At 68.6% G+C, this 54,636-nt stretch carries 57 protein-coding genes and 1 riboswitch (2 of these 58 cut by a window edge); of the genes, 24 read left to right on the forward strand and 33 right to left on the reverse strand.

Annotation, left to right across the window (positions count from 1 at the left end):
* The 4 genes from OZ671_RS06210 to OZ671_RS06225 form a co-directional block, all read left to right on the forward strand.
* On the forward strand, positions 1-118 hold the 3' portion of the coding sequence (locus OZ671_RS06210) for an ABC transporter ATP-binding protein (RefSeq protein ID WP_038314173.1). 806 nt of this gene lie to the left of the window's left edge; only the last 118 of its 924 coding nucleotides appear in the window; its start codon lies beyond the left edge, outside the window; the stop codon is at positions 116-118.
* On the forward strand, positions 115-876 hold the full coding sequence (locus tag OZ671_RS06215) for an ABC transporter permease (RefSeq protein WP_038314174.1): 762 nt from the start codon (positions 115-117) through the stop codon (positions 874-876). Before OZ671_RS06210 ends, OZ671_RS06215 begins: the two co-directional genes overlap by 4 nt.
* A 230-nt stretch (positions 877-1,106) precedes the next feature.
* On the forward strand, positions 1,107-1,451 hold the full coding sequence (locus OZ671_RS06220) for a phasin family protein (RefSeq protein ID WP_268859930.1): 345 nt from the start codon (positions 1,107-1,109) through the stop codon (positions 1,449-1,451).
* A gap of 228 nt (positions 1,452-1,679) precedes the next feature.
* Positions 1,680-2,519, forward strand: a complete 840-nt coding sequence (locus tag OZ671_RS06225; RefSeq protein WP_268859931.1) for a universal stress protein — start codon at positions 1,680-1,682, stop codon at positions 2,517-2,519.
* A gap of 6 nt (positions 2,520-2,525) precedes the next feature.
* On the opposite strand, the gene OZ671_RS06230 is transcribed toward OZ671_RS06225, so the two are convergent.
* On the reverse strand, positions 2,526-3,425 hold the full coding sequence (locus tag OZ671_RS06230) for a hypothetical protein (RefSeq protein ID WP_268859932.1): 900 nt from the start codon (positions 3,423-3,425) through the stop codon (positions 2,526-2,528).
* Between the two features lie 247 nt (positions 3,426-3,672).
* Here OZ671_RS06230 and OZ671_RS06235 point away from each other — a divergent pair, with 247 nt between their 5' ends.
* Together OZ671_RS06235 and OZ671_RS06240 are read left to right on the forward strand one after the other, a co-directional pair.
* Complete coding sequence (locus OZ671_RS06235; RefSeq protein ID WP_268859933.1) at positions 3,673-5,289, forward strand: inorganic phosphate transporter; 1,617 nt, start codon at positions 3,673-3,675, stop codon at positions 5,287-5,289.
* A gap of 31 nt (positions 5,290-5,320) precedes the next feature.
* Positions 5,321-6,358, forward strand: a complete 1,038-nt coding sequence (locus tag OZ671_RS06240; protein WP_268859934.1) for a CorA family divalent cation transporter — start codon at positions 5,321-5,323, stop codon at positions 6,356-6,358.
* A gap of 133 nt (positions 6,359-6,491) precedes the next feature.
* Here OZ671_RS06240 and OZ671_RS06245 read toward each other — a convergent pair whose 3' ends face one another.
* Complete coding sequence (locus tag OZ671_RS06245) at positions 6,492-7,712, reverse strand: patatin-like phospholipase family protein (protein ID WP_268859935.1); 1,221 nt, start codon at positions 7,710-7,712, stop codon at positions 6,492-6,494.
* A 180-nt stretch (positions 7,713-7,892) separates the two neighbouring features.
* Here OZ671_RS06245 and OZ671_RS06250 point away from each other — a divergent pair, with 180 nt between their 5' ends.
* Positions 7,893-8,675: a 3-hydroxybutyrate dehydrogenase gene (locus OZ671_RS06250; RefSeq protein WP_268859936.1), complete on the forward strand. Its 783-nt coding sequence runs from the start codon at positions 7,893-7,895 to the stop codon at positions 8,673-8,675.
* Between the two features lie 21 nt (positions 8,676-8,696).
* Here the strand turns inward: OZ671_RS06250 and OZ671_RS06255 are convergent, their stop codons facing one another.
* The 4 genes from OZ671_RS06255 to OZ671_RS06270 are packed head-to-tail and all read right to left on the reverse strand — an operon-like array spanning position 8,697 to position 13,085.
* Positions 8,697-10,451, reverse strand: coding sequence for an FAD-dependent oxidoreductase (locus tag OZ671_RS06255; protein WP_268859937.1), 1,755 nt, complete (start codon positions 10,449-10,451; stop codon positions 8,697-8,699).
* Positions 10,452-10,455: 4 nt separating this feature from the next.
* The gene (locus OZ671_RS06260) at positions 10,456-11,646 is read right to left on the reverse strand and encodes an NADH:flavin oxidoreductase/NADH oxidase (protein WP_268859938.1); all 1,191 of its coding nucleotides are present in this window, start codon (positions 11,644-11,646) and stop codon (positions 10,456-10,458) included.
* Positions 11,636-12,325 carry an EthD family reductase gene (locus OZ671_RS06265; protein WP_268859939.1) on the reverse strand — a complete coding sequence of 230 codons (690 nt, stop codon included), beginning with the start codon at positions 12,323-12,325 and terminating at the stop codon, positions 11,636-11,638. The genes OZ671_RS06260 and OZ671_RS06265 overlap by 11 nt, the downstream gene beginning before the upstream one ends.
* Before the next feature lie 10 nt (positions 12,326-12,335).
* Positions 12,336-13,085: an SDR family NAD(P)-dependent oxidoreductase gene (locus OZ671_RS06270; RefSeq protein WP_268859940.1), complete on the reverse strand. Its 750-nt coding sequence runs from the start codon at positions 13,083-13,085 to the stop codon at positions 12,336-12,338.
* Positions 13,086-13,431: 346 nt separating this feature from the next.
* On the opposite strand from OZ671_RS06270, the gene OZ671_RS06275 reads away from it, so the two are divergent.
* The 4 genes from OZ671_RS06275 (at position 13,432) to OZ671_RS06290 (ending at position 18,226) form a co-directional block, all read left to right on the forward strand.
* Entirely contained in the window at positions 13,432-14,676 is a 1,245-nt protein-coding gene (locus OZ671_RS06275; protein ID WP_268859941.1) for an ABC transporter substrate-binding protein, read from the forward strand.
* 96 nt (positions 14,677-14,772) lie between these two features.
* Complete coding sequence (locus OZ671_RS06280; protein ID WP_268859942.1) at positions 14,773-15,696, forward strand: branched-chain amino acid ABC transporter permease; 924 nt, start codon at positions 14,773-14,775, stop codon at positions 15,694-15,696.
* Between the two features lie 5 nt (positions 15,697-15,701).
* The gene (locus OZ671_RS06285; protein WP_268859943.1) at positions 15,702-17,507 is read left to right on the forward strand and encodes a branched-chain amino acid ABC transporter ATP-binding protein/permease; all 1,806 of its coding nucleotides are present in this window, start codon (positions 15,702-15,704) and stop codon (positions 17,505-17,507) included.
* 5 nt (positions 17,508-17,512) lie between these two features.
* On the forward strand, positions 17,513-18,226 hold the full coding sequence (locus OZ671_RS06290) for an ABC transporter ATP-binding protein (RefSeq protein WP_038314185.1): 714 nt from the start codon (positions 17,513-17,515) through the stop codon (positions 18,224-18,226).
* Between the two features lie 66 nt (positions 18,227-18,292).
* Here OZ671_RS06290 and OZ671_RS06295 read toward each other — a convergent pair whose 3' ends face one another.
* The 5 genes from OZ671_RS06295 to OZ671_RS06315 all read right to left on the reverse strand — a co-directional run bounded on the left by OZ671_RS06295 (position 18,293) and on the right by OZ671_RS06315 (position 21,926).
* The gene (locus OZ671_RS06295; RefSeq protein WP_268859944.1) at positions 18,293-19,186 is read right to left on the reverse strand and encodes an IclR family transcriptional regulator; all 894 of its coding nucleotides are present in this window, start codon (positions 19,184-19,186) and stop codon (positions 18,293-18,295) included.
* Between the two features lie 96 nt (positions 19,187-19,282).
* Entirely contained in the window at positions 19,283-19,891 is a 609-nt protein-coding gene (locus OZ671_RS06300) for a thiamine phosphate synthase (protein WP_268859945.1), read from the reverse strand.
* On the reverse strand, positions 19,878-20,660 hold the full coding sequence (locus tag OZ671_RS06305; protein WP_268859946.1) for a thiazole synthase: 783 nt from the start codon (positions 20,658-20,660) through the stop codon (positions 19,878-19,880). The genes OZ671_RS06300 and OZ671_RS06305 overlap by 14 nt, the downstream gene beginning before the upstream one ends.
* Before the next feature lie 4 nt (positions 20,661-20,664).
* Positions 20,665-20,862, reverse strand: coding sequence for a sulfur carrier protein ThiS (thiS, locus tag OZ671_RS06310; RefSeq protein WP_268859947.1), 198 nt, complete (start codon positions 20,860-20,862; stop codon positions 20,665-20,667).
* Positions 20,859-21,926, reverse strand: a complete 1,068-nt coding sequence (locus OZ671_RS06315) for an FAD-dependent oxidoreductase (protein ID WP_268859948.1) — start codon at positions 21,924-21,926, stop codon at positions 20,859-20,861. Before OZ671_RS06315 ends, thiS begins: the two co-directional genes overlap by 4 nt.
* Positions 21,915-22,024: riboswitch (TPP riboswitch) on the reverse strand. Its footprint overlaps the gene before it by 12 nt.
* A 97-nt stretch (positions 22,025-22,121) precedes the next feature.
* Here OZ671_RS06315 and OZ671_RS06320 point away from each other — a divergent pair.
* Positions 22,122-23,459, forward strand: a complete 1,338-nt coding sequence (locus tag OZ671_RS06320; protein WP_268859949.1) for a tetratricopeptide repeat protein — start codon at positions 22,122-22,124, stop codon at positions 23,457-23,459.
* Between the two features lie 7 nt (positions 23,460-23,466).
* Here the strand turns inward: OZ671_RS06320 and OZ671_RS06325 are convergent, their stop codons facing one another.
* Positions 23,467-24,117 (reverse strand): Vgb family protein, encoded by a 651-nt coding sequence (locus OZ671_RS06325; RefSeq protein ID WP_268859950.1) that lies wholly within the window; start codon positions 24,115-24,117, stop codon positions 23,467-23,469.
* A 50-nt stretch (positions 24,118-24,167) separates the two neighbouring features.
* A complete protein-coding gene (locus tag OZ671_RS06330) occupies positions 24,168-25,382 on the reverse strand; it encodes a helix-turn-helix domain-containing protein (protein ID WP_268859951.1) in 1,215 nt (404 codons plus the stop codon).
* 128 nt (positions 25,383-25,510) lie between these two features.
* Between OZ671_RS06330 and OZ671_RS06335 the strand changes: the two genes are divergently transcribed.
* The gene (locus OZ671_RS06335; protein WP_268859952.1) at positions 25,511-26,365 is read left to right on the forward strand and encodes a DUF2182 domain-containing protein; all 855 of its coding nucleotides are present in this window, start codon (positions 25,511-25,513) and stop codon (positions 26,363-26,365) included.
* 64 nt (positions 26,366-26,429) lie between these two features.
* Here the strand turns inward: OZ671_RS06335 and OZ671_RS06340 are convergent, their stop codons facing one another.
* Positions 26,430-27,722 (reverse strand): NAD(P)/FAD-dependent oxidoreductase, encoded by a 1,293-nt coding sequence (locus OZ671_RS06340; RefSeq protein WP_268859953.1) that lies wholly within the window; start codon positions 27,720-27,722, stop codon positions 26,430-26,432.
* A gap of 280 nt (positions 27,723-28,002) precedes the next feature.
* Here OZ671_RS06340 and OZ671_RS06345 point away from each other — a divergent pair, with 280 nt between their 5' ends.
* Entirely contained in the window at positions 28,003-28,575 is a 573-nt protein-coding gene (locus OZ671_RS06345) for a histidine phosphatase family protein (protein WP_268859954.1), read from the forward strand.
* A 14-nt stretch (positions 28,576-28,589) separates the two neighbouring features.
* Here the strand turns inward: OZ671_RS06345 and OZ671_RS06350 are convergent, their stop codons facing one another.
* The 10 genes from OZ671_RS06350 to OZ671_RS06395 all read right to left on the reverse strand — a co-directional run bounded on the left by OZ671_RS06350 (position 28,590) and on the right by OZ671_RS06395 (position 38,791).
* Positions 28,590-29,834, reverse strand: coding sequence for a serine hydrolase domain-containing protein (locus OZ671_RS06350; RefSeq protein WP_268859955.1), 1,245 nt, complete (start codon positions 29,832-29,834; stop codon positions 28,590-28,592).
* A 175-nt stretch (positions 29,835-30,009) separates the two neighbouring features.
* Positions 30,010-31,770 carry an ABC transporter substrate-binding protein gene (locus OZ671_RS06355; RefSeq protein ID WP_268859956.1) on the reverse strand — a complete coding sequence of 587 codons (1,761 nt, stop codon included), beginning with the start codon at positions 31,768-31,770 and terminating at the stop codon, positions 30,010-30,012.
* 59 nt (positions 31,771-31,829) lie between these two features.
* The gene (locus OZ671_RS06360) at positions 31,830-32,129 is read right to left on the reverse strand and encodes a DUF2160 domain-containing protein (RefSeq protein WP_268859957.1); all 300 of its coding nucleotides are present in this window, start codon (positions 32,127-32,129) and stop codon (positions 31,830-31,832) included.
* Entirely contained in the window at positions 32,129-32,920 is a 792-nt protein-coding gene (locus tag OZ671_RS06365) for a carbohydrate ABC transporter permease (protein ID WP_038314212.1), read from the reverse strand. Before OZ671_RS06365 ends, OZ671_RS06360 begins: the two co-directional genes overlap by 1 nt.
* Positions 32,917-33,810, reverse strand: coding sequence for a carbohydrate ABC transporter permease (locus OZ671_RS06370; RefSeq protein WP_268859958.1), 894 nt, complete (start codon positions 33,808-33,810; stop codon positions 32,917-32,919). The genes OZ671_RS06365 and OZ671_RS06370 overlap by 4 nt, the downstream gene beginning before the upstream one ends.
* A 3-nt stretch (positions 33,811-33,813) precedes the next feature.
* Positions 33,814-34,899: an ABC transporter ATP-binding protein gene (locus OZ671_RS06375; protein WP_268859959.1), complete on the reverse strand. Its 1,086-nt coding sequence runs from the start codon at positions 34,897-34,899 to the stop codon at positions 33,814-33,816.
* Positions 34,896-35,987, reverse strand: a complete 1,092-nt coding sequence (locus OZ671_RS06380) for an ABC transporter ATP-binding protein (RefSeq protein ID WP_268859960.1) — start codon at positions 35,985-35,987, stop codon at positions 34,896-34,898. The genes OZ671_RS06375 and OZ671_RS06380 overlap by 4 nt, the downstream gene beginning before the upstream one ends.
* Before the next feature lies 1 nt (position 35,988).
* Positions 35,989-37,521, reverse strand: coding sequence for a glycerol-3-phosphate dehydrogenase (gene glpD / locus OZ671_RS06385; protein ID WP_268859961.1), 1,533 nt, complete (start codon positions 37,519-37,521; stop codon positions 35,989-35,991).
* A 102-nt stretch (positions 37,522-37,623) separates the two neighbouring features.
* Positions 37,624-38,421: a DeoR/GlpR family DNA-binding transcription regulator gene (locus OZ671_RS06390; RefSeq protein WP_268860044.1), complete on the reverse strand. Its 798-nt coding sequence runs from the start codon at positions 38,419-38,421 to the stop codon at positions 37,624-37,626.
* Between the two features lie 175 nt (positions 38,422-38,596).
* Positions 38,597-38,791, reverse strand: coding sequence for a hypothetical protein (locus tag OZ671_RS06395; RefSeq protein ID WP_268859962.1), 195 nt, complete (start codon positions 38,789-38,791; stop codon positions 38,597-38,599).
* Between the two features lie 257 nt (positions 38,792-39,048).
* Between OZ671_RS06395 and ampC the strand changes: the two genes are divergently transcribed.
* Positions 39,049-40,233 carry a class C beta-lactamase gene (ampC, locus tag OZ671_RS06400; protein WP_268859963.1) on the forward strand — a complete coding sequence of 395 codons (1,185 nt, stop codon included), beginning with the start codon at positions 39,049-39,051 and terminating at the stop codon, positions 40,231-40,233.
* 46 nt (positions 40,234-40,279) lie between these two features.
* Here the strand turns inward: ampC and OZ671_RS06405 are convergent, their stop codons facing one another.
* Complete coding sequence (locus tag OZ671_RS06405) at positions 40,280-40,699, reverse strand: hypothetical protein (RefSeq protein ID WP_038314219.1); 420 nt, start codon at positions 40,697-40,699, stop codon at positions 40,280-40,282.
* A 298-nt stretch (positions 40,700-40,997) separates the two neighbouring features.
* Here OZ671_RS06405 and OZ671_RS06410 point away from each other — a divergent pair, with 298 nt between their 5' ends.
* Together OZ671_RS06410 and OZ671_RS06415 are read left to right on the forward strand one after the other, a co-directional pair.
* Positions 40,998-41,312, forward strand: coding sequence for a hypothetical protein (locus OZ671_RS06410; RefSeq protein WP_268859964.1), 315 nt, complete (start codon positions 40,998-41,000; stop codon positions 41,310-41,312).
* Between the two features lies 1 nt (position 41,313).
* A complete protein-coding gene (locus tag OZ671_RS06415) occupies positions 41,314-41,712 on the forward strand; it encodes a hypothetical protein (protein ID WP_268859965.1) in 399 nt (132 codons plus the stop codon).
* Positions 41,713-41,786: 74 nt separating this feature from the next.
* Here the strand turns inward: OZ671_RS06415 and OZ671_RS06420 are convergent, their stop codons facing one another.
* On the reverse strand, positions 41,787-42,224 hold the full coding sequence (locus tag OZ671_RS06420; protein ID WP_268859966.1) for a response regulator: 438 nt from the start codon (positions 42,222-42,224) through the stop codon (positions 41,787-41,789).
* Between the two features lie 347 nt (positions 42,225-42,571).
* Between OZ671_RS06420 and OZ671_RS06425 the strand changes: the two genes are divergently transcribed.
* On the forward strand, positions 42,572-42,736 hold the full coding sequence (locus OZ671_RS06425) for a DUF1328 domain-containing protein (RefSeq protein WP_268859967.1): 165 nt from the start codon (positions 42,572-42,574) through the stop codon (positions 42,734-42,736).
* Positions 42,737-42,779: 43 nt separating this feature from the next.
* On the opposite strand, the gene OZ671_RS06430 is transcribed toward OZ671_RS06425, so the two are convergent.
* Positions 42,780-43,562: a response regulator gene (locus OZ671_RS06430; protein ID WP_268859968.1), complete on the reverse strand. Its 783-nt coding sequence runs from the start codon at positions 43,560-43,562 to the stop codon at positions 42,780-42,782.
* Between the two features lie 105 nt (positions 43,563-43,667).
* Between OZ671_RS06430 and OZ671_RS06435 the strand changes: the two genes are divergently transcribed.
* Genes OZ671_RS06435 through OZ671_RS06445 form a run of 3 tightly spaced genes read left to right on the forward strand, consistent with a single transcriptional unit; the run spans position 43,668 to position 46,213 of the window.
* Positions 43,668-43,979 (forward strand): NepR family anti-sigma factor, encoded by a 312-nt coding sequence (locus tag OZ671_RS06435; protein WP_268859969.1) that lies wholly within the window; start codon positions 43,668-43,670, stop codon positions 43,977-43,979.
* Positions 43,969-44,529 carry a sigma-70 family RNA polymerase sigma factor gene (locus OZ671_RS06440; protein ID WP_038314227.1) on the forward strand — a complete coding sequence of 187 codons (561 nt, stop codon included), beginning with the start codon at positions 43,969-43,971 and terminating at the stop codon, positions 44,527-44,529. Before OZ671_RS06435 ends, OZ671_RS06440 begins: the two co-directional genes overlap by 11 nt.
* A gap of 16 nt (positions 44,530-44,545) precedes the next feature.
* A complete protein-coding gene (locus tag OZ671_RS06445) occupies positions 44,546-46,213 on the forward strand; it encodes a sensor histidine kinase (RefSeq protein ID WP_268859970.1) in 1,668 nt (555 codons plus the stop codon).
* A gap of 9 nt (positions 46,214-46,222) precedes the next feature.
* Here OZ671_RS06445 and OZ671_RS06450 read toward each other — a convergent pair whose 3' ends face one another.
* On the reverse strand, positions 46,223-47,965 hold the full coding sequence (locus OZ671_RS06450; protein WP_268859971.1) for an ABC transporter ATP-binding protein/permease: 1,743 nt from the start codon (positions 47,963-47,965) through the stop codon (positions 46,223-46,225).
* A gap of 283 nt (positions 47,966-48,248) precedes the next feature.
* Between OZ671_RS06450 and OZ671_RS06455 the strand changes: the two genes are divergently transcribed.
* Positions 48,249-49,154 carry a transglutaminase-like domain-containing protein gene (locus OZ671_RS06455; RefSeq protein WP_268859972.1) on the forward strand — a complete coding sequence of 302 codons (906 nt, stop codon included), beginning with the start codon at positions 48,249-48,251 and terminating at the stop codon, positions 49,152-49,154.
* Positions 49,155-49,383: 229 nt separating this feature from the next.
* Positions 49,384-50,193, forward strand: coding sequence for a trehalose-phosphatase (gene otsB / locus OZ671_RS06460; RefSeq protein WP_268859973.1), 810 nt, complete (start codon positions 49,384-49,386; stop codon positions 50,191-50,193).
* Here otsB and OZ671_RS06465 read toward each other — a convergent pair.
* The 4 genes from OZ671_RS06465 to OZ671_RS06480 all read right to left on the reverse strand — a co-directional run bounded on the left by OZ671_RS06465 (position 50,167) and on the right by OZ671_RS06480 (position 53,020).
* Positions 50,167-50,472 carry a hypothetical protein gene (locus OZ671_RS06465; protein ID WP_268859974.1) on the reverse strand — a complete coding sequence of 102 codons (306 nt, stop codon included), beginning with the start codon at positions 50,470-50,472 and terminating at the stop codon, positions 50,167-50,169. The genes otsB and OZ671_RS06465 overlap by 27 nt on opposite strands.
* 501 nt (positions 50,473-50,973) lie before the next feature.
* Positions 50,974-51,945 carry a Bug family tripartite tricarboxylate transporter substrate binding protein gene (locus OZ671_RS06470; protein WP_268859975.1) on the reverse strand — a complete coding sequence of 324 codons (972 nt, stop codon included), beginning with the start codon at positions 51,943-51,945 and terminating at the stop codon, positions 50,974-50,976.
* 86 nt (positions 51,946-52,031) lie between these two features.
* Complete coding sequence (locus OZ671_RS06475; RefSeq protein WP_268859976.1) at positions 52,032-52,691, reverse strand: hypothetical protein; 660 nt, start codon at positions 52,689-52,691, stop codon at positions 52,032-52,034.
* Positions 52,688-53,020, reverse strand: coding sequence for an NIPSNAP family protein (locus OZ671_RS06480; RefSeq protein WP_268859977.1), 333 nt, complete (start codon positions 53,018-53,020; stop codon positions 52,688-52,690). Before OZ671_RS06480 ends, OZ671_RS06475 begins: the two co-directional genes overlap by 4 nt.
* Positions 53,021-53,216: 196 nt before the next feature.
* Here OZ671_RS06480 and OZ671_RS06485 point away from each other — a divergent pair, with 196 nt between their 5' ends.
* Positions 53,217-54,047: a helix-turn-helix domain-containing protein gene (locus OZ671_RS06485; RefSeq protein ID WP_268859978.1), complete on the forward strand. Its 831-nt coding sequence runs from the start codon at positions 53,217-53,219 to the stop codon at positions 54,045-54,047.
* A 230-nt stretch (positions 54,048-54,277) separates the two neighbouring features.
* Here the strand turns inward: OZ671_RS06485 and OZ671_RS06490 are convergent, their stop codons facing one another.
* Positions 54,278-54,636, reverse strand: the 3' end of a protein-coding gene (locus tag OZ671_RS06490; RefSeq protein ID WP_268859979.1) for an acetoacetate decarboxylase. Its footprint extends 394 nt past the window's final position; 359 of the gene's 753 nt are visible here — the last part of the coding sequence; its start codon lies off the right edge, out of view — the gene reads right to left on this strand; the stop codon is at positions 54,278-54,280.

Consider the following 54,636-nt stretch of genomic DNA (forward strand, 5'->3'; position numbering starts at 1 on the left):
CTCGCGCGTCGCCGCGCTGCTGGCCGACCTCAACCGGGCCGGCATCGCCTTCCGCGACCTGCACACCACGCAGAGCTCGCTGGAGGATATTTTCGTCGATCTCGTGAGCAAGACATGAACCTGCCGGCGATCCGCGCCATATACCTGTTCGAAATGGCGCGCACGGGCCGCACGCTGCTGCAGAGCATCGTCTCGCCCGTCATCTCGACATCCCTCTATTTCGTCGTGTTCGGCGCCGCCATCGGCTCGCGCATCACCGAAATCGAGGGGGTCAGCTACGGCGCCTTCCTGGTGCCGGGCCTGATCATGCTGATGCTGCTGACCCAGAGCGTCTCGAACGCGTCCTTCGGCATCTACTTCCCGCGCTTCACCGGCACGATCTACGAGATCCTGTCGGCGCCGATCTCCTATATCGAGATCGTCATCGGCTATGTCGGCGCGGCCGCGACCAAGTCGATCATTCTCGGCGTGATCATCCTCGCGACCGCCGGCCTGTTCGTGCCGCTGACCATCGCGCACCCGCTCTGGATGCTGGCCTTCCTGGTGCTGACCGCGATCAATTTCAGCCTGTTCGGCTTCATCATCGGCATCTGGGCCGACGGCTTCGAGAAGCTGCAGGTGATCCCGCTCCTGATCATCACGCCGCTGACCTTTCTCGGCGGCAGCTTCTATCCGGTCAGCGTGCTGCCGCCGTTCTGGCAGACGGTCGCGATGTTCAACCCCGTCGTCTATCTGATCAGCGGCTTCCGCTGGAGCTTCTTCGGGGTCGGCGACGTGCCGATCCTGATCAGCCTCGGCGCCACCGCGCTCATGCTCGCCGTCTGCCTCGGCATCATCGGCTGGATGTTCCGCACCGGCTATCGCCTGAAGGCGTGAGCCGCGGCTGGTCGCGGCATCATCTGATATTTTTCGGCCGGCCGTGGCCGCCGCGGACCCGCGCCTCACAAAGGCCGGAAAGCCGGTGCCATCGTCGCGCCGTCCGTGACAGCGTTCCAGCGCCCGCCCCGCGTGGCGGTGTCATCCGCAGCTCTCGAAGGCTGCGGAGCCTGTGGCGTTCGTCCGGACGGCAGCGACCCGCATCATTGCTCACCCGAAAGGCTCAGGACATGGCCAATCAGGATGTTCGCTCCGAGGCCGGCAACGGTCAGGCCTCCACCGCAGCCCCCATGCCGCCCGTGCTCCTGACCAGCCTGATGGACGGTCAGCGCGAGGTCTGGGCGACAGGCCAGCATCTCGTGGAGGAAGGCTTCAGTTTCGTGCTCAGGCGGCTCGACGCCCAGCGGGACTTCTTCAGCGGCCTCGCCGACGCGAAAGATCCGGAGGCGCTGGCGCGGCTCAACCGGGCGTTCTGGGACCGGGCGAGCGCCGACTACACCGGCGAGTTCGAAGAAGTCGCGCGCTCGGTCCAGGGCCTGGTCGAGCGGATGCAACCGCACGACCGCGCGGCCTGACCGCCGAGTCCGAACGGCGAAACCGGCTGCGACCACGCCGCAACCGGCTCGCCGCGACGGGCGGCCATGCGCTCACGTCTGGCATCGGCCACCCCGAGATGGTCTAGTCTCGGGGAGCCGGTGCCTGCCGGCGACCATGCGCGCGCCGCCATGCCGACGTCGCTCTGCGCCAGTTGCGGCGCGGGCGGAGATCGCGGGCACGGCGGCGCACGAAAGCGGAGCTGTGCAATGATCAAGGACATCGTGGTGCATCTGGACGGCAGTGCCGAGGACGAGTTCCGCCTGTCCCATGCCGAAGCCTTCGCCACCCCCGACGGCGCGCATATCACCGGCCTCTACACCAACGTTCTGCCCGACATCGCCGCCATGGCGACGCCCGATGCGGCGGCGGCCGCCGCCGCCGCCTTCACCGAGCTCGAAGACGCCGCGAGGGCCCAGGGCGAAACCACGTCGGCCAGGCTGCTCGAACGGATGAAGCGGTCCGGCCTGCCGGTCGAGCTCGCGCGCCACGATCTCCGGCTGGGCGAGTTCGGCCGCGCCGCGGCCTCCGCCGCCCGCGCCGCGGACCTCTTCATCGCGACCGCGCCCTATCGCGGCGGCGAGGGCATCAACTGGGACGGCTTCGCCGAGGAGGTCCTGTCGGATTCGGGCCGAGGCACCCTGTTCGTGCCGCCGGGCCTGACCGCCCGGGGACCGATCCAGCGCATCCTGGTGGCCTGGCGCGACACCCACGATGCCGCGCGAGCCGTTGCCGAAGCCCTGCCCTTCATCGCCCGGGCGACACGCGTCGATCTCGTCATGGTCGATGCCGATCCCGACGGCTCGGGCGCCCCGGCGGCCGCCATGGCCCGCCACCTCGCCCGCCATGGCGGCAAGATCGAGGCCAAGACGCTCGCTTCGGAGGGCATGAGCGTGCCCCAGGCCCTGCTCGAAGAGGCCGCCCGCGGCGCGATCGACCTCATCGTCATGGGCGGCTATGGCCATTCGCGCCTGCGCGAATGGGTGCTCGGCGGCACAACGCGCGACATTCTCGGCGCGAGCCCCGTGCCCGTGCTGATGGCGCATTGAGCGCCGTCAGAACTGATAGCCGAGATGCAGGCGGACCTGATGGCGTTCGAACCCGTTCAGGTCGAGCGCGACCGGGTTGCCGACTTCGTTGCCGGTGATCTGCGCCTGCCAGCTCAACGACATCCACCAGTTGTTGCCGAGATCGGCGTAGAGGGTCGGACCGAGATAGAGGGCCCGCCCCTGCAGCTTGCCCATGCCGAAACCCTCCAGGCGCATGAGATAGCGCAACTCCATGCCGACATGGATGGACTTCGTCAGCGGCGAGGCGAGCGCGATGCCGAGGCCGGCCCGCGAGCCGCGGCTCATGCCGGGAACGCCGTTGATCCGCTGGACGGCATATTCGTAGGACAGGTTGAGCGCGCCGAACAGCCGCCCGGGAATGAGCTCCCGGTCGATGGCCAGCGTGGCGACAGCGCCATATCCCGTGCCGCGCCGCACCGCCTCGTCGGCGAAACGCCATTGCGGCGCGATCTCGAGGGCGACACCCACAGGATTGGTCGCGCGATCGAGGAGGCCGAGGCGCAGCGAGCCGCCGAAGCCGCCGAGCAGCGCACGGGCTCCATCGGGGAGGCCGGAGACCGAATGAACGGAAGCCCAGGTGAATTGCGGGCCGAAGGAGATCTGCAGCCGGTCGGTCGGCGCATAGGACAATGTCAGCTGGTTGTCCGCGGAAATGAAATAGCGCCCGCTCCGGCCGAACAGACCCGAACTGTCCCATTCGATCGTTGCCGTTCCGGCCGACGGCATGGCGGAATTGGTGATGTAGCCGTATTCGACCGTCAGCGGCTCGCTGGCGGGCGGCTCCAGCAACTGGCCGAAAGCGTCGGGTGATGGGATGGCGAGCGCCATGACCAGCGCTGCGGCCATGTCTCGGGACGAGCGGACGACATCGGACAGCCCTGGCATGACGCAACCCGTGGCGAACTGGTGCCCCGCCATGGCTCGGCATCGGCCGAATAGCGGTCGTTTCGTTCCGATCTAGACCGGCCTTGATGCCAGGCATGTGACGGAGAGGCCGGCCAATGCCGGCAAATGCTCGGCCGCGCGTTTTCCGCGATCCCGCCAGCCATTCCAACAAAAGCTCAATGAATCGGTCATCCAGGCGTCACAGGCCGGAGGGAGTGTCGCAGCGAATTGTCGAGGAGTGGCAACGATGACTGACGCAACACTCAACGGATCGCTGGATCCCGGTATCGCGAAGAGACCGAAACTGGACCACGATTCCAATCCGCTCACCGCCATCCTGTTCTTCGGCCTGCTGGCGGCCGGCCTCCTCTACGTCGCCTATAGCCTCTATGCCGACGTCGATGCCTCGGGCGCCAGGATCACGACCTTCCTGCCCTACCTTCTGCTCTTCATCGCGCTGCTGATCGCGCTCGGCTTCGAGTTCGTGAACGGCTTCCACGACACCGCCAACGCGGTGGCGACCGTCATCTACACCCACTCGCTGCCGGCCAATGTCGCCGTGATCTGGTCCGGCTTCTTCAACTTCCTGGGCGTGATGGTGTCGAGCGGCGCCGTCGCCTTCGGCATCATCTCGCTGCTGCCCGTGGAGCTGATCCTGCAGGTCGGCTCGGGCGCGGGCTTCGCCATGGTCTTCGCGCTGCTCATCGCCGCGATCATCTGGAACCTCGGAACCTGGTATCTCGGCCTGCCGGCTTCGAGCTCGCACACGCTGATCGGCTCGATCATCGGCGTCGGCATCGCCAATGCGCTGATGTCGGGCGGCGACGGCACGGCCGGCGTCGACTGGACCAAGGCCACCGAAATCGGCTGGTCGCTGCTGCTCTCGCCGCTGTTCGGCTTCTGCGCCGCAGCGCTCGTCCTGCTGTCGCTGAAGGTCCTCGTGCGCAATCCCGAGCTCTACGCCGAGCCGAAGGGCAATCAGCCGCCGCCGTGGTGGATCCGCGGCATCCTGATCGCCACCTGCACCGGCGTCAGCTTCGCCCACGGTTCCAATGACGGGCAGAAGGGCATGGGCCTGATCATGCTGATCCTGATCGGCACCGTGCCGATGGCCTATGCGCTGAACCGCGCCATGCCGGACTCCGAGATCGCCACCTTCCAGCAGAACTCGGCCGCGGCCAAGGCGGTGGTCGAGGCGAAGTCGGAAGCCTCGATGATCGTCGCCGATCCGCGCCAGGCCGTGACCATCTACGTCTCGCAGCGCAAGATCACCAATGCCACCTATCCCGCCCTCTCCGCGCTGATCTCCGACATCTCCTCGCAGGTCACCCGCTATGGTTCGTTGTCGAAAGTGCCGGCAGAAGCCGTCGGCAATACCCGCAACGACATGTACCTGGCTTCCGAAGCCCTGCGCTTCCTCATGAAGGACAAGGCCAACGACCTCTCGGCGGCGGAAGTCGCCACGATCGGCGCCTACAAGAAATCGCTCGACAGCGCCACCAAGTTCATCCCGCTCTGGGTCAAGGTCGCGGTCGCCATCGCGCTCGGCCTCGGCACCATGGTCGGCTGGAAGCGCATCGTCGTGACGGTCGGCGAGAAGATCGGCAAGACCCACCTGACCTATGCTCAGGGCGCCTCGGCGGAGCTCGTGGCGGCCGGCACGATCGCGGCGGCCGACGTCTACGGCCTGCCGGTGTCGACCACCCACGTCCTGTCCTCGGGCGTCGCCGGCACCATGGCCGCCAACGGCTCCGGGCTGCAGATGTCGACCGTGCGCAACCTGCTGATGGCCTGGGTGCTGACCCTGCCCATCGCCATCATGCTCTCGGCCGGCCTCTACGTCTTCTTCCGCCAGATCTTCTGATCCCGCGCAACGCCATCGAGAGAGAGCGGCCGTGACCAGCGTCATCGAGACGACCGAAACGCCGGCCCGGCCGCCCGTCGGCGCGACATCGGCCGGGGATCTCGTCCCCGGCCTCGTCTGGGCCTTCCGCATCCACCCCGACGGATCGGCGGAGGAACTCGCGCCGGACGCACCGATCGGGGATCGCCACGACGGCTGGCTCTGGCTGCATTTCAATCTCGCCGACCAGCGCAGCGGCCTCTGGCTCGAACAGGCTTCCGGCCTGCCGCCCCAGGCCCTCGCCCTGCTGCGCGGCATCGACCGGCACCAGCAGGTGCATGTCGCCGAGGGCTGCATCTACGGCGTGGTCGCCGATCTCGTGCGCGATCTCAACCGCGTCACCCATCAGTTCGGTCACCTGCGCTTCGCCATGACCGAGCGGCGCATGATCACCGCCCGCCACGAGGCGCTGCATGCAACCGAACTCGCCCGCCAGAGGCTGCGCGAAGGTTACCGGCTGAAAAGCGTCGCCGCGCTCCTGGACACGGTCATCGACCATGTCGCCGATGCCATCGACGGCCTCGTCGACGATATCGGCAGCGAGCTCGACGGCATCGAGGATCGCCTGCTCAGCCGCCGGCTGGGCGACGAGCGCGCCGAGCTCGGCCGGCTGCGCCGGCTCAGCGTGCGGCTGCACCGCCAGCTCCTCGGCCTGCGCAATCTGCTGCTGCGGGTCGAACGCGACGGCGGCAGCGCCATTCCCGCCCTGCTGCAGCTGCAGCATGTCCGGCTGATCCAGCGGCTCGACGGGCTCGACCACGAGGTGGTCGCCATGCGCGAGCGCGCCCGGCTGCTGCAGGACGAGGTCGGCGCGAGACTCGCCGCCGAGACCAACCGGCACCTCGATACGCTCACCGTGCTCGGCTCGCTGTTCCTGCCGCCGACCCTGATCTCCGGCATTTTCGGCATGAACACCAAGGATTTGCCGCTTGCCGAGGTCGACCACGGCTCGCTCTGGGCCCTCGCCCTGATGGCGCTGTCGTCACTCGCCGTCTACGGCCTGTTCCGCTGGATCTCGCGCCGGCGCTGATCCGGCGGCCCGGTTTCGCCGATCGAGACGAAGCGCGCCCGCCCGGCGGTGCCGGGCGCGCGCCCGCTGTGCGCGAGTCGGCCTTGGCCGCCCGCCGCAGGAGCGGGCGCCAGGGCCTCGAAGGCGGCCCGGCTCAGCCCTCCTGCTCGCGGTGCACGTCGTGCACGACGATGCCGGCGCCATCGGGCGGCAGCTCCAGCCATTCCTGGCGCTTCAGCGTGCGCCGCGTGTCCTCGTAGCCGCTCTGCCAGTGCTCGCGCATCGAGGTGCCGGAGAACTCGTAGTCCTTGGCATGCCCCTCATAGGCCTTCTGCTGGTAGATGAGCTGCAGGATGGTGATCTCGGGCAGGTCGCTGAGCTCCGCCTTGAGCGCGCGCTCCTCGGCGGTGAGCGACTCGGCCGGTACCTTTTCGAGCGCGGTGAACAGCTTGCGCTTCAGGCCGTGCATGCGGCGGAACAGGTCGGTCGTATAGCGCGTGCGCGAGGAATACATGATGTCCTTGTGCCGGGCCATCACGTCCTGGATGTCGCGCGGCAGCGCCCCGCGCGAGGAGAACAGGTCGACCTGGAAGACCAGGGAATTGAGGCCGTCTTCCTGGTCGAGCAGGTGCTGCAGCGGCGTGTTGGAGACGATGCCGCCGTCCCAGAAATGATCCGTGCCGATCTTGATCATCGGCAGGGCCGGCGGCAGCGCGCCGCTCGCCATGACGTGCTCCGGCTCGATCGGCTCATGGGCATTGTCGAAATAGATGAAGTTGCCGCTCAGCACGTTCACCGCCCCGACCGAGAAGCGCATGGCCTGCTCGTTGATCAGCGAGAAGTCGACGAGCTCGTTCAGCGTCTCCTTCAAGGGCGCGCTGTCGTAATAGCTGGTGGCGCCCTGCGCGCCGGCAAAGTTCAGCCAGGGGCCCGGCCGGCGCGGCACGAAAAAGCCCGGCTGGCCGAGGCTCATCGTGACCAGCGAGGAGATGCCGTTGCGGGCTTGCCGGAAAACGTCGCCGTCGGGCGTATAGGCCCAGATCTTGCGGTCGGTGATGGTTTCCCAGAACTGGCGCAGCCGGTCGAGCCGACGCGCCGGAGAATTGCCGGCGATGATCGCGGCATTGATGGCGCCGATCGACACGCCGGACACCCAGTCCGGCTCGATGCCGGCTTCGTGCAGGGCCTGGTAGACGCCGGCCTGATAGGCTCCGAGCGCGCCACCGCCCTGCAGTACCAGCGCGACGCGGTCGCAGCGCTCCGGCCGCACGACGCGCGCGCCGGGCCGGGGCTGCGCGGCCCGTCCGCGGGCCGGTCGCCTCTGCCCCACAGCGGCCTCCGATACGGTTTCGATCCCGGTCGTCTTGGCATCCATGGCAGGCTCCTCCGCGCATCGCCCGCACGATGCCGCCGGCGTCTGACAGGCGCATGACGCAGTGCGAAAGGCCGGGCTCGGCACGTCACACTGATGTAGCGCAGGCCGGCCACAAACGACCGCGCCGCGCCCTTCCAAGATGCGTTTTCCGGGCCGGCCTTGCCCTCAAGGAGTGCTGCGATGCTTTCGGGAAAGACCGCCATCGTCACCGGTTCGACCAGCGGAATCGGGCTCGGCATCGCCACCGCGCTCGCGGCGGCGGGCGCGCGTCTCGTCATCAACGGACTCGGCGATGCCGCGGCGGTCGAGGCCGAGCGCGCGCGGCTCGCCGCCGACCATGGCGTCGAGGTCGCCTATAGCGGCGCCGACATGTCGAAGCCGGAAGAGATCGCCGGCATGATCGCGCTCGCCGAGGAGCGGTTCGGCGGCGTCGACATCCTCGTCAACAATGCCGGCATCCAGCATGTCGCGCCGATCGAGGAGTTCCCGGTGGTGAAATGGGACGCGATCATCGCCATCAACCTGACGAGCGCCTTCCACACCACGCGCCTCGCCGTGCCGGCCATGAAACGCAAGGGCTGGGGCCGAGTGATCAACATCGCCTCGGCCCATGCCCTGGTCGCCTCGCCGTTCAAGTCGGCCTATGTCGCCGCCAAGCACGGCATTGCCGGCCTGACCAAGACGGTCGCGCTCGAAGTCGCCGAGCACGGCATCACCGTCAACGCCATCTGCCCCGGCTATGTGATGACGCCGCTCGTCGAAAAGCAGATCCCGGAACAGGCGGCGGCCCGCGGCATTTCGGAAGATGCCGTGGTGCGCGACGTGCTGCTCGCAGCGCAGTCGACCAAGCGCTTCGTCGAGGTCAGCGAACTCGCAGCGCTCGCCGCCTTCCTGTGCTCGCCGGCCTCCGGTTCGATCACCGGCGCCATCCTGCCGGTCGACGGCGGCTGGACGGCCCATTGAGCCCCCAGCATCGCGCGGCCGCTACTCCGCTGCCGCGCGGTCATCCTCTTCCGCCACGCGGCCGGCGAGATGGCGGGCCGCGATATAGCCGAAGGTGAGCGCCGGCCCGAGCGTGATGCCGCCGCCCGGGTAGTTGCCGCCCATGATGCTCGCCATGTCGTTGCCGCTGGCATAGAGGCCGGGGATCGGCCGCCCGTCGCTGTCGAGCACGCGGGCGTCGCCGTCCGTGCGCAGGCCGGCGAAGGTACCGAGGTCGCCGACCACCACCTCCACCGCATAGAACGGCGCCTCGGCGATCGGCGCGAGGCACGGATTGGGCTTGACCTCGATATCGCCGTTGAACCGGTTATAGGCCGTCGAGCCCTTGCCGAAGGCATGATCCTCGCCCGTCGCCATGTCGCGATTCCAGGCGGCGACCGTCGTCTCCAGGCCGTGCGCGTCGATGCCGGCGGCTGCGGCGAGTTCGGCAAGCGTCCGTCCGGTCTTCAGGTAGCCCGAGCGGATCTGGCCGCCAAAGGGCACCGGAAAGGGTTTGACGAAGCCGAGCCCGTAGCGCTTCAGGAAGGGCCGGTCGACCACCAGGAAGGCGCGCGCCGGCTTGTCCTTTTCGCTCGCGGCGAACAGGGCCTGGCAGAAGTCGTGGTAGGAATTGGCCTCGTTGACGAAGCGCCGGCCGTTCGGCAGCACCGCGATCAGCCCCGGCTTCGCACGGTCGATGAAATGCGGGAAGACGCCCCAGCCTCCGCCCCGGCGCGGCACGCGCGACACCGGCACCCAGGCGGCGGCATTCGGATAGCCGTCCTCGACCCGCGCGCCGACGCTTTCGCCGAGCTTGAGGCCGTCGCCGGTATTGCCCGCGGGTGCCGGCGAGAAATGGCCGTCATTGGCGCGGTCGTGCGGAAACATGCGGCGGCGGCGCTCCATGTCCTGCGGGAAGCCGCCGGCCGCCAGCACCACGCCGCAGCGGGTCGCGACGGCCAGCCGCGTGCCTGCGCGCTCGACGACGGCGCCGGTCACCGCGCCGTTCGTCCTGACCAGGTCGACGACGGGCGCGTCGGTCCAGACGTCGACGCCGGCTTCCAGGGCGCTGAGGAACAGCCGGCCGGCCAGCGCATTGCCGTTGGTCAGCAGCATGCCCCGGCCGTTGAGGGCGAGATCGCGCGCATGCGCGGAGAGCCGGCCGGCGACATAGGCTGCCGACCGCAGCGAGCGCGTGACGTTGAAGAAGTGCTTCAGCTCCGGCCCTGACCCGATCATCAGGCCGACGAAGGTCAGTTCGGGCAGCGGCGGGCGCAGGCGCTTCAGCTCTGCCCCGAGCTCCTGGCCGTGGAAGTCACGCGCCTTGATCGACCGCCCGCCCGAGCGGCCGCCCGGCGCGGTCGGATGATAGTCGGAAAAGGCCGAGGCGGCCTCGAACTGCACCTTGGTCCTGGTCTCGAAGAAGTCGATCGCCTCGGGGCCGGTCTCGAGAAAGGCGTCGACGCACTCGGCATTGAAATGGTTGCCGGCCTCGTGGCGCAGATAGGCGCGGGCCGCCTCCGCCGTGTCCTCGATACCGTCCCGCCGCGACACCGGATTGTTGGGCACCCACATGAAGCCGCCCGACAGGGCCGTGGTGCCACCGACATGGCTCGCCTTCTCGGCGACGATCACCTTGAGCCCGCGGGCCGCGGCGGCCACCGCCGCAGCCAGGCCGCCGGCGCCCGATCCCACCACCAGCACGTCGCATTGCACCTGTCCGCCCGCCGGCGTCTTCGTCGTCACTGTCTCGGCCATCGCTTCACGTCTCGCTGCCGGCGCGCCGGAGCTGCGCGCGTCGTTCGTCCATCGCCACGCCCATATGGTGGCGGCGCTTGTCGAGCCAGGCGCCGTGGCGCACCGGCCAGGTGGAAAAATCCGGCTCGAGCCCGAGGGCCTCGCGGGCGCGGCGCGGCCAGTAGGGGTCGTTCAGCGCCTCGCGGCCGATCGCGACGAGATCGGCCGCGCCCGAGGCGAGCACCTCCTCGGCCTGTGGCGCATCGACGATCATGCCGACCGCCTGGGTGATGATGCCGGCGCCGCTGCGGACGGCTCGGGCGAAGTCGACCTGGAAGCCGAGTCCGCGCGGCACGGCGATGGTCCGCGTCTCCTCAGTGAGGCCGCCCGAGGACACGTCGACGACGTCAACGCCGCGGCGCTTCAGCTCGCGGGCGAAGGCGATCGAATCCGCAAGGCCCCAGCCGCCCTCGGCGCCGTCCACCGCTGAGATGCGGCAGAACAACGGCCGCTCGCCGGGCCAGGCGGTCCGCACGGCGGCCGCGACCTCGAGGCCGAAGCGCATGCGGCCGTCGAGATCACCACCGTAGCCGTCGGCGCGCCGGTTGGAGACCGGCGACAGGAAGCTTGCAACAAGGTAGCCGTGGCCGAAATGCAGTTCGACCGCATCGAAGCCGGCGCGCTCCGCCCGATGCGTCGCGGCGACGAAGGCGTCGATCGCCTGGGCAATGTCGTCCGGCGTCATCTCCTCCGGCGTGGTCCAGTCCGGCCCGGCGGCGAGCGCGCTCGGGCCGAACCGCCTCAGGCCCCCGCCGGCGAGCTCGTCGGGCGAGAAGGCCCTGCCGCCGTCCCACAGGGCGTGGCTGCCGGCCTTGCGCCCGGCATGGGCAAGCTGCACGCCGATGAGGCTGCCCTGGCCATGGACGAAATCGACCACCCGCCGCATCGGTGCGACATGGGTATCCGACCAGAGGCCGAGATCGCGCACGCCGATGCGCGCCTGCCGTGCCACGGCCGTGCTTTCGGTGAGGATCAGGCCGGCGCCGCCAAGCGCGAACTTGCCGAGATGGACGAGATGCCAGTCGGTCGCATGTCCATCGTCCGCCGCATGCTGGCACATGGGCGAAATGACGATGCGGCTGGCCAGCGTCCGGCCGCGCAGGGCGAGCGGCGTGAGCAGCCGCGGCAGGGCCGGCGGCGTCCCGTCAGACGACACGGTGCACCTCGACGAGGAAGGTGGTGATCTCCGCGATGAAGTCGAGCGCGTGGCGCTGCGACCGCTCGGCCGCCGGCGAGCGGAAGGCCGCGGTCAGGTCGGACTCGGAGCGGAACCACATCTCGACGATGCCGTCGATCGGCAGCGCCGCATAGGGCGCCGCGACGCCGGGGGCGCTTTCGCGTGCCGTGACGAGCGTCTGGGTATAGCCGGCAAGGTTCGGAAAGGCGGCGACCAGCGGCGCATGCACCCGGCCCCACTCGTCTGCAAAGCGCGCGGCGTCGATGTCGTCGCGGCGGCGCAGGATGGACATGCGCTTGATCAGCGGCCCGGCATCCGGCGGGCGCGGCACGACCACCGTCTGGGTGCCGACGACGACCTTGGTGTCGGCGACGAAATGCGGCGAATCCTCCGCGACCGGGCGATAGGCGGGCGAACCGATCGCGGCCTGCATGGCCGCGGCGTCCGCGAACCAGAGCTCGGACAGGCCGTCGAGCGCCCAGGCGCCGCGCGCATGGTCGATGGCGAGCTGGCGCCGGTCGACGACATGGTTCTGGCAATAGCCGGCAAGGCCCGGCAGGCGGGCGGCGAGCGGCCCGTGGACCTCGCGCCAGTGGCGCCGGAACGCCGCGTTCGGGAGATCGCTCCTGGCGGTGAGCAGTCCCATGCGTACGATCATCGGCCTCTCCTCAAAGCGCGAGATAGCCGCCATCGACCACGAGCGTCGTGCCGGTGACGTAGCTCGCCATGGCCGAGGCGAGGAAGACCACCGGCCCGACCAGCTCCTCCGGCTCGCCGTACCGGCCCATGGGAATGCGGGCGAGGAAGCGTTCGGAACGGGCGGGGTCGAGCCGGGTCGCCTCGGTCATGGCGGTGGCGAAGGTGCCGGGGGCGATGGCGTTGACCCGGACGCCGTCGCGCGCGAGCTCGTGCGCCATGCTCTGGGTCAGCGCCTTCACGCCCGCCTTCGAGACGGGGTAGCTGACCGACGTCGCCGTCGAGACGAACGAGGCGATCGAGGCGATGTTGATGATGCTGCCGCGCGTCGCCCTGACCTGATCGAGGAAGGCGCGGGAGACATTGAGCGTGCCGGTGAGATTGATCGCCATCGCATCGTTCCACAGCCGCTCGAGATCCGGGCTGTCGATGCCGTGGCGCGGGCAGATGCCGGCATTGTTGACGAGGATCGATACCTGGCCGAGAGCACCGGCGACGACACCGGCCAGCGCCCTGCCCTCGGCGGCGTCGGCCACGTCGAGCCTATAGGCTTCGGCCCGGCCGCCTGCCTCGCGGATCGCGGCCGCCGTGCGCCCCGCGCTCTCAAGCGAGATGTCGGTGACCGCAACCGCCGCGCCCTCGCGGGCAAGCCCCTTCGCGATGGCCTCGCCATTGCCCTGGCCAGCCCCGGTTACGACAGCAATCCGCCCTTCGAGCAGCATGGCTTCAGGTTTCCTCTCGCATGAGCTCCGGCCGTCCGCCCTCTCGATATCCGGGGCCATTTGCCGCATCGGCCGGTTACGCCCAACAAATATTCATAGAGCGAGCGCATTCGCAAGAGACGAATCCAAGCAGGTCGAATTTGTCGGTTGCGTAGCGTTTCGCCCATTGCTAACAACTGGTCATCCGACCCATCGCCAGAACAAGAACCGGCGGTCGGACCAGGGAGAAACCAGCCGGATCACCGCTCTGCGCGGGTGCCGGCGCCAATGTTCCGGTCCGAATCCGAACCGTCCCAGCGATGCGCCCGGACGACGACGAGCCGGACACGCGGCAGGAGGAGGAAACATGACCCATCCCACCCATTCGAACGGGACACCGAGCCGCCGCGACGTCGCCCGCGGGGCGCTGGCGGCGGCGCTCGCCGCGCCGGCCCTCACGCTCGCCAGCCGCGCGGCCGCGCAAGGCGGCGGCGACATCAAGATCGGCTTCAACGGCGATCTCTCGGCCTCGCCCTCGGCCCAGTCGGGGCGCGCCGCCGTGGTCGGCATCCAGGCAGCCATGGAAGACCTGCAGCGCCAGGGCGGCGTCCTCGGCCGCAACTTCTCGCTGACGATCCGGGACGACCTGTCGCAGCCGCCCAAATCGATCCAGAACATGAGCGACCTGATCGACAACGAGAAGGTCGTGGCGGTGTTCGGACCGACCAATTCCGGCAATGCGCTGGCCTGGCGCCATATCCCCAACCAGAAGCGCATCCCCGTCATGGGTTGCATCGGCTCGGCCACCGACATCACCAAGGCGATGAGCGCGGGCACCGACAACTACATGTTCCGCGTCGGCAGCGTCGACCGCACGCAGGTCGTCGCCCTGATGGGCTATGCCAAGAAGAGCCCGAACGCCAAGCGCATCGGCTTCCTGACCGAAACCACCGGCTACGGCCAGGGCGGCCTGAAGGACCTGCAGGAGGTGGCGCAGGCGCAGGGCATGAACGTCGTCGCCAACGAGAAGTTCAACGTCGCCGATACCGACATGACCTCGCAGCTCGCCAAGCTGAAGACGGCCGGCGTCGACACCGCCCTCGTCTGGGCGCAGGGCACGCCGATCGGCCAGCTCATGCGCAGCATGGACAAGATCGGCTATTTCCCGGTCACGCTGACGAGCTGGGCCGCCGACAATCTGAGCTTCATCAACGCCTCCGGCCCGGCTCTTGCCGAAAAGCCGATCTTCCTGCGCACCGTCTCCGAAGACCGCACGCCGCGGCAGCAGGCGCTGTTCGACCGGATCAGGCCGAAGCTCGATGCCGATTCCGCCTTCTCCTTCGCCGTCCACGGCTATGACTGCACGCTGCTGCTCGCCCGCGCGATCCAGCAGGCGGGCTCGACGGAAGGGCCGAAGGTGCGTGCGGCGCTCGAAAATCTCGACGGCAGCCACGAAGGCTACGCCAAGACCTATTCCAAGCCCTTCACGACGACCAATCACGACGCGCTCGGCGCCGCCGACCAGCGCTGGACCTGCTGGCGTGGGGCTAAGCTCGCCGCCTATCGCGACGAGATCATCGACGGCCTGAAGGCGGAAGACTTCAAGGGCTGATCGGCTCGCCGTGTCCAAGACGCCCTGCCGCCCTTGGCGGCAGGGCTTGCCGCCCCACCCCGGCGCCGCCGGCGTCCCTGCCAGGAAGGCTTACTGGTGCTTTCGACTCTCCTCCAGGCCCTGGTCAGCGGCCTCGCCATCGGCGGCATCTATGCGCTGATCGCGCTCGGCTTCAGCATCACCTTCACCACCACCAAGACGCTGAACTTCGCCCAGGGCGAATTCATCGGCGTCGGCGCCTTCCTGGGGGTGACGGTGCTCTATCTCATCAGCACCGGCAGCTTTTCCGGCCATGGCCTCGGTCCGGCGGCCTCGGCCGGACTGAACTTCCCCGCCGCGGCGATCGCGGTCGGCGCCGTCATGGGCCTCCTCGGCATCCTGCTGTTCATCACCGCCGTGCAGCCCTTCGCCGGCAAGCCCGGCATGTCCTGGATCATGAGCACGATCGGCTTCGGCACGATCCTGCAGAGCCTCGGCCTCGCCGTCTGGGGGCCGGCACCGGTCAACGTGCCCTCGCCCTTCGGCGACGACGTGATGCGCTTCGCCGGCATCGGCGTCAGGCCGCAGGAGATCCTCGTCCTCGTCGTGGCGATCGTGCTGATGGTCGGGCTCGACGTCGTGATGCGCCGCACCCGGCTCGGCAAGGCGATGCGCGCCGTCGCCCACAGTCCGTCGGTCGCGGCCCTGATGGGCATCAACGTGACCGCCGTCATGCTCGGCGCCTTCGCCCTGTCCAGCCTGCTCGCCGGCATCGGCGGCCTGATGGTCGCGCCGATCTCCTCAGCCTCGCTGTTCCTCGGCATGGGCATCGCGCTCAAGGGCTTTTCCGGCGCGATCCTCGGCGGCCTCGACAATCCACGCGGCTGCATTCTCGGCGGGTTCATGCTCGGCCTGATGGAAGCCGGCATCGCGCTGTGGCAGGCGCAATGGCGCGAAATCGTCATCTTCCTCCTGATCATCCTGGTGCTGGCGATCTTCCCGAACGGGCTGTTCGGCTCGCGCGCCCTGGACAAGGTCTGACGGCGATGCGCCATCTCCTCGTCGCGACCGCCATCGCCCTCGCCGCCGGCCTCATGGTGCTGGCCACGGCCAACGACTTCTACCTGCGCATCCTGTTCTCGGCCGCAGTCTATTTCCTGTGCGCCACCGGCATGAACGTGCTGCTCGGCTTTGCCGGCCAGAAATCGCTCGGCCAGGCCGGCCTGTTCGCCGCGGGCGCCTATACGGTGGCGCTCGGCACCACCACATTCGACCTCGGCCCATGGACGGCGCTCGCCGCCGCCGCCATCGTCTCGGCGGTCTTCGGCGTGCTGATCGCCGCGCCGTCGCTGCGCGTGCGCGGCCCGAGCCTCGCCATGGTGACGCTCGCCTTCGGCGTCGTCGTCGAAAAGCTGGTCACGGAAGCCTCCGACCTGTTCGGCGGCGCCATGGGCATCTATGCGATCAAGCCGCTGACGCTCGCCGGCGAGCCGTTCACCATGGCCCAATGGGTCTGGTTCGCCATCATCCTCGGCCTCGTCGTGCACCTTCTCCTGCGCAACGCGCTGACCGGGCGCTTCGGCCGGGCGCTGCTGTCGATCCAGGCCGACGAGGTCGCCGCCAGCGCCATGGGCGTGCCGGTGCTGCGCTACAAGGTGCTGGCCTTCGTCATCGCCGCGGTGACCTGCGGCCTCGCCGGCGCGCTGGTGGCCCAGCAGAACCAGTACATCAATTCCGATTTCATCACCTTCAACCTGTCGGTCTTCATCCTGCTCACCGTGCTGTTCGGCGGCGCCGGGACGCTGATCGGCCCGCTGCTCGGCGCCGTGACGCTGACGGCGCTTTCGGCCTTCCTCGCGCGCTGGTCCTGGATCGAGCATTTCGTCAACGGCGCACTGCTGCTGTTTGCGCTCTATGTCATGCCGCAGGGCCTTGCCGGCGTGCTTTCCGGCCTGTCGCGGCGCATCTTCGGCGCGCCCGCCGCCGCCGGCGCCCCGCCCCTCGCCCCCTACCTGCCGGTCCGGCCGGCGACCGAGGCCAACGAAACACCCCTGCTCACCGCCTCGGGCGTGTCGAAATCCTATGGCGGCGTGAAGCCGGCGCGCGACATCGACGCGGTGCTCACCAAGGGCCACATCCATGCGCTGATCGGCCCGAACGGGGCGGGAAAGAGCACCTTCATCAACATGGTCACCGGCATCGTCCGGCCGGACGAGGGCCGCATCCTGTTCCGCGGTGCCGACCTCGGACGACAGGCGACCCATGCCATCTGCCGCGCCGGCATTGCCCGCACCTTCCAGAATCTCAGGTTGTTCCGCGACCTCTCGGTGACCGACAACGTGCTCGTCGGCCAGCATGGCCGCATGCCCAACGGCTTTCTTGCCTCGCTGATCGGCCTGCCCGCGGCGCAGCGCGCCGAGCGGGCGGCGCGCGAGCGGGTCGCCCGCATCCTCGCCTTTCTCGATCTGACCGACGTCGCCGCCGCACCCGCCGGCAGCCTCGCCTACGGCCTGCAGCGGCGCGTCGAGCTGGCCCGCGCGCTCGCGACCGAACCGGACATCCTGCTGCTCGACGAACCGGCCGCGGGCCTCAACCCGCAGGAGACCGAAGCGCTCGGCCGGCTGCTCCTGCGCATCCGCGACCAGGGCATCACCATCCTGCTGGTCGAGCACCACATGGATCTCGTCATGGCGATTTCCGACCACGTCATCGTGCTCGACTACGGCACCAAGATCGCCGAGGGGCCGCCGCAGACGGTGCAGCGCGACCCACGCGTGGTGGCCGCCTATCTCGGCGTCGATGAAAACGATGAAGCCGGTGCCGCCGTGCTCGACCACGCGGACGGGAGGTGAGCATCATGCTGACGCTCGAAGCCGTCTCGGTCTTCTACGGCCCGATCCAGGCGGTGTCGGCGGCGGATATCGCCGTCGGCGAAGGCCAGGTCGTGGCGATCGTCGGGGCCAACGGCGCCGGCAAGAGCACGCTCCTGAAGGCGATCGCGGGTCTCGCCATGCCGAGATCCGGCCGGATCCGCTTCCGCGGCGAGGACATCACGACGCTCGCCCCGCACAAGCGGGTGAAGGCGGGCATCGCGCTCTCCCCCGAGGGGCGTCAGGTGTTCCCCGACCAGAGCGTACGCGACAATCTCGAGCTCGGCGCCTATTCGCGCCGGCTAGGCGCGGCCGAGCTCGCGCGGGCGATCGATGCCCAGTTCGAGATGTTCCCCCGCCTCGCCGAGCGGCGCGACCAGCCGGCCGTGACCCTGTCGGGCGGCGAGCAGCAGATGCTGGCCATCGCGCGGGCGCTGATGGGCGAGCCGAAGCTGCTGCTGATGGACGAGCCCTCGCTCGGCCTCGCGCCGCTGATCATCAAGGAGATCTTCGCGACCATCCGGCGGCTGCGCGAGGCCGGCATGACCATCCTGCTGGTCGAACAGATGGCCAATCTCGCCCTCGGCGTCGCCGACCAGGCCTATGTGCTCGAAACCGGCCGCATCGTGCTCGCAGGCAGTGGCCGCGACATGCTGGAAAATGAACGGGTCAGGGCCGCCTATCTCGGCGGAGCGCATTGAGGCGAATAGCAAGTAGTCGAGCACCCTCTTCGACCACTCCCACTCGCAATTCGCCACTCGCGCGCTCTAGCGTGACCGCCGCGTCGGGCGGGCGAATGGCAGGGCGCGCTCGACCAGGTCGGCACGCATCCGCCCGAAGCCGAAGGGCAGGATCGGCGCGGCCGCGTCGTCTCCGGGGCGTTCCGGCCGGAAGCCAAGATTGGCCGAGAGGTTCTCGGCGAAGCGGCGCACGAACAGTGCCTGCTCGCTGTCGCCCTTGACGATCAGGTCTGCCGCCGGTCCGATCAGCGTGATGGCGAACTGGACCTGGCCGCTGTGGTCGAGCACCGGTGCGCTGACCGCATTGATGCCGGGCACCGGTATGCCCTCCGTGGTGGCGAAGCCGCGCCGGCGGATCTCGTCGAAATCGGCGGCCATGCGCTCGCGCTGCTGCCGCGCCGGGCCCGAGCGGCCGGCATCGAGCTCCTTTTCGATCAGCGGCCCGACGATCTCCTCGGGCAGGAAGGCGGCGAACAGGCGGCCGGTCGCCGTGCCCGTCACCGTATAGCCGGCGCCGACCCTCAGATTGACGTGGACCGGGCGGACCGATTCCTCGACATCGATGATGGTCGGGCCATGGCTGCCCCAGACGGTGACCGTAACCATCAGCCCGGTCTCCGCGGCGAGTTCCACCGCAGCCTGGCTCGCCATGCGCAACGGCACATGCTCGCGCATGCGCGTCAGCCCGAGCTGCAGCGCGAAGGGACCGAGCAGGTAGCGCCCGCTCGCCGCGTCCTGGTCGACGAGGCCGATCTTGCGGAAGCTGACGAGATAGGCATGAGCCTGCGCCGAGGTCACCTTGGCCATGGCCGCGAGGTCGCGCAGCATGGCCGGCTTGCCAAGCTCGACCATGGCGGCGAGCAGGCGGCCGCCCACCTCGATCGATTGAACGCCCCTGCCCTCTGGAAGCCTTTTGATCATGCCTCGTATCCTTACGAGGAACCGAGGCCAAAAGCCAGTGCCGCCAACGGCTTGCATGGGCCGCCCTGCCGAAACGGGCGGCCGGGCGGCGGCGGCCTAGCCCTGCCTGGCGGCGAGCGCCAGCCAGTCGCGCACCCGCTGGTCGGGATCGGCATGGCGCGTGACGTCGCTGACGACGGCGATCGAATCGGCACCGCTCGCGTAGACATCGGGCGCCCGTTCCAGGGTGATGCCGCCGATCGCCACCAGCGGGATCGCGCCGACGCGCTTCTTCCAGGTGCGGATGCGCTCCAGGCCCTGCGGCCCGAACCGCATGACCTTGATGGTGGTCTCGTAGATCGGGCCGAGCGCCACATAGTCGGGGGCATGGTCGAGCGCGACGTCGAGCTCGTCGTCGTCATGGGTCGACAGGCCGAGGGTCAGGCCGGCGCGGCGGATCGCCGGGACGTCGGCGCCGGCGAGATCCTCCTGCCCGAGATGAACATGTTCGGCACCGGCATCGATCGCCGCCTGCCACCAGTCGTTGACCACCAGCTTGGTCGATGTGCCGCGGGTCACGGCGAGCGCCGAACGGACAAGGGCGGTCGCCGCAGCGAGATCAAGGTCCTTGGCGCGCAGTTGCACCGTGCCCACGCCGAGGGCGACGAGCCGTTTCAGCCAATCGATGCTGTCGATGACGGGGTAGAAGCGATCAGGATAGGTCATGCCAAAACGGTGTCCCGACGACCGGGGTGGAGGGAGAGGCAAAATCGCGCGGGGCCATCAGCCCCGCCGCGTGTGCGGTATAGCCGGCCTCGACCGCCAGACGGAAGGCCTTGGCCATGGCGACGGGATCGGCCGCCTTGGCGATGGCGGTGTTGAGCAGCACCGCATCGAAGCCGATCTCCAGCGCTTCCGCTGCATGGGAGGGCGCGCCGAGCCCGGCATCGACCACCAGCGTCACGTCGGGCAGGCGCTGACGCATCAGCTCCAGCGCCTTGCGGTTGGTGATGCCGCGCGCGCTGCCGATGGGCGAAGCCCAGGGCATGATCACGCGGCAGCCGACATCGGCGAGCCGCATGGCGACGCCGAGATCCTCGGTCGTATAGGGAAACACCTCGAAGCCGTCGCGCACGAGCTCGTCGGCCGCCGCCACCAGGCCGATCACGTCGGGCTGCAGCGTTTCGTCGTCGGCGATGACCTCCAGCTTGATCCAGGGCGTGTCGAACAGTTCGCGGGCGAGCCGCGCGGTGGTGACGGCGTCGCGCACGGTCCGGCAGCCCGCCGTATTCGGCAGCACTGCGACGCCGAGCTCCTCGATCAGCGACCAGAACTGCCGGCCGGTGCCACCACCGGCGCTTTCCCGGCGCACCGAGACGGTGACGATCTCGGCGCCCGACGCGCGGATGGCCTGCTGCATGATGGCGGGCGAAGGATAGAGCGCCGTGCCGACCATCATGCGCGACGTGCAGTCGCGCCCATAGAAGCTCACCATGGCCTCATCCTCCCTGGCGCGGCGTGATGATCTCGATCTCGTCGCCGTCCTTGAGCGCGGCCTCGGCCCAGATCCGGCGCGGCACGACCTCGTGATTGACGGCGATCGCCAGATGCCGGTGCTCGAATTCGAGCTCGTCGAGCAGGACGGCGAGCGTCGCCGCCGATGTCTCGGTGCGTTCGCCGTTGACGATCAGGATCATGCCAGGATCTCCTCGAGGATCGGATGCGCATTCAGGATGTCAGGGGCAGCCGCTGGCCGCGCGACGAGCCCCAGCGTCAGCTCGGCCAAGGCCGGGGCGATGAGAAAACCATGCCGATAGAGGCCGTTGACGGAAATGATGCGGCCATGGCGCGCAATGCGCGGGCGATTGTCGGGAAAGGCCGGCCGCAGCGCGGCGCCGAGCTCGACGATGCGCGCCTCGGCGAAGGCGGGATGCAGCGCATAGGCCGCCGACATCAGTTCCAGGGCCGATCGCAAGGAAACGCCGGTGCCTTCAGTCTCGATCGTGGTGGCGCCGATCAGGAAGCGGTTCTCGGCCCGCGGCACCACATAGAGCGGCCAGCGCGGATGCAGCAGGCGGACCGGCCGCGACAGCGTGATCTCGCCGGTTTCGACCAGGACCGTCTCGCCCTTGACGCCGCGCAGGCCCGAAGCCGGCGCGCGTGCCGCCTCGTCCCGCGCCGCGAGCCCGCGGCAGTCGATCACCCAGCCCCCGGCCGCGAGGCCTTCGATCTCCCCCGGCGCGCGCGCGGCGCCGAACCGGATTTCGGCTCCGGCTTCCGTGATCAGGCGGCGCAGGACGGGCATGACCCGCCGCGGCTCGACATGCCCTTCTCCCGCGAAGAACAGGCCCTCGCGGAAACGGCCTTCGAGCGCCGGCTCGAGCGCGGCGAGAGCTGCCGCATCGAGCCGCCGGTGCTGGTCGGTCATGGCGGCGAAACGCTCGAAATCGGCCCGGTCGCGGCTATGTGCGACGACCAGCGACCCCTCGAGAGCGACATCGGGAAGCGCCGCGCGCCAAAGCGCGAGAGACCGGCTGCCGAGGGCGACGATGACATCTTCGGCCGCCTCGCGTTCGCACCAGGGCGCCAGCATGCCGCCGGCCCAATGGCTGGTGCTCGCCGCCATCCCGCCGTCGCCGCGCTCGTAGAGCGTCACGGCATAGCCGGCCCGGGCAAAGGTCAAGGCCTGCCAGAGCCCGGCAATGCCGGCCCCGACGATGCTGATATCAGGCTTGCGCGTCGACGACGGTGCAACGTCCATCCCTGTCCCTCCGCCGGCATGATCCGGATCAGGTTCAAGGGTCGCCGCCGATGTCGCAGCCTCTCAGCCCCCCGCGTGGGGCTCCCCTCAGAGTGAACCCCGAATCTGCGCGCCTTGCCCCGACCCGTCAAGTCCTGCGGCTGGACAAGACCATGCGGGTCGCGAGACCATGGCTGCACTGCAATGGGGGCGCCGATGCCGAGCGACTGTCGCGGACTTGCGGTTACCTGCGCCTCGGAGGCCGCGGCCGCCGCCTTCGACCATGCCGTCGCGGGCTATCTCGGCTACCGGCTCGATACCGCCGCGCGGGTCGCGGCCTGTCTCGATCTCGACCCCGGCTTCTGCCTCGGCCAGGTCCTGCGCGGCTATCTGACGCTCGCCGCTTTCAACCAGGCGACCGTGCCGGCCGCGCGCGAGGCTCTGGCCGCGGCCGAGGCGGCGTCGGCCGCCGCCACGCCTCGCGAAAAGGCCCATGTCGCGGCGCTCGACGCCTGGGTCGACGGCCGCCTCGACGAGCTGCTGGCGCGCTGGGAGGCGATCGTCAGGGACCATCCCAGGGATGTGCTGGCCTTCCGCCTGCACCATTTCAACGCCTTCTGGCTCGGCCGGCCGGAACAGATGCTCAGCCTTGTCGAGGCGGCGTTGCCGCAATGGGACCTCGGCCTGCCCGGACGAGGCGCCATGCTCGCCTGCCGCGCCTTCGCCAACGAGGAATGCGGCAACTACACGGTGGCGGAGAATGCCGGCCGCGAAGCCATCGCGCTCGACCCCGGCGATATCTGGGCAACCCATGCGGTGGCTCACGTCCTGGAAATGCAGGGCCGGCGCAGCGAAGGCATCGGTCTGCTCGGCGCGCTCGAACCGCACTGGCAGGGCGGCAACAATCTGCTGCATCACCTGTGGTGGCATCGCGCGCTCTATCACCTGGAACGCGAGGAGTTCGGCGAGGTCCTGGCGCTCTACGACCGGGGCTTCCGCAATCTCGCCTCGCCGCTCGTCGCTGCGCAGCCGGACCTCTATATCGACATCCAGAACGCCGCCTCGATGCTGTTCCGCCTGACCCTGCTGGATGTCGATGTCGGCGATCGCTGGGGCGAGCTCGCCGACAAGGCGGAGGGCCGCATCGGCGATTGTCTCAACCCCTTCACCCTGCCGCACTGGATGATGGCGCTGGTTCATACTGGCCGCTTCCAGGCCGCCGAGGCCTTCCTTGCCGCGCTCGACCGCGCGGCGGCTGCGACCGGCACGATCGGCGATCTGGTGCGCCGCTATGCCCGGCCGGTGTCGGCCGCGGTGCTCGCCCATGGCCGCGGACGCCATCACGAGGCGGTGGAGCTGATGCGCCCGGCGCTCGGCGGCATGTACCGGCTGGGCGGCAGCCACGCCCAGCAGGATGTGCTGGAACAGCTGTTCGCCGACGCCGCCGTCAAGGCAGGCGCCAAGGCCGATGTGAGGCTGATGCTGGAGCGCCTGGCCGGACGCCATCCGCTGCCGCCCGAGCGGCGCATCGGTTATCGCCGACTGCTGTCCTGACCGCCGATCAGGTCGCCGCCGCGGCCCGGCGCGGCCTGCGGATCGCCCGCAAGACGCCGCTCTCGCCGCCGCCACAGAACAGCCGGTCGGCACCGTCGGCTTCGAGCCCGGAAACCATCATGCCCTTGGGCATGTCGATCGCCTCGCGCACTTCGCCGGTCCGCGGATCGGCCCGGCGCACGTCGCTGTCCTCGCCCTCCCAGGTACCGTACCAGAGCTCGCCCTGCACGAAGGTCACGCCGGTGACGAAGCGGTTCGCCTCGATGGTGCGCAAGACCTCCCCCGTCTGCGGATCGACCTGGTGGATACGACGCTGCCTGTACTGACCGACCCAGAGCGTGCCTTCGGCCCAGGCGAGGCCTGAATCGCCGCCCCCGCCGGGAGCGGGGATCGTCGCCAGGACCTTGCCGGTCCCCGGATCGACCTTGTGGATCCTGTCTTCGGCGATCTGGAACAGATGCCGGCCGTCGAAAGCGGTGCCGGCATCGGCCGCGACCGCGAGCGTGCGCACCGTGCGCCCGTCCTCGGGATCGAGAGCGTTCAGCCGGTCGCCCGAAGCGAACCAGACGTGGCGGCCGTCGAAGGTCACGCCATGCACGGCCGCGACATCGTCGAACGGGCCATATTCGCGCAGGATTTCGGCTTGAGACCGTTTCATGTGTCACCTCGCAGCAATCGGCCGGCGGCGCCGGGCGTGACGGCAACGTCTCATTCGGCCGGCACGGCCGGGAGTAACAACATCGTCGTGATTCCCGGCAGCGGCGGCGTCATCCAGCGACGCGCGCGGCCCTGCCCGATCGCCTGCGCCTTGCCTTCCGCAGCCAGCGTGTCGAGGGCGCGCTGAATGGTGCGCTGGCTGGCGCCGAGCACCAGCGCCAGGGCGGAGCTCGACCAGGCCTCGCCATCGGCGAGACAGGCGAGCACATCGGCATGCGGCTCCTCGACCGGCCGGGCGAGCACGACGACCGCACCGCCGGCCGGCGAGAGCCTGAATCCCCGCGCCGTGGCATCGAGACCGGCCAGCGGCCCGAGCATGGCGCGCAGGCGCCCGATCTCGACACGCAGCCGGGCCCGATGCGATTCATCAACATGCCGGGCGCCGAACGCCCGGGCCAGAAGCTGCGCCCGCGACGCGTCGGCTGGCCAGGCCTCGGCGAGTGCCCGGGCCAAGGCGAACAGCACCGGGCGGCCGGCGAGCGCCACCTCTCGGCCGGTACGGCGCACGGCATTGCGGCAGGCATCGACGATGAGGACGTCGCTCGCCTGCAGGGCTTCCACCTCGTCGAGCAGCAGAGGCCGTTCGGTGCCTTCCGCGATCAGCCGGGCCGCAGGCGTGGTCAGCATGCGCGCGGCGGCCTCGACCTCGGCGGCAAGCGCCGGAATGCCGGCGCGAGCCGCCGCCGCTTCGGCCCGGGTCAAGGCGGCGCGCGCCGCCGCTGTCCGGAGACGGCGCAGCGCGATGCCCGCCGCCGCCAGTTCGTGCGCAGCCCGGGCCGCAGGCGGAAAGGGAGCCGGATCGAGCCTCGCCAGCATCCGTTCGGCCTCGTCGAGACGGCCGATCAGCAGCAGGCGCCTGACCATGAGATGGCGGGCATGGGCCGCGTTCAGCCGGTCGCCATGCTGCTCCAGCGTCGCGCGCGCCGTCTCGAGCTGGCGCGCCGGCCAGCCGAGGTCACGGGAGACGAGCGCGATTTCCGCTTCCGCGACGATGCAGCGCGCCCGGCCGACGGCTTCCTTCGGCCCGAAGGCGCGCGCGGCACGGCGCAGCAGCAGCTTGGCCCGCGCGAGGTCGCCGAGCTGGGCCATGGCGATGCCGCGCAGGGCCAGGGCCGGTGGATCCTCGCGCAGGGCGACCCGGTTCAGCGCCCCGAACGGATCTCCCGCGGCGAGTGCGCGGGCGGCAGCCGTGATCAGCGAGTCCATGAAAATCCCGTCACACTTGTCACTCTCGCCGGCATCGGCCCGGTCCTAGCTTCGTCGTCACCCACCGGGCGGGCGGCGCAGCCGCGATGCCCGGGCGAACCACGACAAGAGTGATGAAGAGGCGGCGGATGGCAACACCTGCACCTTGCGCCGGCACCGTGCGGCGCCTGCACCGGGCCGATCGGCCAGCCGATGACGAGGCCTCGAAGCGGCGACGCTTCCTTGCCGTCGCCGGCGCCGTCAGCCTTGCAAGCTTCGGCGCGACCGGCTTCTGGTGCGCGGCCATGCCGGCCATGGCCGGCGTTCCCATGCCCGGCGGCTGGATGCTGACGATGCCCTGGATCCGGTTGTGCGGAGAAGGCTGGGCCGCCGCAGGCACCGGCTTCGTCGCCATGTGGCTGGTGATGATGGTGGCGATGATGCTGCCCTCGCTCGCTCCCGTGCTCTGGCGCTGCCGCCACGCCCTCGGCGCGGCGAGCAAGGCCCGTCGCGGCGCGCTCATGCTGGTGGTCGCAACCGGCTATTTCACGGTCTGGCTTGCCATCGGCACCGTCATATTCGCCCTCGGCACGGCCCTCGCCGAAACCGCCTTGCGGAAATCGACGATCGCAACCCTCGTTCCATTGGCGGGCGCCGTCGTCGTTCTTGCCGGCGCGCTGACGCAGTTCAGCGCGGCCAAGGCGCGGCATCTCGCCTGCTGGCGCCGGCTGCCGGGGCTCGGCCAGAAAGCGGAAACGCGGCCGCTCGCCGCGTTCCGAGACGGCCTCCGGATCGGATGCCATTGCGCCGGCGGCAGTGCCGGCCTCACCGCCATCCTGCTGGTCTGCGGCGTCATGGACCTTGCCGCGATGACCGTGCTGACCGCCGCGATCACCGCCGAGCGGCTTGCCCCTGGCGGCGAGGAGGTCGCGCGTGCGACCGGCGCTGGCGCCCTCGGGGTCGGGCTGGTGCTGACCGTGCAGGCGGTCGCCGCCCTCGCCTGAACGGACAGGCGGATCGGGTTCGCCGCCGCGCGTCCGCCGGCCATCGCGCCGATCGGCGCGATCCTTAGATCTCCCCCGCGGGCGGCGGCTGTTTCGGCTCGGGTGCGCCCGCCCCCGCCGTGATCAGGCGGACATTGCGGCCGAAGCTGACATAGGACCAGATCCAGTCGAACATCACCGAGATCCGGTTGTGGAAGTCGATCAGGAAGAAGATGTGGACGAGGCCCCAGAAAACCCAGGCGAAGAAGCCCTTGAAGCGGAACCAGCCGAGATCGACCACTGCTTCGCCGCGGCCGATGGTGGCGAGATTGCCCCGGTCGACATAACGGAAGGCCGGCAAGGTCCGCCCTTCCAGCCGAGCCCGGATCAGCGCCGCGACATAGGCGCCCTGCTGCTTGGCGCCGGGGGCTATGCCCGGCACCTGCTTGCCGTCAGGGCCGACGACGTGAGCTGCATCGCCGACGACGAAGATTTCCGGATAGCCCGCCAGCGACAGGTCGCCGCTCACTTCCACGCGCCCGGCCCGGTCGAGCGCGACGTCGGCGCCGAGCCAGGCACCGACCGGCGAAGCCCGCACGCCGGCGGCCCAGACGATGGTGCGGCAGGCCAGCGTCGTCGCACCGGCTTCGACACGATCGGGAAAGCAGCCCGTCACGGCGAGATTGAGCCTGACGTCGACGCCGAGCCGCTCGAGGCCGGCCTTGGCCGCCGCCGACAGGGTCTCCGGCATGGCCGGCAGCACGCGCGGGCCCGCCTCGATCAGCACGACGCGGGCCGAGGTCGGGTCGATATTGCGGAAGTCGTCGGCCAGGGTGTGGCGGGCAAGCTCGGCAATGGCGCCGGCCATCTCGACGCCGGTCGGGCCGGCGCCGATCACGGCAAAGGTCAGAAAGCTCTCCCGCTCGGCCGGATCGGTGGCAAGCTCGGCCTGTTCGAAGGCCTCCAGGATGCGCCGGCGAATGGCTGTCGCGTCATCCAGAGTCTTCAGCCCCGGCGCGGTCTCAGCCCATTCGTCGTGGCCGAAATAGGCATGGGTCGCGCCGGTCGCGAGGATCAGCGTGTCGTAGGGAATTTCGCCGGCGCGGCGGCCGATGACGTGCTTGCGGGCCCGATCGACGCCGACCACCTCGTCGAGCAGCACCGTGGCATTGGCCTGGCGCCTGAGGATCGAGCGGATGGGCTGGGCGATCTGGCCGGGCGACAGGGCGGCCGTCGCCACCTGATAGAGCAAGGGCTGGAACAGGTGGTGATTGCGCCGGTCGATCAGCGTGATGTCGACCGGCGCCTTGCGCAGCGCCTTTGCCGCGGCCAGACCGCCGAAACCGCCGCCAACGATGACCACACGCGGTCGCGTCATGATGGTTCATCCCGATGCACGGCCTTGGACCTCGTCGGAGGCCAGGCGATCCAGGCCTAGCACAGCGCCACCGCAAAGCGGAATCCGATCGACGACGGGGGGCCGGTCCCGACAGGCCGGCGCGGCATCCGGAGATCGATGTCGCCTGCGCACGCCATCTCCACGAACCTCGACCGTCGCCGGCGGGCATGGACGCCACCACGCAAGCCGTGGCACCAGAGCCCGCGCGCCCGCTATGACAGGCGAACGGCCCGCACCGCGCGGCGCCCTGGAACAGGCCATGGCCCAGATATTTTTCATCACCCACCCAGAAGTGGTCGTCGATCCCGGCGTGCCGGTGCCGCGCTGGCATCTCGCCGAAGCCGGCGTCCGGCGCATGCGTGCCTTCGCCGCGACGCCCGGCCTCGCCGGACTGACCAGCGTCTGGGCGAGCAGCGAGACGAAGGCGATCGAAGCGGCCGGCCTTCTTGCCGCGCGCTTCGGCCTGCCGGTCATGGTGGAACCTGCGCTGCACGAGAACGACCGCAGCGCCACCGGCTTCCTGCCGCCGGCCGAGTTCCAGGAGGTGGCCAATGCCTTCTTTGCCGCCCCGGAGGCGAGCGTCCGGGGCTGGGAGCGCGCCATCGACGCCCAGGCGCGCATCGTCACGGCGGTCGGGCGCGTGCTGGCTGCAGCCGCCCCCGGCGACGTCGCCATCGTCGCCCATGGCGGCGTCGGCACGCTGCTGCTCTGCCATTGCCTCGGCCAGCCGATCAGCCGCGCTTTCGACCAGCCGCACGAGGGCCACTACTGGCGCTTCGACCGGGACAGTCGCGCCGTCGCCCATGGCTGGCGCAGGATCGCGCCGCGCTGAGGCCCCGGCGCCCGCTAGGCCATCAGCGCCTTGGCCACGGCCATGAAGGCCGGCAGCGTGACCGGATCGTTGGCGACATTGCCGGCCTGCGGATGCGAGCCGTAGCGGACGATGACCGTTTCGGCCTTCGGATCGACATAGATCGACTGACCGTGAATGCCGCGGGCCATATAGGCGCCGTGCGCGTTGTGGCTGACCCACCACATGGACCGATAGGACCAGCCCGGCAGCGTCGCATAGCCGGCCGGCTTGAACTTCTCGGGATCGCCGCCGCGCATGATGTCGGCGACAGCGCTTTCAGCAACGATCTGCCGGCCGTTGAAGGCGCCGCGGCAGCGCATCATCTCGCCGAACCGGGCGAGGTCGCGCAGGGTCGTGTTGAGCCCGCCACCGCCGGACTCGGTGCCGATCGAATCCACCGTGAAGAAGGCATCCTCCTCGGCGCCGAGCTGCGACCAGATGCGCTCGGCGAGCAGGTCGGCCAGCGAGCGGCCGGACGCGCGCCTGAGAATCCAGGCGAGCACGTCGGTATTGACGGTCTTGTAGGCAAAAGCGGCGCCATGCTCGCCCTGCTTCTCCTGCGCCACGAGGAAATCGTAGAGTGTCGCGGCGCCGGAATAGCCGGGCTCGCGGGCCGCCATGCCGTTGGCCTTGCGCAGGCCCCAGACGCCGGACGTCTCGTCGGTATAGACCTCCGTGTAGCGGAGGCCGGTGGTCATATCCATGACCTGCCGCACGCTGGCATCGCCGAAGGCGCTGCGGCCGAGCTCCGCCACGTAGCGGGTGACCGGCGCCTCGGCATCGACCAGCCCGTCGGCGACCAGCGCGCCGGCCAGCGTGCCGACAAAAGACTTGGTGACCGACATGGCAATGTGCGGCTTGTGGGCCTCGAGCGCCCCGCAATAGCGCTCGTAGACGACCCGGCCGCGGTGCAGCACAAGGATACCGTCGGCATAGGTCGCGGCGACCGCTTCCGCGAAGGTCATGGGCTGGCCGTCCATGGTGGTGAAACGGAGCGGATCGAGGTCGATTTCGGCGCGCGGCAGCGCCGAGGCCGGCCCCGGGCCACGCCAGACCGCGACCGTCGGCACCAGCTGGCGCATATTGCTCCAGGCCCAGCGCGACTGCGGAAACGACCGGAACGATCCGTCGGCGAAGGCCACGATGCGGTCGGTCGGCGGCGGGAAGCCCTGCATCGTGCCGAGGGCCTTCGGATCGGTGGCTTCAGCGACCGATATTGGCGATGCGGATGCGGTCATGGCCGTGGAACTCCTGCGGCAGGCGGCGAAAGCGAGCACGCAACTGTCCAGCGCGCCGGCGGCCGGCGCAACGCCGGATGCGGGACCCGTCCATGCATCCGCGGGACGGCCGCCTCGAAACGCAGAAAGCGGAGGCCAGGCCCCCGCTTCCTGTCGTGCCGGACAACACCAAGGCTCAGTTGCGCTTCGGCGGCGTCGCGGGCCAGGACCGGATCAGGCCGTCGTAATCGACGGTCTGGCCCTGCGGTTTCTCGTTGGCGAGCTTGCGCTGGGGCGCGATCGTGCCCGCCTGCTCGGCCCGGCGATACCATTCCTCGGCCGAGGTCTTGGGATTGATGCGCGGCCCGCAGGCGCCCTGCACGTTCGATCGCTCGAGGCGGATCATCACGTCGTCCATGGCGTCGGCAAGCGAATCCATGGCCGCCTGCGGCGTCTTGGCGCCGGAGGAGGCGTCGCCGATATTCTGCCACCAGAGCTGTGCGAGCCGCGGATAGTCGGGCACGTTGTTGCCGGTCGGCGTCCACTGCACGCGCGCCGGCGAGCGGTAGAACTCGATCAGACCGCCGAGATTTTTGGCCCGGTCGGTGAAGCTCTGGTGCCAGATGTCGCTCTCGCGGATGAAGGTGAGGCCGACATGGCTCTTCTTCAGGCTGGTCGACTTGGATACGCAGAACTGGGCGTAGAGCCAGGCGGCCTTGCGTCGCTCGACCGGTGTCGACTTCAGAAGCGTCCAGGAGCCGCAATCCTGGTAGCCGAGCTTCATGCCCTCGCGCCAATAGGAGCCCTTGGGCGACGGCGCCATGCGCCATTTCGGGGTGCCGTCGCTGTTTACGACCGGCAGGCCGGCCTTGACCATGTCGGCAGTGAAGGCGGTGTACCAGAACATCTGCTGAGCGATGTTGCCCTGGGCGGGCACCGGGCCGGATTCGGAGAAGGTCATGCCCGCCGCGCCGGGAGGGGCGTATTTCTTCAGCCACTCGACATATTTCTCGACCGCATAGACCGCCGCCGGCCCGTTGGTGTCGCCGCCGCGGGCGATATGGGCGCCGCGCGGATTGCAACCCTCCATGCGGATGCCCCATTCGTCGACCGGCATGCCGTTCGGGATGCCGCGATCGCCGTTGCCGGCCATGGACAGCCAGGCATCGGTGAAGCGCCAGCCGAGCGAGGGGTCCTTCTTGCCGTAGTCCATGTGGCCATAGACGCGGACGCCGTCGATTTCCTTCACGGTATTGGTGAAGAACTCGGCAATGTCCTCATAGGCCGACCAGTTCACGGGAACGCCGAGATCGTAATTGAACTGGCGCTTGAAGGCCTCGCGGATCTGCGGGCGCTGGAACCAGTCGTAGCGGAACCAGTAGAGATTGGCGAACTGCTGGTCGGGCAGCTGGTAGAGCTTGCCGTCGGGCCCGGTGGTGAACGACCGGCCGATGAAGTCCTCGACATCGAGGGTCGGCAGCGTGACGTCCTTGCCGTCGCCACTCATCCAGTCGGTCAGCGGCACCGCCTGCTGGTAGCGGAAATGCGTACCGATCAGGTCGGAATCGTTGACCCAGGCATCGTAGACGTTGCGCCCCGACTGCATCTGCGTCTGGATCTTCTCGACGACGTCGCCCTCCTGGATCAGGTCGTGCTTGAGCCTGATGCCGGTGATCTCGCTGAACGCCTTGGCCAGCGTTCCCGCCTCGTATTCATGCGTCGTGATCGTCTCCGAGACGACGTTGATCTCCTGGCCCCGATAGGGCTGCGCCGCCTTGATGAACCAGTCCATCTCCGCCATCTGCTGATCCTTGGTCAGCACGGACGGCTGGAACTCGTTGTCGATCCAGCGGCGGGCGGCATCGGCCTGGGCGCGCACCGACGTCGACAGGTAGGGCGCGGCCACGACGGCCGACGTTCCCGCGACGAATGCTCTTCTATTGATCTTGATAGCCATCGTCTTCTCCTTGGGGATCTCCTGCACGTCCCGTTGGCCGGGTTTTCTTGAATGTTGCGTCAGACGTATCGGAACACTCCGACGGCCCATACGAACGACAGAAGCGTCGCCCCCCAGAGCAGGGAGGCGCCGCCGCAGGCGATCCACAGGAGGTGGATGATCGCTGCGCTGAGGATCGAGAGAAACAGGCGGTCGCCGCGCGTGGTGCCGATGCGCAAGATGCCCACCCGCTCCGCTTCCGGGCGGCGGACGGCGAGCACGGTCATGACCGCAAGCGTCGCGAACAGCGCGGCGAACAGCAGCGCCGTCTGCCAGGTCCAGGCCATCCAGGCGAAGGTCTGCGCGAACCAGTCGGCCATCACACCCTCCCGAGGGCAAAGCCCTTGGCGATGTAGTTGCGGACGAACCAGATGACGAGCGCGCCGGGAATGAGGGTGAGCACGCCCGCGGCGGCGAGCAGGCCCCAGTCCATGCCGGCGGCGGACGCCGTGCGCGTCATGATCGAGGAGATCGGCTTGTTGTTGGTCAGCGTACGCGCCAGCAGAAGCTCGACCCAGGAGAACATGAAGCAGAAGAAGGCGGCGACCCCGATGCCGCTGGCGATCAGCGGCGTGAAGATCTTCACGAAGAAGCGCGGGAACGAATAGCCGTCGATATAGGCGGTTTCGTCGATCTCGCGCGGCACGGAGGACATGAAGCCCTCCAGGATCCACACCGCCAGGGGCACGTTGAACAGGCAATGGGCGAGCGCGACGGCGAGCGGCGTGTCGAACAGGCCGATCGCCGAGTAGAGATTGAAGAAGGGCAGCGCGAAGATCGCCGGCGGCGCCATGCGGTTCGACAGCAGCCAGAAGAACAGGTGCTTGTCGCCGACGAAGCGATAACGCGAGAAGGCATAGGCTGCCGGCAGCGCGACGCCGATCGACAGGAGCGTGTTGATCACCACATAGGTCAGCGAATTGACATAGCCCATATACCAGGACGGGTCGGTGAAGATCTTCTCGTAGTTGCGCAGCGTGAAGGTCTGCGGATAGAGCGAGAAGACCGAGGTGATCTCATTGTTGGTCTTGAAGCTCATGTTGACGAGCCAATAGATCGGCAACATGAGGAAGACGAGGTAGAGGATGAGGATGGCGCGGCTGCCTCTCATGGCTCGCCCTCCCGCGGCGCCTCGCCCTGGGTCATGACGGTGTAGAAGACCCAGCAGACGGTGAGCACGATGACATTGTAGATGATCGACAGCGCCGCGGCCTTGCCGAGGTCGAACTGGCCGAGGGCGATCTTGACGAGGTCGATCGACAGGAAGGTCGTCGTGTTGCCCGGGCCGCCGCCGGTGACGACGAAGGGCTCGGTATAGATCATGAAGCTGTCCATGAAGCGGAGCAGCACGGCGATCAGCAGCACGCGGTTCATCTTCGGCAGCTCGATCGTGCGGAACACCGCCCAGCGCGAGGCGCCGTCGATCTTGGCCGCCTGGTAATAGGCGTCGGGAATGGATTTCAGGCCGGCGTAGCACAGCAGCGCGACGAGGCTCGTCCAGTGCCAGACGTCCATCACGATGATGGTGACCCAGGCCGCCAGAATGCCATTGGCATAGTTGTAGTCGATGCCGAGCCGGTTCACGGCATAGCCGAGCAGGCCGATGTCGCCGCGCGCGAAGACCTGCCAGATGGTGCCGACGACATTCCATGGAATGAGCAGCGGCAGCGCCATCAGGACCAGCGTCCAGGCCACCCCGCGGCCCGCCTTCGGCATGGAGAGCGCGACCGCGATGCCGAGCGGCACCTCGATGGCGAGCACGATGGCCGAGAACAGGAGATTGCGGCCGAGCGCGTCGTAGAAGCGCTGGCCGACCGAGGAGCTCGGATCGAGCACTTCCTGGAACCAGCCGATGCCGTTCCAGAAGAACTGGTTGTTGCCGAACGTATCCTGGACCGAATAGTTGACGACGGTCATCAGCGGGATCAGCGCGTTGAACGCCACCAGCAGGACGACCGGCAGGACCAGATACCAGGCGCGGTTGTCGGCGATCTTCTGCATGGATCAGGCCTCCTCCGCCGGGGCGACCAGCCGTCCGTCCGCATAGATGTTGATGCGCCGGGCATCGAGCAGCACCGACACGGCCTCGCCCGCCGGCTCGAAGCCTTCCGGGACAGTGACCGCGGCCGGCGCGCCGGCTACCTCGACCCGCGCGAGCCTGACACGGCCGAGGTCCTCGACGCGCAGGAGCCGCGCGGCGAGCCCCGCCCCTGCCGGGCCGAGACGGGCATGGTCCGGCCGGATGCCGAGCTCCACCCGGCCGTCAAGCCGGCCATAGCGGCGGGCGAGCGGCACGGCCGCGCCGCCGACGGAGGCTTCGGCGCCCGATACCGTGCAGGGAATGAAGTTCATGCCCGGCGAGCCGATGAAATTGCCGACGAATGTATGGGCCGGCCGCTCGAACAGCTCCGCCGCGGTCCCTGCCTGCAGCACCCGGCCCTCGGACATGACCACCACCGTATCGGCAAAGGTCAGCGCCTCGGTCTGGTCGTGCGTGACGTAGATCATGGTGACGTCGAGCTGGCGATGGATCACCTTCAGCTTCGAGCGCAGTTCCCATTTGAGATGCGGATCGATGACGGTGAGCGGCTCGTCGAACAGGATCGCCGAGACGTCGGAGCGGACGAGGCCGCGGCCGAGCGAGATCTTCTGCTTGGCATCGGCGGTGAGGCCGCGCGCCTTGCGGTCGAGATCGCGTGTCAGGTCGAGCAGCTCGGCGATCTCGGCCACGCGCCGCCTGATGCCGGCCGGGTCCATCCGCCGGTTCTTCAGCGGAAAGGCGAGATTCTCGCCGACCGTCATGGTGTCGTAGACCACGGGAAACTGGAAGACCTGGGCGATGTTGCGCTGGACGGTCGTCTCGTCCGTCACGTCGCGGCCGTCGAACTTCAGCCGGCCGCGGGTTGGCGAAACCAGGCCGGAAATGATGTTGAGCAGCGAGGTCTTGCCGCAGCCCGAAGGGCCGAGCAGCGCATAGGCTCCGCCATGGCGGAAGGTGAAGTCGAGCTCCTTCAGCGCCCAGTCCGCCGCCGCCTCGCCCGGATTGGCGAGATAGGAATGGGCGAGACGCTCCAGGGTGATCGCGGTCATCGCACGCCCTCCCCGGCCGCAGGCCGCCGGTCGACACGCATGCCGCCGGCGTCGAACAGGAAGGCGCGCTGCGGATCGAGCCAGCAGGTGATCGGCTGATCGGGTTCGAGCAGCCGCACGCCCGAGGCCAGCGCCACCAGCAGATGGTCCCCGGCCGCCAGGTGGACGAAGCTTTCCGAGCCGGTGATCTCGGAGACGCGCACCGTCGCGGGCAAGGCCAGCGCGCCAGCGGCGAGCGGGTCGAGCGAGAGCTGGTGGGCACGGAAGCCGAGGACGTAATCGCCGTCGGCGACGCCGGCGAAACGGCCGGCGGGCAGCCGGCCAAAGGCGCCGAAGTCGAGCTCGGCGCCACGCTTGGCCACGGCAATGGCGTTGAGCGGGGGATCGGAGAAGACCTCGGCAGTGATGCGGTCGCGCGGTTCGCGATAGACCTCGCCCGACGGGCCGAACTGGGTCAGCCGGCCCTCATGGAGCGTCGCGGTGGCGCCGCCCAGCATCAGGGCTTCGGCCGGCTCCGTGGTGGCATAGACGAAAATGGCGCCGGAGGCCTCGAAGATGCGCGGCAGCTCCTCGCGCAGTTCCTCGCGCAGCTTGTAGTCGAGATTGGCGAGGGGCTCGTCCATCAGCACGAGATCGGCGCCCTTCATGAGGGCCCGGGCGATGGCGGTGCGCTGCTGCTGGCCGCCGGAGAGCTCGAGCGGCGTGCGCCTCAAATAAGGTTCGAGCCTCAGGAGCCGCGCCGCCGAGGCGACACGCGCCTCGATCTCGCCGCGTGCGACGCCCTGCACCCGCAGCGGCGAAGCGATGTTCTCGAACACGCTCATCGAGGGATAGTTGATGAACTGCTGGTAGACCATGGCGACGTTGCGCCGCTGGACCGGCACGCCGGTCACGTCGACGCCGTCCATCAGGACCCGGCCGGAGGTCGGCACGTCGAGGCCCGCCATGATGCGCATCAGGCTGGTCTTGCCGGCCTGCGTCGCGCCGAGCAGCACATTGAGGCTGCCGCGTTCCAGTCGCATCGACACCGCGTCGAGATGCCGGGCCTTGGCCACGAACTTCGACACGGTATCGAGGACGAGACTCATGTCAGGCTCCCCGCCTCACTGTTTCGCCGCGCTGCTCCGGCCGCTCGGCGAGGAAGCGCTCCAGCGCTATGATCTCGCCCGGCTGCATCCTCAGACCGAGCTTCGACCGGCGCCAGACGATGTCGGCGGCGGTGACGGCCCATTCGCTCTCGACGAGATAGGCGACCTCGGCCTCGGTCAGCGTCGCGCCGAAATCGCGGCCGAGATCCTCCCGACGCCGCGCGGCGCCGAGGATCGCCCGCGCCCGCGTGCCGTATGAACGGGCGAGCCGCGCGGCATGGGCGGGCTCCAGGAAGGGATAATCGGCCCGCAATCCCGCCGCGAGGCTCTCCCGGCCGCCGATGGCGAAGTCTCCGCCGGGGAGCGCGGCATGCGCCGTCCAGCCCGCGCCGAGCTTGCCGGCGCCGATACCGAGCTTGGCCAGCGCCTCTTCGGCAAGCCGGCGATAGGTGGTGATCTTGCCGCCGAAGATCGACAGGAGCGGCGGCTGGCCGCCGGCGGCGTCGAGCTCGAAAACATAGTCACGGGTTGCGGCACGCGCCTCGCTCGCCCCGTCGTCGTAGAGCGGCCTGACGCCCGAATAGCTCCAGACGACATCGTCCGGCTTCACCGGCTCGCGGAAATAGACGCTCGCCGCCTCGCACAGATAGGCGATCTCGGCCTCGGTCGCGGCAACGGCGGCAGGATCGCCGTGATAGTCGAGATCGGTCGTGCCGATCAGGGTATGGTCGCCTTCGTAGGGGATGGCGAAGACGACCCGGCCATCGGCCGTCTGGAAGATGTAGCAGCGCTCGTCGGCGAAGAGCTTCGGCACCACGATGTGCGAACCCTGGACCAGCCGCACCTTGGCGCCGGCGGCCATGCCGAGCCGGCCCGCCAGCACTTCGGCGACCCAGGGGCCGGCGGCATTGACCAGCATGCGCGCGGAAACGACATCGCGCGCCCCGGTCCTCATGTTCTCGAGCGTGACGCGCCAGCCCTCGGCCGTCCGTTCGGCGCCGACCATGCGGGTGCGGGTGCGCACCACCGCGCCGCGATCGGCGGCGTCGCGCGCGTTGAGGACGACGAGGCGGGCGTCGTCGACCCAGCAATCGGAATATTCGAACCCCTTGCGGAACAGGCCGGGCTTCAGCGGTGCGCCGGCCGGATCCCGCGCGAGATCGAGCGTGCGGGTCGGCGGCAGCAGCTTGCGGCCGCCGAGGTGGTCGTAGAGGAACAGGCCGAGACGCAGGAGCCAGGCCGGACGCAGGCCGGAATGGTGCGGCAGCACGAAGCGCAGCGGCCCGATGACATGCGGCGCGATGGCCCAGAGCACCTCGCGCTCCTGCAGGGCATGGCGGACCAGATTGAACTCGTAATATTCGAGATAGCGCAGGCCGCCATGGATCAGCTTGGTGGAGGCCGAGGAGGTGCCGCTCGCCAGATCGTCCATTTCGACGAGGCAGACGCTGAGATCACGCCCGACGGCGTCGCGCGCGATGCCGCAGCCGTTGATGCCGCCGCCAATCACCAGGATGTCGAACTGCTCCTGCACGCGCGCTCCCCGCCGCGACCCGATGGCGCGATCCCAACCAGACAAAGCTTAAAACGAAGGCAAAAACGAAAGCAAGTGAAAATGGAAACGAATGACGGAGGTTCAGTCCATATCCTGCTGCGCCAGGAGACCTTCGGGATCGGCCTCCCGCACCTCGACCTGCGCCTCACGGCACATCTGGCGGATCTCGTCAGAGGGGATGGCGTCGGTGACGAAACTGTCGATCTGGCTCATATGGCCAATCCGCACCGGAGCCTTGCGGGCGAATTTGGAACTGTCCGACACCAGGATCACCTGGCGGGCATTCTCGATGATCGCCTGGGTGACCAGCACTTCGCGATAGTCGAAATCGAGCAGCGTGCCGTCGAGATCGATGGCCGAGACGCCGATGACGGCATAATCAACCTTGAACTGCCTGATGACATTGGTCGCGGCCGCGCCGACCACGGCCCCGTCGGTCTTGCGCACGGTACCGCCGGCGACGATCACCTCGATGCCGGCATGCCGGTAAAGCTCCATGGCCACGTTGAGATTGTTGGTGATGACCAGGAGATCGTTGCGGAAGGCCAGAGCCCTGGCGACCTCCTCGGTGGTCGTGCCGATATTGATGAACAGCGACGAGCCGTTCGGGATCAGCTCCGCCGCGGCAAGGCCGATGGCCCGCTTGGATTCGGCGGCGGCGAAGCGGCGCGCGTCGTAGGACAGGTTGGCGACGCCGGAGGCGACCACCGCGCCGCCATGCACCCGCTGCAGCATGCGCCGCTCGCAGAGCTCGTTCAGATCCTTGCGCACCGTCTGCGGGGTCACGTCGAAGCGACGCGCGAGCTCGTCGACGCCGACCCGGCCGGCGAGCCTGGCCAGGCCGAGGATTTCCGACTGGCGCGGCGACAGATCGCTCATCGTGTTCAAGGGATGGCCCCGCCGGTCACATCATGCGTTCATATCGATTTTCACTTATCACACATCCGAACTATTTCCGAAATGCCTTCTCGCAGAAAATGGCTTCACGCGGAAGCCGGATGCACGCCTTCGTGCCGCCCGCTCGGCCGCGGCAGCGGCCGGGAAGCGGCCTTGCTCAGGGAATGAAGACCGGCGGGGTGGAGATGCGCGCCCGGAAAATATTGCGCCGCGCCGGCGTCCCGACGAGTGTCGCGTCGGAACTTTCGATATCCAGCCGCAGGCCCTGCTCGGCCAGCGCCTCGGCCACCTGGTTGAGCGCAGCGATCGCGACGATCAGCTTGTCGCGAAGCTCCTGATCGATCGTATGCATGACGTGCCCGCCCTGCCTTGCGGCCCGGCCGGCCGGCCGGGCTGGTCCGTCAACGCCGCGCCGATCCGCAATGTTCCGCGCGACACCGGCGCCGCGGACGGGCCTCCGGAAAAAGTCGGGTGACGCGGAGGTCCGGCCATGCGTCGCCGCCGTGCCGCCATATTGGACGGCTCTGTCTCCTCCCCGCGCCGGCCGACCATGCAGCGAGCGGACCGCTGCCGGGGCGAGGCAGCCGGCCTGAACAAGGATGAAACGACGTGCCCCGCAGCCTTTCCCGCAGACCGATACGTTTTGCCGTCGTAGCGCTCGCTCTCGCCGCGCCCCTCGTCGCCGCCGCCGCGGCGCGCGCGGATGACGGTGATGCCGGCCTGCGCGGTGCGGTCGATGGCGCAATAAGACCGCTGATGGCCGAGCACGACGTCCCGGGCATGGCGGTCGGGGTGACCGTCGATGGCCGCTCCGCGGTCTTCACCTATGGCGTCGCCTCGCGCGAGACCAACAGGCCGGTGGATGCCGCGACGCTGTTCGAGATCGGCTCGGTGAGCAAGACCTTCACCGCGACGCTTGCCGGCTACGCAGAGGCGCTCGGCAAGTTGTCGCTCGACGAGCACCCGAGCCGCTACCTGCGCGACCTGCGCGGCAGCGCCATCGACCGGGCCACCCTTCTGCATCTCGGCACCTATACGGCGGGCGGGCTGCCGCTGCAGTTCCCGGGCGAGGTTGCCGACACCGCGCAGATGATCCGCTATTTCCGGCAGTGGCGGCCCGATGCGGCGCCGGGCGCACAGCGGCGCTATTCCAATCCGAGCCTCGGCCTGTTCGGCCATCTCGCCGCGCGCGCATTCGGGCGCGACTTCACCCAGGCGATGGAAAACGAGATCCTCCCCCGCCTCGGCCTGCGCCACAGCCATATCCGCGTGCCGCAGGAGGCGCGCGCCAACTATGCCTGGGGCTATGCGCGGGAGAACCGGCCGATCCGCGTCAATCCAGGGCTGTTCGCGGCGGAAGCCTATGGGATCAAGACGACGGCGGGCGACCTGATCCGTTTTGTCGAGGCCAATATCGACCCGAGCCGGCTCGAGGAGCCGATGCGGCGTGCGGTCCAGGCCACCCATGTCGGCTACTTCCGGACCGGCGACATGGTGCAGGGGCTCGGCTGGGAGCAATATGCCTATCCGGTCACGCTCGACCGGCTCCTGGCGGGCAACGGCCGGGCCTTGAACACCGATCCAGCCGCCGCGCTGATCCCGCCGCAAGCTCCGACCGGTCCGACCCTGTTCAACAAGACCGGTTCGACCAACGGTTTCGGCGCCTATGTCGCGTTCGTGCCGGCACGGCAGATCGGCCTTGTCATGCTGATGAACCGCAATGTGCCGATACCGGCGCGGATCAGGGCGGCCCATGCGATCCTCGATCGGCTCGGCGAGGCGAGCCGGCGGTAGCGGTGCCATCCCCTGTCTGTTCGCCGCTCGCCATCCGCTCACCCCGTCAGTGCATGCGGCAGCGCCGCTTGATCGCCTCGGCATAGGGTTTCAGCGGGGTCAGGTCGAAGGTCTGTTCGACGCCGGCGAACTGAATGAACAGGCGGTCCGCACCGGCAATGTCGTGCAGCAGCGCCTCAGCATAGCGGGCGCCGACATAGGCCGTGCGGCCCGGCGCCGTCCAGGCGATCGGCCGCATCGGCCCGTCGTCGACCTGGTAGGACCCTTCGAGCGTCTCGTTGCGGCCCCGGACGATCTGGAAGCCGACGGCATAGGAGACGAAGACGCCGGTGTCGCTGCAAACGGCGGTGAACTTCTCCCCCGAGCTTCGGTAGGTCATGTCCAGCACCGCGCTGCTGCCCGGCCGTGCCGCAATGTCCTGCACCATCCATTGCGCCCGGGCGCTGCCGATGGTCAGCATCAGCAAGGACAAGGCGGCCAAAATACAGCGATACGACACGATCACGTCTTGATTCACTCACGGCGAATTCATGGCCCCCCAAGGATCGGGCCGCGTCACAGGCTAGATGAACGCACCAGGGTCAGTCGAGTGCGGCTCCGGGCATGACCGCCATACGCGACGGGGCGCCGCGCGCGCCTGCGGACGGAGCGAGGAACCGAAACGGCGCGCAAACGTTGCCTTCTCCGGGAAAACCGATCAACCTGCGCTGAAATCGCGTGTTTTGACCGGGGTCGGACCGTCTTTTTATCAAAAGGAGATCGTCATGGTCGATACTGCTTCCGTCGCCAAGCGCGCTGCCGCAGCCAAGGCGGAGGTCGAGGACGCGGTCGAGCGCGCCGCCGCCGCCGGAGCCGCAGCCCGCGACGCGGCGGCCGAGACCGCCGAAAGCGTCACAGCCAATGTCGCCGCCAAGCTGAAGGCTGCCGGTATCGATACGGACGTCATGGCCGAGGCCGCCAAGGGACAGGCGAGCGAGTTGCAGCGCCTGCTGGCGGAGGAACTGAGGGCGCGGCCGCTGCGCAGCCTCGGCATCGCCGCCGCGATCGGCCTGATCGTCGGCCTGATGACGGCGCGCTGACATGTTGAGGGCCATCGGCACGCTCGCCATCGGCGAAGCCGGACAGTCGATCCGCACGAGCCTCCTCGTGCGCGGACTACAGATGCTCGCCGGACTGGTCGTGCTCGTCGCCTTGGGCTTCGCGCTCGCCGCGCTCTACATCGTGCTGGCGGCCCGTTTCGACCCAGTGGTTGCCAATCTCATCATTGCCGGCGGGCTTTGCGCATTGGCTCTGCTCATCCTGGCGGCCGCGGCCTTCATCCGGTCGCGGCCCCGCAAGCCCAGTCCGGCCGCCGCCACCGCCCTTGCGCTGGCGCCGGTCGCGGCGAGCGCCCTCGCCTCGAAACCGGGGCTGCGCGCCGCCGCGCTCGGCGGCATCCTGCTGCTCGGCGCAGCGGTCGGACGTCAGCTCGGCCGCTGATCGCGGCGAAGCGACGGCGCTTCGCTCCGTCACCAGGAGCGGAGCCGGTCATGGCCGGCCCGCGGCGGCCATCGTCAGGCGCCGGCACCGGCCCCGTCGTCACGCACTCCAGTGGCTGCGCGGAGCAGTGCCGGCCGGAGCATTTCCAATACCAGCGCCTCGATGACCGCGCCTGAAAACGGCTTGCCGACGAAGCGTGCGAACTGCAGTGTTTCCGGCAGATCGGCGGGCAGCGAGGCCGAGGCGAAGGCGAAAGGCGTTCCCCGAGCGGCCAGCATGGTGGCGAGAGCGAAGGTCTTGCCGCCGACCACGTCGATGTCGAGCAGCACAAAATCGAGTGGCTCCGCGGCCGCCACGGCGGCCGAAGCCAGCGAACCGGCGATCATGACCTCCACCGCGCCGCTCAGGGCGTCGGTCACCACGGCCTCCAGTTCGATAGCGATGAATGGATCGTCCTCGACGATCAGAATTCTGGGGTTACCCAACGGTCTGCCCTCCCGCGAGCCCCACATCGTGCCGCGGCCGGCGGATATTCTCCGAGATAGCTCAGAACCGGCTTATTGGCTATCTTGGGAATGACCTGCCCGGCGCGGCAGCCGTGCAGGGGCGGATGCCCGGCCGGGCCGCGCGCCGCCATCGGAGCCGGAGCGGGAGAAGCGCCATGGCTGTCGTCAACGTCATCTTCTTCGCATCGATCGTCCTGTTCGTCATCGCCACCGCGATGGGCTTCCTCACCGGTCTCAAGGGCGGCCTCGGCCACTGACCTCAATCCGCACGGCGCATCTGTGCATTGCCGCGGAACCAACTGCGGTTGCTGGCGTTTTCCGGATATCGTCAATGCCCCAACGGGAGATGCCGCATGTTCGGCTGGGCCATTATCTTCCTCCTTGTCGCGCTGGTCGCCGCGGCGCTCGGCTTCGGCGGCCTGGCCGGTACGGTCGTTTCGGCCGCGCAGGTCGTCTTTTTCGCCGCCTTGGTCGCCTTTGCGATCTCAGCCGTCAGCGGCCTCGTTTCGCGATCCTGATTGCGCTCGCCCCTTCGCAAGCAGCGTGCGGCGGCGGGTAGCGTCATGCCGCTTGCCGCCCCGCCCGGCGATCGAAGAACAGAGCCTGACTGACCGCCGCTTTCACCGCGTCCTGCTGGAACGGCTTGGTGATGAGGAAAGCCGGCTCGGGACGCTCGCCGGTCAGCAGGCGCTCCGGATAGGCCGTAATGAAAATCACCGGAAGGGAGATCGACCGCAGGATTTCATTGACCGCATCCAGTCCGGAACTGCCGTCGGCAAGCTGAATATCGGCGAGGACGAGACCAGGCTTCTTCGCCGCCACCAGCGCGAGCGCTTCCTTGTGGGTGCGTGCGACCCCGGTCACCCTGTGGCCGAGTTCCTGGACCATCGCCTCGATGTCGAGCGCGATGATCGGCTCGTCCTCGATGATCAGCACGTCGGTTGCGACCTGCTCGGCAATTTCGCGCCCGGCTCGATCGAGCAGATCGGCCGTCTCCACCACCGGCATGTTGAGGATGGCGGCCACCTCGGCCAGGCTGAAGCCCTCGACCGTGCGCAGCAGGAAGGCCTGCCGCGAAAGCGGGGTGAGCGCGTCGAGATTGCGATCCGCGGCGGAAGCGCCGGCAGCCGTCGCGCCGCTGCTTTCCGCCGGCCCGCGGTCCAGAAAAAGCCGATAGAGCGCAACCCTCTCGCCGAGATCACGTTCAAAGATCGAAGGATCTGCGACCAGAGCTTCGAGCGTCGTCATCACCCGGGCATCGCCGTCGGCCTGGGTGCCATGCAACGCGCGCGCGAAGCGCCTCAGATACGGAAGATGTTGAGCGATATCCTTAGCGAGGGTCATGAACGGGCTCCCGACTGCGCCGGCAAGCGACCACCGGCCACCACCATTTGGCAAGTCTTTTCTTTTTGCGCGTAAAAGGAACTTTGCGGGCGAGCCGAAGTTCCGGTGAGCGGATCGGTGTATGTGCGCCTGTCGGCGCGACGCTTCCGCGACCATCAGGTGGCTTGCGTATCATTGGCCGAAGCGATGATGAGGACGAGTATGGCGCATCCCCAGGACGAGGACCCCAATGACGAGGTCTTCGAGAACGAACCGGTCCTCGATCAGCGCGTCCAGGAGGCGATCGGCCGCTCGCTGAAAGCCCACTACGACGATCTCGTCAAAGCGCCGATCCCCGATCGCTTCCTGGTTCTCCTCGCGGAACTCGAAGCCAAGGAGCTCCAAGCCAAGCCGGAGGGTGAAGCGGATGAGCGATGATCGCTTCCGCGACGGCCTGGTTGCCGAAATTCCCAATCTCAGGGCATTCGCCGCTTCGCTGTCGGGCTCGATGCAGCTTGCCGACGACCTGGTCCAGGACACGCTCCTGAAAGCCTGGTCCAATGCCGACAAGTTCGAGCCCGGCACCAGCCTCAGGGCCTGGCTCTTCACCATCCTGCGCAACACCTATTTTTCGCTCTACCGCAAGCGCGGACGCGAGATCCAGGATACGGACGGCGCCTATACCGAACGCCTCTCGGCCCAGGGGAACCAGGAAAGCCACCTCGACCTGGCCGATTTCCGCAAGGCTCTGGCCACCCTGCCCGACGAGCAGCGCGAGGTGCTGATCATGGTCGGCGCCAGCGGACTGTCCTACGAGGAGACCGCGGAAATCTGCGGCGTCGCCGTCGGCACCGTGAAGAGCCGCGTCAACCGCGCCCGTGCCAAGCTGGCAGAACTGCTGCAGATCCACGGCGCTGACGACTTCGGACCGGACCGCCGGACGGCGGCCGCCCTGCAAGGGTCTTCCGGCTCCGGCTCCGATACCTGAACGAAACCCGCCGCAGATGAACCTGTCGCAATTCCAGACCGTCCGTGGCCGCCTGATCGGGCTGCTGGTGCTGATCGCGATCCCCATGGCCCTGCTGGCGGCCATTGCGGCCGCGACCACCTACCGCACGGTTCTCGGCTCGATCGAGAACCGTCAGCTGGAGGCGGCGGCAAACTATGCGGTGCGCACGCGCATCTGGTACGACGGCTCGCTGCGGAGCCTGATCGCGACGGTCGCTGGGGTCGAGGCGGCAGGCGCAAGCGGCGCGCAATGCGGCGGCTTCGACCGGCAGGTCCTGGCGGGAACGCAGAACTACCAGGCGCTGCGCCTGCGGTTCGCCGACGGCACGTCATGCCTCGCCTCGCGCAATCCCGCACTGACCGCGGCGGCGCTCGACGGCATGGCCGCGACCTTGACCTCCCAGCCGGTCGTGCAGGATCCGCCCGATGCCACCTCGGTGACCGCGCGCTACGACTATGTCGATTTCGGCGACGAGCATTTTCTCGCCATTCATGCGACCGGCACCGGCGCCTCGGGTATCGGCTGGGAGGCGCTCTACGTCACCGACACCGCCGCCCTCGACCGCGCCTTCGATCTCGGCGCGCTGGCTTCCGGCACGATCGTCGGCCTCGTCGGACGTGGCGATCAGGTGCTGGTCGTGCGCGGCGCCGACAAGCGGAACAACGGCTGGCTGCCGGAGGAAACCGACAGCCAGAGCGGCGCCCGATTCAATGCGACCAGCCGTGACGGCACCGAGCGTTCCTATACGGTGCAGCGGATCGCCGAACCGGACCTCTACGTGCTGGCCAGCTTCGACCAGACGGCGACGCTGGCCGCGCAGACCCAGTTCCTGGCGCTGCTGATCATTCCGCTGGCGACGCTCGCCCTGCTCTGCGCGGTCTATCTGCACGCGATCCACAATCACATCCTGCGCTGGCTGCGCGGCATCGAGACCGCGGCGCGGCGCGAGGAGCGCAGCTCCACCGCGTTCACCGCGCGTGCCCTGGTGGCCGACGAGATGCCGACCGACATCAAGAGCGTGGCGGTCGCCTTCAACGACATGGTCGATGCCCAGGAACAGCGCCAGCAGGCGCTGCAAACGGCACTAGACCGGAATCGGCTGCTGGTTCGCGAGCTGCATCACCGGGTGAAGAACAGCCTGCAGATCGTGCAGAGCTATTTGTCGCTGTCGAAACGCAACCAGTCCGCCGAAGCCAGCGCCGCGCTGGCGGAAGCCGAATGCCGCGTGCAGGTCCTGGCCATCGCCTATCGCTTCGCCCTCGCCGAGGGCGAAATGCATGCCGTGCGCGTCGATGCTTTTCTCGACGAGGTCCTGGCGACCATATCGCGGCTGCTGACCCGGCCCGGCCAGACCGTCGAGGGGCAGATCAGCTCACAGGCGAGCCTGCCGATCGACCGGGTCATTCCGCTCGGCCTGCTCGTCGTCGAGGTGGTCTCGCACTGCCTTTGGACGCTGTCCAACGTCAGGGTGTCCGCCACCGTGGTCGACCTGCCGGAGCCTTCGGCACTCGAACGCGTGTTTGAGCTGAAACTCTCCGCCGATCGGGAGGTGGCGCTCGGTCCGCAGCCGAAAATGCTGGCCGGCCTCGCCATGCAAATCCAGGCGACCCAGCCGATCCCGGCCGCCGCCGCCGAGCTCGGCACCTGGCAGGTTGCGACCTGAAACGTTCGGTCAGCCGCCGGTCCCCAGCCGCAGCATGCGCCACAGGGCGCTGGTCGCCGGCTCGGCGGTAAGCCGCGCGCCAGCCTCCTGCCGCTCCAGGACGATCTTGCGGTCGTGAAAGGCTTCGAGACCCGGCCGGTGGCCGACGCTGATCACCGTCGCCTCGGCGAGATCCTCGCGCAGCAATTGCAGCAGGTCGGCCTGGCTGTCCTCGTCGAGGGCAGAGGTCGCCTCATCCATGACGATGATGTCGGGTTTGTGGATCACCAGCCGCGCAAAAGCGATGCGCTGGCGCTCGCCGCCCGACAAGGTCCGGTCCCAGCCGTCCTCGTCGTCGTCGAGATGTTTGCCGAGATAGCCGAGGCCGCATCGCTTCATCGCGGCGAGGATCACCGCATCGTCGATACGGCGATCGGCATGGGGATAGAGCATGACCTCGCGCAGCGGCGCGACGGGAATGTAGGGTTTCTGCGGCACGAAGGCGATGATCTGGCCCGGCGGCACGGTGATCGAGCCGGAGCCCCACGGCCAGAGCCCGGCCAGCGCGCGGATCAGCGTGCTCTTGCCGGTGCCGCTGGCGCCGGTGATCAGCACCTTCTCGCCCTTCGCGATGACCACGGAGGCATCGGCGATGACCACGCGGCCATTGCGGTGGGCCAACGAGAGGTTTTCGATATGGATGGCCTTGTCCGGGCTGATGCCGAGCTCGATCTCGCCCTCGCCGGCCATGATCGAGCCCATGTCGAGGTCTTCGAGAGCCTCCACCAGCTCATCGACACGGGTCAGCGAGGCGTACCATTCGGCCAGGCGCACGAAATTGTCGACGAACCAGATGAGCGCCGATTGCACGGCGCTGAAGGCGGCGGCGACCTGCATGACCGCGCCAAGCGACAGCTCGCCCGAGAGATATTTCGGCGCCACCAGCAAGAGCGGGATGATCGGGAACAGCGCGCCATTGCTGTTGAGCACGAGTGCGATCACGCCCTGCTGCCGGATGATCGCAAGCCAGGCCGAGAACAGCCGGCGATAGTTGTCGTGGACGGAGGCGCGCTCGTCGTCGTCACCGCGGATCAGCGCGATGCTCTCGGCGTGCTCGCGCAGCCGCGTCATCTCGGCGCGGAACTCGGCCTCCATCTGATTCTTGTCCGCCACCCGCCGCACCAGCGGCCGTCCGGTCAGGTAGGCGCTGAGCGAAGCGATCACCGCATAGAGAATCGCGGCGATCGCCATGTAGAAGGGAATGACGATCACGGTGCCGCCGACCGGCACGCTGATCGAGCCCGCGACCTGCCAGAGAATGGCGGCGAAGGTGATCGCCGTCACCGTCGCGGTGATCAGGCCCAGGGCGAATTCGACCAGCGGCTCGATCGCGAGGCGCACATCCTCGGCAATGCGGAATTCCGGCGCGGTCTGCTCCTCGTCGACCAGCGTCATGCGGTAATAGCGCTGGTCGGCGATCCACCAGCCGGCAAGGTGCAGGGTCAGCCATCGCCGCCAGCTGACCTGCAGCAGCATGCGGGCCACGACGACACCGGACAGGGACAAAGCATAGCCGGCGACGATGATCGGAACCCAGGAGATTGCGGTCAGGACCTCGGCCCCGGATTTCTGATCGAGGGCGTCGAAGAACAGTCTCTGCCAGGCATTGAGGCCGACCAGCGCGCCGAGCTGCGCGGCCACGAACACCAGCACCAGCACCGTCAGCGCCCAGGCCCTGAGCCGCGTGCGGCCGCGCCAGAAACCCAGCGCCATGCGGAAGAATTCGAAAGCTCGCCTTCGTCTGCCCGATGGCGTTTCGGCCCATTGAGGGTCGCCGTTCTCCGTCATCAACACCACCGGTTGGCCGTATGTCGCAGCCGCCCCCGACGCGAGTGCAGGGTCAACGTCCGGCATGACGCCGGGGTTCCCCCGAGGCCATGCGGGCCGGCCATCCAGGTCGCGCGGGGTCATTTTTTGGCCTGCGTGCGGCCATGCGGCGCCGTCATGCTGTAGAATGTCGTCGCGGCCCATCGATGACTCGCCGCCGGAGCGCGCAATGCATATCCGCTATGGTTTTCGACTGGAGGTGGTCACCGAGGCCTCGACGCCGGCCGCGGTGATGGTCGACATTCATCCGAACCGTCGCCACGACCTCACGCAGGCCGACGACCTCGTCGCGACAGCCCTCCGCGATCCGGCGGTTCCGATCCCGCAGACGATCCAGGTCGACCGCTTCGGCAATCTGCGCCGCGACCTTGTCGTTCCCGCCGGCGGCCTGTCACTCACCGGCGGCGGCGTGATCTTCGACCCTGGCTTTCCCGATACGACGGCGCCGGCCGCCGGCGAGACGCCGCGCGACGCCCTGCCCGCCGACGTGCTGCCCTTCCTCGAAGCCAGCCGTTTCTGCGACGGCGCGCCGCTCGCCCCGGAGGTTCGGCATCTGGTCGCCGCCACGGCACCGGGGTGGCGGCGCGTCCAGGCCATCACCGACATGGTGCACCGGCGGCTCGGCTTCGGCGAACGCTATGCCCGCGAGGGCCGGACCGCCGCGGAGGCCTTTCACGAGCGGGTCGGGGTGGCGCGCGACTTCGCCCATGTCGCCATCGCCCTCTGCCGCGCATTCGGCATCCCCGCACGTTACGTCACCGGCTACCTGCCCGAGATCGGCGCGAGCGCCATGCCTGGGCCGATGCCCTTTCACGCCTGGTTCGAAGCCTTTCTCGACGGCCATTGGTACACTTTCGATGCGCGTCACAACGTACCGCGCATCGGCCGCATTCCCGTCGGCTTCGGCCGGGATGCCGCCGACGTGCCGGTCGTCGATACCGGCGCCACGGCGGTGGCGACCCGGCTCGAGGTGACCGCCGAGGAGATCCGCGGTCAGCGCTTCCCCGTCAGCCCGGAAGATCGCCGCGCCCACGCCGCCGAAACAGCCTCGCGCAGGCGCCGCACCGACGGCTGAACCCGCGCACCGGCGCGGCGATGCACCAGGGCGAACGTTCAGCTGCTGTTGAGCACGCGGGCAAATGTTAGAATCGAAAGGCCGGTGGCAACCCTTTGATGACGAGTGGAGTTTTCAATGTGCCCGATACGGCCGCCCTGCCGGCGAGCCGCGACAGTCACATGCGCTCCACGAGCTCGCGATCCAATCGGCGCGGCGGGCGCGGCGCCAAGCCCGGATCGATCCGCTCATGCCCTTTGCCTCCCTCGACCATCTGCCCCTGCCGGAACCGCTCAGCCCGCATGAGCTGCCGGCGGTTCTTGCGCAGCAGATCGGCCGAAAACCGTCCGACTTCGCCATTTTTTTCGATTTCGACGGAACGCTGGCCGATATCGCCGACACGCCCGAGGAGGTCGTGCCGCCCCCGCAACTCGCCGCCGATCTCTCCCGTCTGCAGCAGTTCCTCGGGGGTGCGGTCGCCGTCGTCACCGGCCGCCATATCGCCGACGTCCAGCACATGATCGCCCCTGCCTGGCTGCCCGGCTCGGGGCTCCACGGCCTCGAATTCAGCTTCGACAGGGCCGCGCCGGCCGGCTCCTCGGCCGACGCGGTCGCGCCCGCCCTGCTCGCCCGCGCCGTGGCGCTCGCGGCGGACCACCCGGGCGTGCGGCTGGAATATAAGGGCCCGATCCTGGCGGTGCATTTCCGCCGCAACCCGAGCGCGGCCGCGACACTGATGAACGCTCTCGCCCATCTCCTTACCGAGCTAGACCTGCGCCATCACCTCAAGGAAGGCCGCGCGGTGATCGAGGTGATCCCAGACGGTACGTCCAAGGCCACGGCGCTGGAGACCATCCTGCGGCGCCCGCCCTTTGCCGGCCGCATCCCGGTGATGATCGGCGACGACCGCGCGGACGAAGACGCCTTCGTCGTGGCGGAGGCGGCCGGCGGCTTCGGGCTTCAGGTCGCCGGCGAACATTTCGCCGCGGACGGCGCCCATTTCGCCAATCCCACCGCGGTCAGGGCTTGGCTTTCAGGCATTGCCGGCGCGCGGCGGTAGCTGTGCGGCGCTCGGCCACGGCAGCGGCACGCCATTGGGGATCAGCTGGGACCGCGGATCGCTGCGGGTCTCCACGGGCCTGATCGCGTCCTTGACGGTCTCCTTGCCCGGTCCGCCCCGCGGCAGCGCATCGCCGAGCCGTTGGCGCGCCTTGGCAAGCGTCGCCGCCATGCGCGTGCGCACGTGGTCACGCAGGCCCGCGAGGACCGGCGGCGGAATATCCTCGCCTTCGCCGATCCCGGCAATCTCGCGCTCGATCATGTCCTCGAAGCGGGCCAAGGTCGCATCGGCCGCCGCCGGATCCCGGCGACCGAGGGCTTCGGCGAGACGCGCAAAGCCTTCCTCTATAAAAAGTCCGGTAATGGACAGGACATAAGGCCTCATCCATGGTTCGTCGTCGGTCATCTGACATGCCCCTGGCGATCCCGAAACCCGAGCTGGTCCGAACCCGGGAGGATCTCGGCATTAACGCATCCCTGGCGCCAATGTTCCAGCTTGCGGGCCGCCGGCCGTGGCCCGGCCATGGCCCTGCTCAGGCATCTTGGTGGCAAGGACATGCGCTCGCGCGCCCGCGGCCCCGTCGGGAGAGCACGCCAACCCTTTGATATCCGGAGGACATTGCGATCACAAAGTCGTGTCTGCGGCCTGCCGTCGCGGCGGGGGCGAATATGGCGATGTCTGGACAGGGTTTTGTGAGGATTCGGCCGGAATGGTCGGCCGCTTCACCCTCGCCGGCCGTGCCTCGGACGCGGTGGCGCGCCGCTTCGGCGCTGCCGCGTCCTAGTTGGGCTTGATGCCGTTGGCGCGAATGATGTTGCCCCATTTTGTGGCCTCGGCCTGCATGAACAGGCGCAGTTCCGCCGGCGTCGACGTGGCCGGCTCGGCGCCGACCTCGACGATCCTGCGGCCGGTCGCGGGATTGGACATCGCCTTCAGATAGGCGACGTGCAGCCGCGCGATGATCGGCGCCGGTGTGTTTTTCGGCGCGAGCATGGCGAACCAGCCATAGGCCTCGTAGCCGGCAAGGCCCACCTCCGCGACCGTCGGCACCTGCGGCAGCACCTCGGACCGCTTGTTTGCGGTGACCGCGAGGGGACGCAGCTGGCCGCCCTGGATCTGCCCGAGCACATTGGGGATGAGCTGGAAGGAGACCTGCAGCTGGCCGCCGACCAGGTCGCTCACGAGCTGTCCCGTCACCCGGTAGGGAACATGCGCCATGCGCGTTCCGGTGACCTGCTCGAAATAGGCGGCGGCGAGGTGTTGCGAACTGCCGTTGCCGATGCTGCCATAGTTCAGCTTGCCCGGCTCCTTCCTCGCCGCTTCGATCAGATCGGCCACCGATCGCAGCGGTTGGTCGGCATTGACGACGATGATGTTCGGCAGCGTGGCGATCAGCGAGATCGGCTCGAAATCGACCAGCGGATCATAGCCGATCCTGGGAAACAGCGATTGATTGACCGCCAGCGGCCCGGAAGCGGAAACGAGGATCGTATAGCCGTCCGGCTCGGCACGGGCGACAGCGGCCGTCCCGAGATTTCCACTGGCGCCGGCCTGATTCTCCACCACGAAGCGGTGGCCGAGATCATCCGCCATCGTCTCGAGCACGATGCGTCCGACAATATCCGACGCGCTGCCGGCGGCGAAGGGCACGATGACGCGGATGGGGCGATCGGGATAGGGGCCCTGCGCCAGGCCCGGGCCGGCAAGGCCGGCGCCCAGCATGGCAAGTGCGGCTCTGCGATGAATGGTCATTGCGATCCCTCCATTCCGTTTTCTTGGCTGCAGTCTTCAGGCTGCTTCACGATGACCTGACGGTCCGGAACTTGCGGACGCTGCCGTCAGGCGCGGATGACCTGGTCGACATAGCCCTTGTAGACCTGAGCCTTCGGCTTCTCGCGATCCTCGGCGTTGACATAGGCGATCGAGCTGCGGCCCAGGAGTGCCGCCGGCAGCACCATGACGCGAATGAAGCGGCTGGCACGGTCGCGCGCCGCCTGAGCGAAGACCGGCTCGGGGCCGCTTTCGAACCATGGAGTGCCGGCGCCGAAACTCGCGGAATGGCCCGCCGTGTCGATGCGGATGCCGCCCTCGATCAGACAGCGGATGCCAGGTCCTTGATGCGTGTGCAGATAGGCGCAGCCCCCGGGCGGGAAGGAGACGCTGTCGGCCCGGATCAGGACCTCGTCGGCGACCGGCCAGACGATGCGCCGGCGCAGCTTCTCGCGCGTGATGCCCGCTTCGGCTGCCAGCGCGACGAGCGGAGCCGGCTCGGGCGCGAGTTCGTAGCGCCAGACCGTCGCACCGGCCGCCGCCGCCGTCACCTGCGCAGGACCGGACAGAAGGATCGCCTGGTCGTCATGCAATTCCCCGCCCGCAGCTTCGATCGCTCCGTGAACGACATAGCAGACGCGATGGACACGATCGTCCGGCAACGACAGCCGCGCTCCGGCGCCGATGACGTCCTCGACGAGCCTCAGTTCCCAGGCAGGCGCGGTCATGCGGCGTCCCCGTCGATCAGTTTCGGCGAAAAGGCGGCCGGCATCAGGAGCTTGTTCTCCTGGCCGACCATCCAAGGACGGATCTTCGCGACATAGGCCTGCCAGCCGGGATCCGCGGCCAGCCGGCGGCGGCGGATCTCGCGGTCGGCCAGGTCGCGATAGGCCCACAGATGCACGATCTGATTGAGCGGGCCGAACTCGGTCGAGAAATAGCCGACCATCGTGCCAAGAATGGCCTTCTGGATGGCCAGACCTTCGCTCTCGTAAGTCTTGAGATAGTCGGCCACCTTGCCGGCCATCAGCGTGTAGATGCGTTCCTCGACGATCATGAGGTGCGAAATCCCGGGTTCGGCAGCGGCACGGGAGGCCTTCCCGTCCAAAAGAAAGCCCGCTCCATTCACCAGGGATCATAAAGGTGGCCCGCCTTTGCGGCTTACCACCGGGTCCGGCAACTTACCTTTTCGTCCCATTTTGTGGATGATGCCGCAAAGGCCTCGCAGCAAGCGACGAGGCCAAGGAGGAAGCATGACCGGCGTGATCGGTGTCCATCAGGGCCTGTTCGGCCGCGTGACGCTGTTCCAGACCAACCAGCCCGTTCACCTGCATGCCCATCCCCATGTGCATGCGCTCATCAAGGTCGATGGCAAGGACGGCGCCTACGAGGTCGACGGAACGCTCTGCCCCATCACCGATGACGAAATGGTGCTGATCAATCCCTGGGTGCCGCACGCCAACTGGCGTGACATCAACGATCCTCCCATCACCATCCTGGCACTCTATCTGGAAGCGGGCTGGCTCGCGCGCGGAGGCGGCTTCGTGGCGCGGCGGCCGTTCAATTGCCGGTCGGCGACGGTCGATGCGCACATGCGGACCCTGGTCGCCAAGATCGCCGCGACCATTGCCGATGCCACGATGCCGGCCGGAGAGGAAAAGCTGGAGGCGGATATCCTGGAACTGCTCCAACGGGTGCTCTCCGCCAGTTCGGCCGCTGATCTCACCCCGCTCCGGGCCAGGGCGGTCGATCACCGCATCCGCAAGGCCGCCAGCCTGATGCGGGCGGAGCCGGCAAAACCGCAGGACCTCGACAGTCTCGCGCAGTCGGTCGGCCTCTCCCGGTCACGTTTTTTTGCCCAGTTCAGCGCCGGCATGGGGATGACGCCCGGCGTCTACAACGACACGCTGCGCGTGGAATACGCGATCGAGCAGCTGATCGGCACCAATCGGCCCGCCAGCGACATTTCTCTTGATCTCGGCTTCTCGACGCCCGGACATTTCTCGCGCTTCTTCAAGAACAGGATCGGCTTTGGGCCGCGCGAATACCGCCGCGTGGCGAATTTGGCGCCTTCGGACGGGTGATGCCCCGTCTCGACGGCCGATCGCCCCGGAGGCGCCGGCAGCGCCCGAACCAAGGCCGCGCGCACGGCCTCCGCGCTTCCACATGGCCGGCGCGATCCGCGCGCCCATGAAGCCAGAGCGAAGAAACATGGGCTGGAACGAACGACGGCCGGGCGCGGCGGCCCAGGGAGCGCGTTGCCCCCGCGCCCTCCCCGCTGGCCGCGCGGCCCGCCAGATCCGGCGACGAGGCCCTAGGCGAGATAGTCGTGGACCACCTCGCCGAGGTCGAGGGTCAGGTCTGCAATGATATGCGTGCCGGAGAGCACCTCCAGCACCGGCAGATCGGCGACGGGCGCCAGGGCATGCGGGCTGAGTTCCAGCGCAGCCGGGCCGGTCCAGGCGCCCTTGAGGTTCAGGTCCTTCAGATAATAGCGCACCAGTTCGCAGATCCGGGGACGGCCGTCGACATGGGGCACGATCTTCAGCAGGAAGCCGGGCTCGCGCAGCGCGTGCAGGGCGGTCTCGTCGGCAAGACGGCGGTGCTTGTAGCCCATCGTGCCCGTGGCGATCCGTGCAGGGCCGAAATCGAGCGTGCCGACCAGCGTGTCCC

This window comes from Phreatobacter sp. AB_2022a, from assembly GCF_026847585.1.
Lineage (GTDB): Bacteria > Pseudomonadota > Alphaproteobacteria > Rhizobiales > Phreatobacteraceae > Phreatobacter.

What these genes read in the sequence shown, in the direction of transcription:
- OZ671_RS06270 (WP_268859940.1), bottom strand. Translation starts at nt 13,085, where the DNA reads ATGCTGCTCGAAGGGCGGATTGCTGTCGTAACCGGGGCTGGCCAGGGC.
- OZ671_RS06225 (WP_268859931.1), top strand. Translation starts at nt 1,680, where the DNA reads ATGATCAAGGACATCGTGGTGCATCTGGACGGCAGTGCCGAGGACGAG.
- OZ671_RS06450 (WP_268859971.1), bottom strand. Translation starts at nt 47,965, where the DNA reads ATGGCGCTGGGTTTCTGGCGCGGCCGCACGCGGCTCAGGGCCTGGGCG.
- OZ671_RS06470 (WP_268859975.1), bottom strand. Translation starts at nt 51,945, where the DNA reads ATGACCATTCATCGCAGAGCCGCACTTGCCATGCTGGGCGCCGGCCTT.
- OZ671_RS06305 (WP_268859946.1), bottom strand. Translation starts at nt 20,660, where the DNA reads ATGGTGAGCTTCTATGGGCGCGACTGCACGTCGCGCATGATGGTCGGC.
- OZ671_RS06235 (WP_268859933.1), top strand. Translation starts at nt 3,673, where the DNA reads ATGACTGACGCAACACTCAACGGATCGCTGGATCCCGGTATCGCGAAG.
- OZ671_RS06440 (WP_038314227.1), top strand. Translation starts at nt 43,969, where the DNA reads ATGAGCGATGATCGCTTCCGCGACGGCCTGGTTGCCGAAATTCCCAAT.
- OZ671_RS06255 (WP_268859937.1), bottom strand. Translation starts at nt 10,451, where the DNA reads ATGGCCGAGACAGTGACGACGAAGACGCCGGCGGGCGGACAGGTGCAA.
- otsB (WP_268859973.1), top strand. Translation starts at nt 49,384, where the DNA reads ATGCCCTTTGCCTCCCTCGACCATCTGCCCCTGCCGGAACCGCTCAGC.
- OZ671_RS06485 (WP_268859978.1), top strand. Translation starts at nt 53,217, where the DNA reads ATGACCGGCGTGATCGGTGTCCATCAGGGCCTGTTCGGCCGCGTGACG.
- OZ671_RS06345 (WP_268859954.1), top strand. Translation starts at nt 28,003, where the DNA reads ATGGCCCAGATATTTTTCATCACCCACCCAGAAGTGGTCGTCGATCCC.
- OZ671_RS06245 (WP_268859935.1), bottom strand. Translation starts at nt 7,712, where the DNA reads ATGGATGCCAAGACGACCGGGATCGAAACCGTATCGGAGGCCGCTGTG.
- OZ671_RS06215 (WP_038314174.1), top strand. Translation starts at nt 115, where the DNA reads ATGAACCTGCCGGCGATCCGCGCCATATACCTGTTCGAAATGGCGCGC.
- OZ671_RS06410 (WP_268859964.1), top strand. Translation starts at nt 40,998, where the DNA reads ATGGTCGATACTGCTTCCGTCGCCAAGCGCGCTGCCGCAGCCAAGGCG.
- OZ671_RS06340 (WP_268859953.1), bottom strand. Translation starts at nt 27,722, where the DNA reads ATGACGCGACCGCGTGTGGTCATCGTTGGCGGCGGTTTCGGCGGTCTG.
- OZ671_RS06375 (WP_268859959.1), bottom strand. Translation starts at nt 34,899, where the DNA reads ATGACCGCGATCACCCTGGAGCGTCTCGCCCATTCCTATCTCGCCAAT.
- OZ671_RS06325 (WP_268859950.1), bottom strand. Translation starts at nt 24,117, where the DNA reads ATGAAACGGTCTCAAGCCGAAATCCTGCGCGAATATGGCCCGTTCGAC.
- OZ671_RS06395 (WP_268859962.1), bottom strand. Translation starts at nt 38,791, where the DNA reads ATGCATACGATCGATCAGGAGCTTCGCGACAAGCTGATCGTCGCGATC.
- OZ671_RS06290 (WP_038314185.1), top strand. Translation starts at nt 17,513, where the DNA reads ATGCTGACGCTCGAAGCCGTCTCGGTCTTCTACGGCCCGATCCAGGCG.
- OZ671_RS06475 (WP_268859976.1), bottom strand. Translation starts at nt 52,691, where the DNA reads ATGACCGCGCCTGCCTGGGAACTGAGGCTCGTCGAGGACGTCATCGGC.
- OZ671_RS06355 (WP_268859956.1), bottom strand. Translation starts at nt 31,770, where the DNA reads ATGGCTATCAAGATCAATAGAAGAGCATTCGTCGCGGGAACGTCGGCC.
- OZ671_RS06335 (WP_268859952.1), top strand. Translation starts at nt 25,511, where the DNA reads ATGGCAACACCTGCACCTTGCGCCGGCACCGTGCGGCGCCTGCACCGG.
- OZ671_RS06230 (WP_268859932.1), bottom strand. Translation starts at nt 3,425, where the DNA reads ATGCCAGGGCTGTCCGATGTCGTCCGCTCGTCCCGAGACATGGCCGCA.
- OZ671_RS06370 (WP_268859958.1), bottom strand. Translation starts at nt 33,810, where the DNA reads ATGCAGAAGATCGCCGACAACCGCGCCTGGTATCTGGTCCTGCCGGTC.
- OZ671_RS06300 (WP_268859945.1), bottom strand. Translation starts at nt 19,891, where the DNA reads ATGACCTATCCTGATCGCTTCTACCCCGTCATCGACAGCATCGATTGG.
- OZ671_RS06455 (WP_268859972.1), top strand. Translation starts at nt 48,249, where the DNA reads ATGCATATCCGCTATGGTTTTCGACTGGAGGTGGTCACCGAGGCCTCG.
- OZ671_RS06285 (WP_268859943.1), top strand. Translation starts at nt 15,702, where the DNA reads ATGCGCCATCTCCTCGTCGCGACCGCCATCGCCCTCGCCGCCGGCCTC.
- OZ671_RS06420 (WP_268859966.1), bottom strand. Translation starts at nt 42,224, where the DNA reads ATGTGGGGCTCGCGGGAGGGCAGACCGTTGGGTAACCCCAGAATTCTG.
- OZ671_RS06480 (WP_268859977.1), bottom strand. Translation starts at nt 53,020, where the DNA reads ATGATCGTCGAGGAACGCATCTACACGCTGATGGCCGGCAAGGTGGCC.
- OZ671_RS06365 (WP_038314212.1), bottom strand. Translation starts at nt 32,920, where the DNA reads ATGAGAGGCAGCCGCGCCATCCTCATCCTCTACCTCGTCTTCCTCATG.
- OZ671_RS06250 (WP_268859936.1), top strand. Translation starts at nt 7,893, where the DNA reads ATGCTTTCGGGAAAGACCGCCATCGTCACCGGTTCGACCAGCGGAATC.
- OZ671_RS06275 (WP_268859941.1), top strand. Translation starts at nt 13,432, where the DNA reads ATGACCCATCCCACCCATTCGAACGGGACACCGAGCCGCCGCGACGTC.
- OZ671_RS06425 (WP_268859967.1), top strand. Translation starts at nt 42,572, where the DNA reads ATGTTCGGCTGGGCCATTATCTTCCTCCTTGTCGCGCTGGTCGCCGCG.
- OZ671_RS06265 (WP_268859939.1), bottom strand. Translation starts at nt 12,325, where the DNA reads ATGATCGTACGCATGGGACTGCTCACCGCCAGGAGCGATCTCCCGAAC.
- OZ671_RS06220 (WP_268859930.1), top strand. Translation starts at nt 1,107, where the DNA reads ATGGCCAATCAGGATGTTCGCTCCGAGGCCGGCAACGGTCAGGCCTCC.
- OZ671_RS06445 (WP_268859970.1), top strand. Translation starts at nt 44,546, where the DNA reads ATGAACCTGTCGCAATTCCAGACCGTCCGTGGCCGCCTGATCGGGCTG.
- OZ671_RS06295 (WP_268859944.1), bottom strand. Translation starts at nt 19,186, where the DNA reads ATGATCAAAAGGCTTCCAGAGGGCAGGGGCGTTCAATCGATCGAGGTG.
- OZ671_RS06350 (WP_268859955.1), bottom strand. Translation starts at nt 29,834, where the DNA reads ATGACCGCATCCGCATCGCCAATATCGGTCGCTGAAGCCACCGATCCG.
- OZ671_RS06380 (WP_268859960.1), bottom strand. Translation starts at nt 35,987, where the DNA reads ATGAGTCTCGTCCTCGATACCGTGTCGAAGTTCGTGGCCAAGGCCCGG.
- thiS (WP_268859947.1), bottom strand. Translation starts at nt 20,862, where the DNA reads ATGATCCTGATCGTCAACGGCGAACGCACCGAGACATCGGCGGCGACG.
- OZ671_RS06320 (WP_268859949.1), top strand. Translation starts at nt 22,122, where the DNA reads ATGCCGAGCGACTGTCGCGGACTTGCGGTTACCTGCGCCTCGGAGGCC.
- OZ671_RS06315 (WP_268859948.1), bottom strand. Translation starts at nt 21,926, where the DNA reads ATGGACGTTGCACCGTCGTCGACGCGCAAGCCTGATATCAGCATCGTC.
- OZ671_RS06430 (WP_268859968.1), bottom strand. Translation starts at nt 43,562, where the DNA reads ATGACCCTCGCTAAGGATATCGCTCAACATCTTCCGTATCTGAGGCGC.
- OZ671_RS06330 (WP_268859951.1), bottom strand. Translation starts at nt 25,382, where the DNA reads ATGGACTCGCTGATCACGGCTGCCGCCCGCGCACTCGCCGCGGGAGAT.
- OZ671_RS06415 (WP_268859965.1), top strand. Translation starts at nt 41,314, where the DNA reads ATGTTGAGGGCCATCGGCACGCTCGCCATCGGCGAAGCCGGACAGTCG.
- OZ671_RS06390 (WP_268860044.1), bottom strand. Translation starts at nt 38,421, where the DNA reads ATGAGCGATCTGTCGCCGCGCCAGTCGGAAATCCTCGGCCTGGCCAGG.
- OZ671_RS06360 (WP_268859957.1), bottom strand. Translation starts at nt 32,129, where the DNA reads ATGGCCGACTGGTTCGCGCAGACCTTCGCCTGGATGGCCTGGACCTGG.